This window comes from Streptomyces sp. NPDC021115 (assembly GCF_044333065.1).
Lineage (GTDB): Bacteria > Actinomycetota > Actinomycetes > Streptomycetales > Streptomycetaceae > Streptomyces.
Map to the genome: position 1 here is coordinate 1 of NZ_JBIRQF010000035.1, position 52,004 is coordinate 52,004.

Here is a 52,004-nt window from a genome sequence, read left to right on the forward strand (position 1 = left end):
GGTCCGGGAGTAACGGCTCGATCCGCGCCCACTGCGCATCAGTCAACGGCACACCCGAACCAACGACCTGCTGATCCAAACGAAACTGCCTAGGTCAGGTCCTCGGAACGCTTCTCGCGATTGAGGTAGTTGTAGACGGTGAAGCGGCTCACGCCGAGGGCGCTCGCGACCGTCTCCACGCCGTGGCGCACCGTGAACGCGCCGCGCTGTTCGAGGGCGCGGACGATGCCCTGCTTCGTCTTGCGGTCCAGGGCCGACAGCGGCATGCCGTGGCGGCGCTGGAGGTCGGCGAGGATGTGGTCGAGGGACGCCGCGAGGTGGGGCAGGCGTACGGCGACGACCGCGCGCCCCTCCCAGGACAGCACCACGTCGTCGTCCCGGGCCCGGTCCGGGGCGATCAGTTCGCCGCCCATCGCGTCGACCAGCGGCCGGACCGCCGAGACGAAGGGATCGTCCGCCGGGCCGGTCACGCGTCGGGCTCCGCGACGACGTTGACCTGGAGCGACACCCGGGTCGCGCCCGCCTCCAGGGACCTGCGCAGCAGATCGTCCACGGCGGCCAGCACGGCGTCCGCCCGGCCCTCCGCGGTGTTGCCGAACGGCCCGACGTCGACGGTGTCCAGCGGCGCGCCCTGAACCGCCTCCCGGGCGACCACGGCGTGCGGCGGCACCTCGTCGAGGTCGAACGGCTCGGTGGTGAACTCAACCCTCAATCTCACCGGGCCAACCTACTGCGCCCGGCCGCGCCTCCGTCAGCCCTTGAGCGTGTCCCCGCCCTCGCCCGGCGCGGGCTCCGGCCTCCCTCCGCCAAGCGTCCAGCCCGGCCTCACCCTCCCGTCCCACTGGAGGCGGGCAGAACGCCCAAGTCCCCCTCCTCACTCCCCCGCTTCGTAGAGCATGGCCGGGTTGCCGCAGACATCCGCTACGGAGCGTCAGATGACAGAGAGCGTGCCGGTGCGCTGCCCCGCGTGCCGCCGCGAGCAGTCGTTCACTCCGCCCACCTTCCCCTGCTCGTGCGGCGCGCCGCTCACCCTTCCGGTGCTGCGCGACGGCACGCCGGAGGAGATCGAGCACCGCACGTGGCAGGACATATGGGTGACGGTGGACTGCCCGTCCTGCGGGCGCGAGGGCCACTGGCCGCAGCCGGAGTTCGGCTGCGGCTGCGGTGCGGTCGTCCGGGTCCCGGTCGCGCCCGGGCCGGAGGTCGCGGGCGGCACTCACGAGGCCGAGCCCGAGGCGCGCCCGGCGTTCCGCCCGGTGACGATCCGTACCGCACGGGACGCGGTCACCGCCGCCGCCCAGTATCTGCGGTGGCTCGGCTTCGGCTGTCTGCGGCGGCCGGACGGCCCGGAGGCGTCCGGGGTGGACCTGTACGGGAAGGGCGTCGTCGCCCAGGTCGACCCCACCACCCGCCCCACCGGGCTGCGCGAGGTCGAGTGCCTGTGGCTGAACGGGCTCAACGAGTCCGCGATGAGCGTCTTCTTCTCGCTGGCGGGCTACGCGAGGGAGGCGCGGGCGCGCGCGGACGCGCTGCACATTCCGCTCTTCATCATGGACCTCACCGGCACCCCACAGCCCGTCAACGACCCCGCGGACAACCTGATCCGCCGTGGCCCGCCCCGCGCATGAGCCTCGTCCATTCTCCCTCCGCCGAGGGCCGTTCCGCCTCGTCCGGATCGCGGTGCACGCGCTCGACGCGTCGCACGCGATGCTGCTGGAGCGCCCGCGTGCGCTGGCCGGGTTGGTGCGCTCCTTCACCACCGGTCTGGGGTTGCGCTCATGACCAGGGGGCGCTTCGGTTGAGGCACCGCTCCCCACCTTTCACGACCGGCCGGAGGCCGCATCCGATGGCTGTTCCGTGGTGCCCGAGGATCGCGGCGCGCTCGCTCCTCACCGTCCTGACCGCACTGACCCTGCTGACGGTCTCCGGCTGCGGCGACAGCGGGCTGCCGCGGCCGTCGGAGACGAGCCGCCCCGCGAGCACGCCGAACACCCCGGTGGACGACAGCGTGGAGGGGGACATCGACGCGGCGGTGTCCGTCACCAACACCTACTGGTCCACCCACTGGAACGAGTTCTTCACCGGCACCTACCGCCCGCCCCGGGTGCTGGGCGCGTACGACGGCGCCACCGGCGGAGCGCCCACCTGCGGCGGCACCCCGCTCCCGAACAACAACGCCGTCTACTGCCCGGGCGGCGACTACGTGGCCTGGGACATGGACCTGATGCGGGCGGGCCACCAGCGGGGCGACGCCTGGGTCTACCTGGTCATCGCCCATGAGTGGGGGCACGCCGTACAGAACCGGCTGGACGCCGGGCTGGTCGACCTGGCCCGCGAACTCCAGGCCGACTGCCTGGCCGGTGCCGTCCTCTTCGGCGCGGCCCGCGACACCACGCTCACCTTCGAGGACGGCGATATCGACGAGCTGTCCGACGCGCTGTCCGCGCTCGCCGACGAGACGCCGTGGACGAACACCTCCGACCACGGCAACGCCTCGCAGCGGGTATCGGCGTTCAACCGGGGCGCCGAGTCCGGGGTGAAGGGCTGCCTCCCGAACGCGGTGCGGTAGACGCTCAGCGCGTGGGCTGGGGTGCCTCGGTGCGGTCCGGGTCGGTGCGGGACTCCGGGACCGCCCCCAGTGCGCGGGCGCCCGCCTCCCTCAGCTCGACCTTGCGGATCTTGCCGCTGACCGTCATCGGGAAGGCGTCCATGACGCGCAGATGGCGCGGCACCTTGAAGGCGGCCAGCCTGCCGCGGCAGAAGCGGGCCAGTTCGTCGCGGGTGAGCGTGCCCGCGCCCTCGCGCAGGATCACACAGGCCAGGATCTCCTCGCCGTACTTCTCGTCGGGGACGCCCACCACCTGCACATCGGCGATCTTGGGGTGGGTGTGCAGGAACTCCTCGATCTCCCGCGGATACACGTTCTCCCCGCCCCGGATGATCATGTCCTTGATGCGGCCGACGATCTGGACGTAGCCGTCGTCGTCCATCACCGCGAGGTCCCCGGTGTGCATCCAGCCCGCCCGGTCGATGGCCTCGGCCGTCAGCTCCGGTTCCTCCCAGTAGCCGAGCATCACCGAGTAGCCGCGGGTGCACAGTTCGCCCCGGGTGCCGCGGGGGACGGTCAGCCCGGTGGCCGGGTCCATGACCTTGACCTCGACGTACGGCAGCACGCGGCCGACCGTGCCGGTGCGGTGTTCGAGGTCGTCGTCGCGGCGGGTCTGGGTGGAGACCGGGGAGGTCTCGGTCATGCCGTAGCAGATGGACACCTCGGCCATGTGCATCTCGGCGACCACCCGCCGCATCACCTCCACCGGGCAGGGCGATCCGGCCATGATCCCGGTGCGCAGCGAGGAGAGGTCGTAGGAGGCGAAGTCGGGCAGGGCCAGTTCGGCGATGAACATGGTGGGGACGCCGTACAGCGAGGTGCAGCGCTCCTGTTCGACGGCGGACAGGGTGGCGGCCGGTTCGAAGGTGGGGGCGGGGAGGACGAGGCAGGCGCCGTGGGTGGTGGCGGCCAGCGCCCCCATGACCATGCCGAAGCAGTGGTACAGCGGGACCGGCAGACAGATCCGGTCGTGCTCGGTGTAGCCGACCGTCTCCCCCACGAAGTAGCCGTTGTTGAGGATGTTGTGGTGGGAGAGGGTGGCGCCCTTGGGGAAGCCCGTGGTGCCCGAGGTGTACTGGATGTTGACCGGGTCGTCGCAGGACAGTCGGGCCTCGCGCGCGGCTAGCTTCTCCTTCGGCACGCCTTCCCCGGCGCGCACCAGCCCGTCCCAGGTGCGGTCGCCGATGTAGACGACGTCGCGCAGGGCGGGGCATTCGGCGCGCACCTGTTCGACCATGCGGCGGTAGTCGCTGTCCTTGTGCTCGGTGGACGAGACCAGGACCGACACCCCGGCCTGCCGCAGCACATAGCGCAGCTCGTGGACGCGGTAGGCGGGGTTGACGTTCACCATGACGGCGCCGATGCGGGCCGTGGCGTACTGCACCAGCACCCATTCGGGGCAGTTGACGGCCCAGATGCCGACCCGGTCGCCCTTGCCGACCCCCTTGGCCATCAGCCCGAGCGCGACCGCCTCGACCGACAGGCCGAACTCGGCGTACGTCCAGCGTCGGCCGGAGGGGACGTCGACCAGCGCCTCGCGATCGCCGTGGCGCTGGACGGCGCGGGCGAGATGGGCGCCGATGGTGTCGCCGAGCAGCGGCAGGTCCCCGGTGCCGCTGGCGTAGGAGAGGGCGGCCGGTGCCGGGGGCGGGGCGTCGGAGATCGGGTCGGTCATGGTGTCTCCTTGCGGTCACATCACAGCGTGGTGCCGTTCATGAGGTTCCCTCATGAAACTCGACGCCGCCTCCAGCCGCCGTCCGTTCCCGTAGTTCGATCCGGCGAATCTTGCCCGACACCGTCTTGGGCAGCTCCGCGAACTCCAGCCGCCGCACCCGCTTGTACGGCGCCAGCACCGCCCTGGAGTGCGCGAACAGCACCTTGGCCGTCTCCGGCCCCGGCTCCCAGCCCTCGGCCAGCACGATGTACGCCTTCGGTACGGCCAGCCGCACCGGATCGGGCGCCGGGACGACGGCGGCCTCGGCGACCGCCTCGTGCTCCAGCAGGGCGCTCTCCAGCTCGAACGGCGAGATCTTGTAGTCGGACGCCTTGAACACGTCGTCGGCGCGCCCGATGTAGGTGATGTAGCCGTCCGCGTCGCGCGACCCGATGTCGCCGGTGCGGTAGTAGCCGCCCGCGGTGGCCTCGGCGGTGCGCTCCTCGTCGCCCTCGTACCCCGTCATCAGGCCGACGGGACGGCCGTGGCGCCCGGTCAGGTCGAGGCAGATCTCGCCCTCGTCGCCCGGTTCGCCGGTGACCGCGTCGAGGAGGACGACGCCGAAGCCGGGGGTCGGACGGCCCATCGAGCCGGTCTTGAGCGGCTGGCCCGGGGTGTTGGCGACCTGGACGGCGGTCTCGGTCTGGCCGAAACCGTCCCGGATCGTCACGCCCCACGCCCGCCGGACGTGCTCGATGACCTCCGGGTTCAGCGGCTCACCGGCGGCGACGGCCTCCCGGGGCGGCTGCCGCAGCTGGGTCAGGTCGGCCTGGATGAGCATGCGCCAGACGGTGGGCGGGGCGCAGAAGGTGGTGACGCCGCAGCGGTCCATCTCGGCCATGAGGCGGGCGGCGTCGAAGCGGGTGTAGTTGTGGATGAAGACGGTCGCCTCGGCGTTCCAGGGGGCGAAGAGGTTGGACCAGGCGTGCTTGGCCCAGCCCGGGGAGGAGATGTTGAGGTGGACGTCCCCGGGCCTGACCCCGATCCAGTACATCGTCGACAGATGGCCGATGGGGTACGAGGTGTGAGTGTGCTGCACGAGCTTGGGCTGTGCGGTGGTGCCGGAGGTGAAGTAGAGCATGAGGGGGTCGGTGGCGAGGGTCGGGCCGTCCGGTACGAAGGGCTCCGCCGCGGCCGTGGCCTCGTCCGGCGCCTCGTCCGGCACCTGGTCCGTCCCGGCGTCCTCGTACGCCAGCCAGCCGTCCCCGGCCCCGGCAGGTGTGCCGCCCACCGCGATGCGGGTGTAGTCGCCCGCCACCTCGGCGAACTTGCCGGTGTCCTCCGCCCGCACGATGACGTGCTTCGCCCGGCCGCGGCCGATGCGGTCCGCCAGGTCGAGCGGGCCGAGCAGCGGGGTCGCGGGGATGACGACGGCACGCAGCTTCATCGCCGCCAGCGCCGTCTCCCACAGCTCCCGCTGGTTGCCGAGCATGACCACGATGCGGTCCCCCGCCGCCACGCCCCGCGCGCGCAGCCAGGTGGCGGCGCGGTCGGAGCGGCGGCGCATCGCGTCGAAGCTCAGCCGGATCTCCCGGCCGTCCTCCTCCACGATGTGCAGCGCGGTGCGTGCGTTCCCCTCCGCGATCCGGTCGAACCAGTCCAGCGCCCAGTTGAATCGCTCCGGGCGGGGCCAGCTGAATCCTTCGTACGCCGCCGCGTAGTCCTCCCGGCGGTCGAGAAGGAAGTCCCGTGCCACGCGGAATTCGTGAGACGGACTCATTGCTGTCACTTCGTCCTCCTGATTGGACGTGCCGCTCGCTAGCATCGTGCGACGGGTGATCTGTGTCTCACCACCCCCGGACAGGGGTGGTGGCGTTTCGGGGAGGCGACCGTGGCGGAATCGGAGCGTGCCGTCGACGTACGGACGGCCCTGCTGCGGATGCGCCGACGCGGCGGGCTGCCCGTCGCCTTCGGCGGACTGTTCTCCGACGCGCAGCAGTTCCGCATCTCCGAACTCACCGGAACCACGACGGACGTCCTGCGCGGGCTCGCCATCACGGCGGGCAACGGGCTCGGCGGCAAGGTCCTGTCCGTCTCCCGGCCGATATCGGTGATCGACTATCCGGTCTCGCGCGCGATCAGCCATGAGTACGACGGCGTGGTCGGCGCCGAGGGGCTGCGCTCGATGATGGCCGTCCCGGTGATCGTCCGGGGCCGGATGCGCGGCGTGCTGTACGGCGCGCTGCGGCAGCCGCTGATCCTCGGCGACCGCGCCCTGAGCGCGGCAGTGGAGACCGCCCGCGAGCTGGAGCAGGCGCTCGCCGTGCAGGACGAGGCGCGGCGGCTGATGACGGTCGCGCGGCGGGAGGTGCCGGAGCCGGGACCGGGACCGGAGGCCGGGACCGACCCCGCGGTCTGGGAGGAGGTCCGCCAGGCCCATGTGGACCTGCGGACCCTGGCCCACCGGGTGGCCGACCCCGAGCTGCGGGAGGAGATCCTGACCGCCTGCGGCCGCCTGGCCCGCGCCCAGTCGGGCGGCGGCCGCGCCGCCGCGTCCCGCGGGCACGTGCGGCTGTCCCCGCGTGAGGTGGACGTCCTGGCCTGCGTGGCCGCGGGCGCGACGAACTCGGCGGCGGCCGACCGGCTGGGGCTGCGGCCGGAAACGGTGAAGAGTTATCTGCGGTCGTGCATGCGCAAGTTGGGGGCGCGCACCCGCCTCCACGCCGTGGTCGAGGCCCGCCGCGCGGGCCTGCTCCCGTAGCGCGCGTCCACGCCGCCCCTCCGGTGCCCCCTCCCGGCCACCGACGGCGGGCCCGGCATCGCGCGCAGGGGCGGCGGCGTGGGTGGGCGGCGGGGGGTTCATGGGCGGCGGCGTGTCGGGGGCGGCGGGGCTACGCCAGGGTCGCGGCCAGGGCCGGGGCGTACAGCTCTACTACCTCGTCCGGCGTCAGGGCGGTCACGCCCGGGGCGCGCAGCAGGTAGCGGGTGAGGGCCAGGCCGAGGAGCTGGGCGGAGACCAGGGCCGCGCGGCGCGGCTCGACGGCCTCGCCGAGGGCGGGCGCGACCTGCCGGGCGAAGATCTCGCGCAGCCGCTCGGCGGCCCGCTCGTGGGTGACGGCGGAGCGCAGCAGCAGGAGCAGGGCGTCGTCAGCGGGGTCGCCCTCCCAGCGGTCGAGGAAGTGGCGTACGAGGACGTGTGCGAGGTCGGCGCGGGCCACGGCGCCGAGGTCGGGCAGCCGCAGGTCGATGGTGAGGGCCGCGTCGAAGAGGTTCTCCTTGCTGCCGAAGTAGCGCATGACCATCGAGGCGTCGATGGCCGCGTCGGCGGCGACGCCGCGGATCGTGGTGCACTCGTAGCCGTGCCGGGCGAAGCGGGCGCGGGCGGCGCGGAGGATGGCGGCGCGGGCGCGGTCGGAGCTCCGGGCGCCCGAGAGGCGCCGCCCGGGTTCGTCCATGCCAACAATCGTAGGCAACCGGCGGTGGGCGCGCCAGGTGCGGGGACGGGCGCTCCTCCGCCGCCGCCCCCGGCCGCGGCCTGGGCATATCCGGGGATATCCTGCTCTGAGGCCAGTGGTCCGCGCTCAGGGGCCGCGACGAGGAGGTGAGGTGTACGCGATGACCAGCGAACCTCCCAGTCCCATGCCGCGAGCCGCCACCCTGCCCCGGCCCCGCTGAGCACAGCGCAGCGCGGCCCGGCGCCGGCCATCCGGCGCCTGCTACTCGTCAAAGGACCCCTCATGTCCGAGCGCCGTTCCCACACCCCGCGCCCGCTGAAGAAGTACCCCTGGCTGCGGCCCGCGGCGTCGCGCGCGGCGGGCCACGGCCCGCGTGCCGGAGCCGGGGCGGCGGGCCCGGCGTCCACCGGGCCCGCGCCCGGCGCGGTCGACGGCACGCCGGTCGCCGACGAGCAGAGCGTGGTGGACGCGGCCGTCTACCGCGACGGCCGCCGGGTCGGCACGCCCGACGGGCTGGCCGCCACCTACCGGCGGCTGCGCGAGGAGCCGGGCGCGATGGCGTGGATCGGTCTTTACCGGCCGACCGAGGCGGAGCTGCTGTCGCTCGCCGAGGAATTCGACCTGCACAAGCTGGCCATCGAGGACGCGATGGAGGCGCATCAGCGGCCCAAGCTGGAGCGCTACGGCGAGACGCTGTTCGTCGTGCTGCGCGCGGCCCGCTACCTCGACGCGGTCGAGGAGGTGGACTTCGGCGAGCTGCACGTCTTCGTCGGCGCCGACTTCGTCATCACCGTCCGGCACGGCGCCGCCCCGGACCTGTCCGCGGTGCGCGCCCGGATGGAGGCGGCCCCCGAGCTGCTGGCCCTCGGGCCCGAGGCCGTGCTGTACGCCATCCTGGACGCGGCCGTGGACGGCTACGCCCCGGTCGTGGCGGGCGTGCAGAACGACATCGACGAGATCGAGACCGAGGTGTTCCGCGGCGACCCCGCGGTGTCGCGCCGCATCTATGAACTCTCCCGCGAAATGGTCGAATTCCAGCGCGCGACCCGCCCGCTGGTGGGCATGCTGCGGGGGCTGATGGCCGGGTTCGACAAGTACGGCACCGACGAGGAGCTCCAGCGCTATCTGCGGGACGTCGCCGACCACGTCACCCACACCAGCGAGCGCGTGGACGGCTTCCGCTCGGCCCTCACCGACATCCTCGCGGTCAACGCCACCCTGGTCACCCAGCAGCAGAACGCCGAGATGAGGGCGCTGGCCGAGGCGGGCTTCGAGCAGAACGAGGAGGTCAAGAAGATCTCCGCGTGGGCGGCCATCCTCTTCGCCCCGACCCTGGTCGGCACCATCTACGGCATGAACTTCACCCACATGCCGGAGCTGCACTGGGTGCTGGGCTACCCGTTCGCGATGCTGCTGATGGCGGTGGTGTGCGTCAGCCTGTACGTCATCTTCAAGCGGCGCGACTGGCTCTGATTCCCACCGGACCCTTGTCACCCGCGCACGAACACCGGCCCCTCGGGACTCACCTCGGCCACACGCGACCGTGATGGACCCGGTCCGCCCCTCCGGCGCTGCCATATTCGAAGGCCCCTTCGGAGGTGGCAGTGACGCCAGAAGCGACGACATTCCGAACGTCCACGGCATCCGACCGCATCATCGGCCTGGAAGGCCGCAGGAAGCTGGCGACGGCGCCGGGCGGGCCGCGGCGACGCGGCGAGTACGGTGCCCGGGAGCGCATCGACCTGCTGCTCGACCCGGGGTCGTTCACCGAGACCGGCCTGTTCGTGCGGGCCCGGCCCACCGGGGACGGCGCCCCTCGCCCGTACGGGGACGGGGTGGTCACCGGGCACGGCACGATCGACGGCCGTCCGGTCTGTGTGTTCGCGCAGGACTCCACGGTCTTCGGCGGCAGCATGGGCGAGGCGTTCGGCGAGAAGACGATCGCGCTGATGGACCTCGCCCTGAAGACCGGCTGCCCGGTCATCGGGCTCAACGACGGCGGTGGCGCCCGCATCCAGGAGGGTGTCGCCTCGCTCGCGCTCTACGCCGAGCTGGTGCGCCGCAACGTACGGGCGTCCGGGGTGATCCCGCAGATCTCGGTCGTGCTGGGGCCGTGCGCGGGCGGCGCCGCGTACTCGCCCGCCATCACCGACTTCACCGTGATGGTGGACGGCGCCTCGCAGATGTTCGTCACCGGGCCCGATGTCATCGAGGCGGTCACCGGTGAGCGCACCACCGCCGAGGACCTGGGCGGCGCCCGCACCAGCAACACCGTCAACGGCAACGCCCACTTCCTCGCCGCCGACGAGGCGTCCGCCCTCGGCACGGTGCGCGATCTGCTGTCGTACCTGCCCGCCAACAACCTGGAGCGGCCCCCGCGGTACGCGCCCGTGGCCCCGGAAGACCCCGGGACCTGCCTCGACACGGTCGTACCGGACCGGCTGGGGCAGGCGTACGACATGCGCGACGTCCTGCGCGGGGTCGTGGACGACGGCGACCTGCTGGAGGTCCAGGAGCTGTTCGCGCCGAACATCATCTGCGCCCTGGCCCTGGTCGACGGATGTTCCGTCGGGGTCGTCGCCAATCAGCCGCTGCACTCCGCCGGGGTGCTGGACATCGACGCCTCCGAGAAGGCCGCGCGCTTCGTGCGGTTCTGCGACGCGTTCGGCATCCCGCTGCTGACCTTCGCCGATGTCCCCGGCTATCTCTCCGGCGTCCGGCAGGAGCAGGCCGGGATCATCAGGCGGGGCGCCAAGCTGCTGTACGCGTACGCCGAGGCGACCGTCCCCAAGGTCACGGTGGTGGTGCGCAAGGCGTACGGCGGCGGGTACGCGGTGATGGGCTCCAAGCACCTGGGCGCCGACATCAACCTCGCCTGGCCCACCGCGCGCATCGCGGTCATGGGCGCCGAGGGCGCGGTGGGCGTCCTCCACCGGCGCGAACTCGCCGCCGCCGACGACCCCGAGGCGCTGCGGGCCCGGCTCGTCGCCGCGTACGAGAGCACCCACGGGACCCCGTACCTGGCCGCCGAGCGCGGCTACGTCGACGCGGTCATCGCCCCGCGCGACACCCGCTCCCACGTCTGCCGCGCCCTGCGGGCGCTGCGCGGCAAGCGCGCCGCGCTGCCGGAGCGCAGGCACGGCAACATCCCGCTCTGAGCGCACCCCACGCATATCCCGTTCCGCGATGTGAGGAGCCTTGCCCATGGGTCTTCCGGAGAACATGAGTCTGCCGGAGTACGTACGGCACTGGGCCGGGACCGCCCCCGACCGCCGGGCGTTCACCTTCGTCGAGCATCCCGCGCCCGACTCGCGCGGCGTCCACCGCACGCTCACCTGGCGGCGCCTGGACCTGCGGGTCCGGGCGGTGGCCGCGCGGCTCGCCGCGGAGGCGGAGCCCGGGGCGCGGGTCGCGCTGCTGTGCCCGCAGGGGACGGAGTACGTGACCGCCTTCCTCGCGGCGCTCACCGCCGGGCTGGTCGCCGTACCGCTGTACCCGCCGGACCTGCCGGGGCACGGCGACCGGCTGTCGGCCGTGCTGGCGGACGCGTGCCCCGCGGTGGTGGTGACGACGGGCCGCGCCCTGGAGGAGGTACGGGAGTTCTGCGCGGGCCGGTCCGTTCCCGTCGTCGCCGCCGACCAGGTGCCCGACGACGCCGCGGACGGCTGGGTTCCGGGCACACCGGACGAGGCGGCCGTCGCCTACCTCCAGTACACCTCAGGATCGACCCGGCTCCCGGCGGGCGTGGAGATCACCCACGCCAATGTCGTCGCCAACGCCCACCAGGCGCTGACCGCCTACGGCGCCGACACCCACCCGGTGACCTGCGTGGGCTGGCTGCCGCTCTACCACGACATGGGGCTCGTCCTGAGCGTCGCCGCCCCGGTGGTGCGGGGGCTGCTGTCGGTGCTCATGGACCCGGTCGCGTTCCTGCACGAGCCCGTGCGCTGGCTGCGGCTCCTCGGCGCGCACCCGCGCGCGGTGAGCGCCGCGCCCAACTTCGCGTACGACTACTGCGCGTCGACCGTGACCGACGAGCAGAAGGCGGGGCTGCGGCTGGACGGGATCGCCGCGCTGATCAACGGCAGCGAGCCGGTACGCCCCGGCACCGCCGACCGCTTCCACGCCGCGTTCGCCGCGCAGGGCCTCGTACCGGACACCCACTGCCCGTCGTACGGGCTCGCCGAGGCGACCGTCTTCGTCAGCGCGGCCCGGCCCGGGAAGCCGCTGCACCGGTTCGCGCTCGACCGGGACGCGCTCGCCACCGGCAAGGCGCTGCCCGCGCGGCCCGACGATCCACGCGCCGTGCTGCTGGCGGGGTGCGGCACCCCCGCGGGCCAGCGGGTCCGCGTCGCCGATCCGGTGTCCCGCGCCGCGCTGGACGAGGGCGAGGTGGGCGAGATCTGGGTGCAGGGCCCCAACGTGGGGCGCGGCTACCGGAATCGGGACCGGCAGAGCGGAGAGGTCTTCGGCGCCACGTTCGCCGACGCCACGTCCGGTCCGGGCGCGTGGCTGCGCACCGGGGACCTGGGGACGGTCCTGGACGGGCAGCTGATCGTGACCGGGCGGCTGAAGGACCTCATCGTGGTGGACGGGCGCAACCACTATCCGCAGGACATCGAGGCCACGGCCCAGGACGCGCATCCGGCCGTACGGCGCGACCGGCTCGCCGCCTTCGGCGTACCGGACGCCACCGGTGAGCGGGTGATCGTCGTGGCGGAGCACGCGCGGAACACCTCGCTGGACGCCATCGACGTACCGGCCCTGGTGCGGGAGGTGCGCGCCGCCGTCTCGGCCCGGCACGGGCTGCGGCTCGCCGACGTCGCCCTCGTGCCGCCGGGCACGGTGCCGCGTACCTCCAGCGGCAAGGTGTCGCGGGCGCTGACCCGCGAGCGCTATCTGGCGGGTGCGTACGCGGTGGCGGAGGCCGCGGAGTGAGGGCCGACGAGGACGCGTTGCGCCGTCTGGTCGCCGAGCGGGTGGCCGCTTGGCGCGGCATGACGGCCGGGGACGTGCCGATGGACCGGCCGCTGGCGGACCTCGGCATGTCCTCCCGGGACGCGGTCGTGCTGGCCGGGGAGCTGGCCCGCGCCACGGGGCGCGAGCTGCCAGCGACCCTGCTGTGGGAGGCCCCGACCTGCGATGCGCTGGTGGCGCGGCTGTGCCGTACGGACGCCAGTCCTGTGGACGTCGAGGCACCCCCGCCTCCGGCCCCGGTCGCGCCCGGCGAACCCGTCGCGGTCATCGGGGTCGGCTGCCGACTGCCCGGCGGTGTGCACGGCCCGGACGACTACTGGCGGCTGCTGTGCGAGGGCGCCGACGCGATCCGGCGCGTCCCGGAGGACCGGTGGCGCGACTTCACCCCCTTCCCGCCCGCAGACGCGCCCCCGTACGGCGGCTATCTGGACGACATCGCCGGGTTCGACGCGGACTTCTTCCGCATCACCCCGCGCGAGGCCGCGGTGATGGACCCGCAGCAGCGCATCCTGCTGGAGGTCGTCCATGAGGCGCTCGACCACGCCGCCGTCCCTGCCGCGTCCCTCGCCGCCACCGCCACCGGCGTCTTCGTCGGGATCTCCGCGCCCGAGTACGGACAGCTCACCGGCGCCGATCCGGCGGCCGTCGATCCATGGGCTCCGGCCGGTGGCGCGCTGAGCGTGGCCGCGGGCCGACTGTCGTACGTGCTGGATGCGCGCGGGCCCAGCATGGCGGTCGACACGGCGTGCTCGTCGTCGCTGGTCGCCGTCCACCACGCCTGCGTCAGCCTGCGCACGGGCGAGAGCGACACGGCCATCGCCGCCGGGGTCAACCTGCTGCTCTCCCCGACCGTCACGGTGGCGTTCCGGCGGGCGGGGGCGCTCGCGCCGGACGGCCGGTGCAAGCCGTTCTCGGCGGCCGCCGACGGCATCGGGCGTGGCGAGGGGTGCGCGGCCGTGCTGCTGAAGCGGCTGTCCGACGCCGAGCGGGACGGGGACCGCGTGCTCGCCGTCATCCGCGCCACCGCCGTCAACTCCGACGGCCGTTCCAACGGCCTGCTGGCGCCCAACCCCGCCGCCCAGCGGGCCCTGCTGACCGCCGCGTACGCCCGCTCCGGGCTCACCCCCGCGCGCGTCGACCACATCGAGGCGCACGGCACCGGCACCCCGCTCGGCGACCCGATCGAGGCGGGCGCGCTCGGCGCCGTGCTCGGCCCGGACCGCGACCCCGACCAGCCGCTGCTGCTCGGTTCCGTCAAGGGCAACCTCGGCCACCTGGAGGCCGCCGCGGGCATCGCCGGGCTGGTGAAGACGGTGCTCGCGCTGCACCACGACGTCATCCCGCCGTCGCTGCACTGCGCCGGGGGCAGCGTGCTGGGCGATGGACGGCTGCGGGTCGTGACGGAGCCCGAGCCCTGGCCCCGGTACGGCGGTACGGCCACCGCCGGGGTGTCCGGGTTCGGCTTCGGCGGCACCAACGCCCATGCGGTACTGGAGGAGTGGCGGTGGCCGGGCCCGGCAACGCGGCGCGAAGGGGCACCCGTCCGGCTGCATCTCCTCTCCGACGTCGACACCGCACGCGTCCGGGACACCGCGGACCGGCTCGCCACCTGGCTCCGTACGCCCGAGGGCGGCGCCGCACACCCCGCCGACGTGGCGCGCACCCTCGCCGGGCGCACCGGGCGCGGGCCGGTGCGCACCGCGGTCGTCGCCCGCGACCGCGCCGAACTCACCGATGCACTGGGCGCGTTGGCGGCGGGACACCCCGACCCACGGGTGGTGTCCGACGACCGGGATCTCCTCGGGCGCGGTCCGGTGTGGGTGTTCTCGGGGTACGGCAGCCAGTGGCCCGGGATGGGGCGGCGGCTGCTGGCCGAGGAGCCCGCGTTCGCGGCGGCCGTGGAAAAGCTCGACGCGCAACTCGCCCCGGAGTGCGGTCTCTCCCTGTACGACCACCTGGCGTCCGGTGGCGCTCTCGACCGGCTGGAGGTGGCCCAGCCCGTGCTGTTCGGGCTCCAGGTGGCGCTCGCCGAGCTGTGGCGTGCGTACGGGGTCGAGCCCGCCGCCGTCGTGGGCCACTCGATGGGCGAGGTGGCCGCCGCGGTGTGCGCGGGCGCGCTGGAGGTGGCGGACGCGGCCCGGGTGATCGCCGTACGGGCCCGGCTGCTCAGCGGGCTGCACGGCGGCGCGATGGCGGTGGTCGACCTCGACGACGGCGAACTCGGCACGCTGGAGCGGGGCTTCCCCGGCATCCATGTCGCCGTGCACTCCTCCCCCGGCCAGAAGGTGGTCACCGGCGAGGAACCGGCGGTGGCCCGGCTGGTGCGCGAGCTGGAGCGGGAGGGGCGGGCCGCGCGCACCATGCGGGTGGTGGGCGCGGGCCACTCGCCCCAGGTCGATCCGCTGCTCGGGGAGTTGGCCGAGGCGTTGGCCGGTGTGCGGGGCGTGGCGCCGCGCGTTCCCGTCTATTCCACCGTGCTGGACGATCCGCGCGGCGCCGGGGTGTTCGACGCCGCCCACTGGGCCGCGAACCTGCGGCGGCCCGTGCGGCTGGACCGGGCGGTCGCGGCCGCGGCGGCCGACGGCCACCGCGCGTTCGTGGAGATCTCACCGCATCCGGTGCTCACGCGGGCGGTGACGGACACCGCGCCCGGCGCGCTGGCCCTCGGCACGCTGCACCGGGACGCCGACGGCTCCGCCGGGTTCCTCGCGCAGGTGGGCGCCCTGTACACCGTGGGACTGGCGCTGCCGCTGCCGCCCGGCCGCGTCATCGACCTGCCCGCGCCTCGCTGGCGGCATGTGCGGCACTGGTGGACGGACGGGCGCAACGACACCCCGGCGGCCCCGGTGGAGGATGTTCGCGTGGCGGAGGACACCTCGGTGTCCGCCCGGGTGTGCCACCACATCGCCGCCGTCACCGGGCATCCGCCCGCCCGCGTCACACCGGCCACCGCGCTCGCCCGGCTCGGGCTGGACTCGCTGATGGCGGTCCGCATCCGCACCGCGCTGGAGCGCGAGTTCGCGATCGAGCTGCCGCTGCGCGATCTGCTCGGCGCCGCCACCGTCGAGGAGGCCGCCGAGCGCATCGAACGGGCGCTGCCCGCGAAGGACACCCCGCTGCGGACCCTGCACGCCACCGGCCACCGGCCCCCGCTGTTCCTCATCCACGCCGCGGGCGGCACGACCGACGTGTACCGGGCGCTCGCCGACCGGCTCGGGGGCGAGCGACCGGTGTACGGGCTGGAGCGGATCGAGGAGGCCCGTACGGTGGCCGAGAAGGCGCGCCGTTACGCCGATGCCGTCGCCGCCGCCCACCCCGAGGGGCCCTGTCTGCTGGGTGGCTGGTCCTTCGGTGGCTTCGTCGCCCAGGAGACCGCGCGGCAGCTCACCGCCGCCGGGCGGGACGTGGCGCTGGTGGCGCTCATCGACTCCGTACGCCCCCTCCCCCAGCCCGGCCGCACACCGGCCGACCGCGTCCGCGCCCACTTCACGGGCTTCGCCCGCCATGTCGCCGACACCTACGACGTCCAACTGGACCTGGATTACGACGTGTTGGTCGCCATGGACGACGAGGGGAAACGCATCGACACCGTCCTGCGGGCCCTGCGCGAGGCCGCCGGCATCCCGGCCGCCGCGCTGGAACACCAGCGCTCCTCCTATCTGGACCTGCGGATCGGCGAGGCCCACCGGCCCGGCCGCCACGACGGGCCGGTGGTCCTCTACCGGGCCGCTGAACCCGCGCCGCACACCGTGCGCGACCCGGCGTACGAGCGGGACGACGATGCGCTGGGCTGGGACGAGGTGTGCCCCCGCCTGACGGTCGTGACGGTCTCGGGACACCACCTGTCGCTGCTCGACCCGCCGTACGTCGACGAGATCGCCGCCGATCTGCGGCGGCGGCTCGCCACGGAGACCCGCCGAACCTGACCGAGGAGCCGCCATGTCCCATCACCGCACCACCGGAGTGTCCCGGCGCGCCGTCGCCAGAGCCGCGGTGGCCGCCGGTCTGACCGTCGTGTCCGGCGCCACGGCCGCAACCGCCGCAACCCCGCAACCCGTGACGTGGCTCGGACCGCGCACCGTCGATCTGTCGGTGCCCTCCGCCGCGCTGGGCCGCAGTGCGCCCGTACGGCTGATCCTGCCGTCCGGCTTCGACTCCCGGCCCGACCGCACCTACCCCGTGCTGTACCTGCTGCACGGCGCCCACGACGACTACACCTCATGGACCCGGGAGACCGGCATCGAGGCGTTCACCGAGGGCCGGGACCTGATCGTGGCGATGCCGGACGCGGGCCCCACCGGCATCCCCACCGCGTGGCGCAGCGGCCCCGACTACGAGACGTTCCAGCTCACCGAGGTCCCCGCGCTGCTCGCGCGCGACTGGCGGGCCTCCGGTGTGCGCGCCGTCGCCGGGGTGTCCACCGGCGGCTACGGCGCCATGGCGCACGCGGCGCGCCACTCCGGGGCGTTCACCGCCGCGGCCTCCTACAGCGGCATCATCGACACCACGGCGCCCGGTGCGCCGCCCCTGATGGACGCCATCGTGGCCCGCGAGTTCCTGCCACCCCACTCCCTGTGGGGCAGCCCGGTCCTGAACCTGCTCACCTGGCGCGACTTCAATCCGCGGGCCCGCGCCGAGGGGCTGCGCGGCACCGCGCTGTACGTGTCCAGCGGCAGCGGAGTGGCCGGCGGCGTCGGCGACTGGCTCCCCGAGGCGCTGGAGAGCCTGCTGTGGCCCTCCGCCCACTCCTTCACCGACCGGCTCGCCCTCCTGCGCATCCCGGTCACGACCCACTACTACGCGGGAGGAGGACACAGCTGGGCCTACTGGAAGAAGGAATTCACCGCGTCGTGGCCGATGCTCGCCGGTGCGCTGGGGGTGCCGGAGTGAGGCCGCTGCCGTCGGGGCACGGAACGGAGCGCAGGGGACTGCCGTCCAACCCGGGACGAGTCCCGCGCCCCGCGGTCGACGGCCCGCGGGTGAGCCGCTTCCGGTTGAACGGAGGGTCCGCCGTGGCCGCCCCCACCCCGCCCATGACACCGGACGGACCCGAACCGCCGCCGGTCCCTCCCGAACTGGCCAAAGTGCTGCGCGACCAGCTGGAGGCCGTGGCCGACGAGGTCGAGGAGGAAGTGCGTCGGCAGGTCCCGGAGTACGCGCGACCGGCCGACGGGACGTACCGGGCGCACCTCCGCTCGGGGGTCGTCCAGGCGCTGACCCTGTTCGTCGACCACATCGCCGAACCGCGGGTCCAGGGTGCCTCGATCACCGCGACGTACTACGAACTCGGTCGCGGCGAGGCGCTGGAGGGCCGCAGCCTCGACGCGCTCCAGTCCGCGCTGCGGGTCGGGGGCCTGCACGCCTGGCGGCTGATGGGCCGTACGGCGGAGGAACTGGGCCTGGACTCCGCGGTCGTGGCCGCCCTGGGCGAGCTGGCGTTCCGTACCGTGCACGAGGTGGCGGAGGCGGCCGCGGCCGGTTACGCGGAGGCGCGGCTGCAGAGCACCGACGAGCTGGAGCGGCGCCGCCGCCGACTGCTCGAACTGCTGCTGGGCGAGGGGCCGGTGGCCCCGGAGGCGGTGCACGACCTGGCGCACTCCGCCCGGTGGCCGGTGCCGGGGCACGTCGCGGTCGTGGCGCTCGCTGCGACGCCGGACCAGCGGGAGGAGGAGTGGCCGCTGGTGGCGGCGGGGGCGCTGGTGGACATGGAGTCGAGGCCGCCGCGGATGCTGGTGCCCGTGGCCGAAGGCTCAGGGGGCGCAGCTGGTTCAGGGGGCTCCGGCGGCTCTTCCGGGGGCTTCGTGGGTTCCGGCCCGGGTTCCGGCCCCGGCTTCGGCGGCCGGGCGTTCAGCCTCGCGCTGCGCGGGCGGCCCGCCGCGATCGGCCCCACCGTCCCGCTGACCGAGGCCGCCCGGTCGCTGCACTGGGCCACCCGCGCGCTCGGGCTGATGGGCCGCGGCATCCTGCCCCGGCAGGGTGTGGTGCGCTGCGCCGACCATCTGTCGACGCTGCTGCTGCACAGCGACGAACCGATGCTGGCCCAGCTCCGGGCGCGGGCCCTCGCCCCGCTCGCCACGGTCTCCGAAGGCCAGCGCGGACGGCTCGCCGAGACGCTGCTCGCATGGCTGCTCAGCGGCAGCAACGTACCCGACGTCGCCGCCCGCCTCCACATCCACCCGCAGACGGTCCGCTATCGGCTGCGCCAGCTGGAGAAACTGTTCGGCGACGCACTGCACGACCCCGGCAGCCGGTTGGATCTCATCCTGGCGCTGCGCGCCGAGGCACTGCGCGACGCATTCTGCTCCCTCGGCCCCGGACTCACCTCCGCACAAAAAGGCGAGGAATATTTGAATTCCCGTCCATAACACTCGGCCAGATCACGCGAATACGTTCGGGACGTCCTTGTTCGCAGGCGCGCTCCACGCGCCCCACCCTCAAAGGATTCCCCATGCGCATTCGCTTGGGCCTCGCCGCGCTCTCCCTGCTCGGCGGGGCCGGTCTGGTCACCCTCACGGCGCCCACGGCAACGGCCGCCGCCTGCGCCGACATCGACGTCGTCGCGGCCCGTGGCACCTTCGAACCGGGCACGCTCGGCTTCATCGTCGGCGACCCGGTGTATTCCGCGCTCCAGAAGAAAATCACCGGCAAAACCCTCTCCAGCTACAAGGTGAACTACCCCGCCGACCTTTCCCTCACCTCGGCGGCAACCGGCAACGCGGACCTGGTGAACCACGTCAAGAGCCAGGCGGCCGCCTGTCCGAACCAGCGTTTCGTGCTGGTGGGGTATTCACAGGGCGCGAACGTCGTCGACAACTCGATGGGCATCAGCAGCGCGGGCGCCGTGGTCGGCAGCCCCATCGTGGCCACCATCCCCGCCGCGCTCGAACCGAAGGTGTCCGCCGTGCTGCTGTTCGGCAACCCGATCCGGGCCCTCGGCAAGAGCGTCACCGGCACGTACCAGAGCCGCACCATCGACTTCTGCGCCAAGGGCGACCCCATCTGCCAGAGCGGCGGCCTCGACGTGGGAGCGCACCTCGGCTACACCGCGAACGCGGACGAGGCGGCGACGTTCGCCGCGGGCAAGGTCTGATCCGGTACGCACACACGAGAGGGGCCCGGAAGACGATCCCGGGCCCCTTCTCCCCGCGTCTCCTCTACCGCGGCTCCCCGGCGAAGGTGGCGAGGCTCGTGGAGACCACCTCGGGGCGGCCGTTGTTCTGCGTGGGCGCCGCGGTCAGCACATCGAGGTGCTGATAGCCGTCGGCGACCACGGGATGGAGGTCGGCCGGGGTGCGGCCCGCCAGCAGTCCGTCGCCCGCGAGCACGGTGAGCGTCGGATTGGCGGTGAGCCCCTTCGGATGGACGACGAGCCGCTTCACCTGGGGCGAGGTGGCCAGCTCGAGGTCGGTGACCAGCTTCGTCGGGAAGTACTGCTCGGTGAAGTCCAGCGGCTGCCGGGCCAGGCTGCGGGCCAGCTCCTGGATGTCGGTGACCTCCTTGCCCGCGCCGGTGAACGGCTTCCCGTCGGCCGACCGGTACCCGGGATCGTCGGGGTCGCCGACGCGGTCGTAATTCCGCCATGTGTAGAGCGGCCCACCGGGCTGCTCCGGGATGGCCTTGTACTCGCCCCCGAACAGCCCCGGCCGCGCGGCACCGCCGTTCGCGACGGGGAAGTTCTTGTCGGTGACCGGCCCGCCGTCGAAGAAGCCCACACTGCTCTGCAGGAACGCCAGCGGTACGGAGTGGTCGTCCATCAGCGCGCCGAGCACCGCCTCGTTGGTGAGCCGGAAGTCCTTCACCGCGGGCTTGCCGGAGAGGAACGTGGCGGTGTCCTTGGAGAACAGGAAGCGGTTCGTGGCCTCGATGTTGACGTTCGCGGGCAGATAGCTCGGCAGGTCGGCCTCGCCGCCCGGATCCCGTACGGCGCCCACACCGGCGATGGCCAGCAGGGTCATGGTCTCGGGGTTGAGCAGCACCGGCGCGGACAGCGAACGCGGCAGCACCCCGGTGTCCAGCCCGGCCTGCACCACGCCGTAGCCGAGGCCGATGTCGGGCAGGTTGGTGTCGTCGGGGACGCTGCCGCTCAGATCGCCGAGCGAGGTGGAGACGGTGGTGTCGAGGGCGAAGTACCCGGCGCACTGGTTGAATCCGGCGTCGCCGGTGGTGGCGGGGTTGCCGTCGAAGTCGGCGGCCGCCAGATAGCCGGTGATCACGCCACCGAGCGAGTGGCCGCCGCACAGCACCTTCTGCTTGCGCACCTTCTGGTCCGGCAACTCGGCCGCCAGCAGGTCGTATTCGTCCCGTACGGTCTGCTCGATGCCCAGCTTCGCCATCCACCCCAGCTGGCCGTTGCCGACGTACCCGCCGAAGGTGCGGCCGTCGACCTGCTTGCCCCGGTAGTAGTAGTCGACGGCCGCGTGCTGATCGCCGGAGGCGACGCCGGTGCGGTCCTCCAGGCAGTTGGACCTCCGGTCCAGCGCCCAGAACTCGATGTGCTTCCCCTGCTCGGCGGCGCGCGCCACGGTGTTCCGGGCGACGCTGTCGAACGCCCCGGCCCCCTCCAGAATCCCCGGCTGGGCGACCAGGACCCGATCGGCGCCGGCCGATTCCTCCGGCCCGTCGGCGGACCGGTAGCGCAGATACGACAGCCAGTCACACGCCCCCGGCCGCGCCCCGAACGACGCGGGCAACGGCACCTTCACCCGCACCACGCTCTCGGCCACCCCACCGGCCTCCGCCCCCACGCGCGTCTCGCTCCGCCCGCTCTCACCCCACGCGTCGGGCACGCCGGTGGCCATTACCCCGACGGTCAGCAGCACCGCCGAGACGGCGCTGCGCAGGGCCTTCGAGGTTCTTCCTCTGCTGCGACTCGTGTCCATGAGGGGACCGTAGGACCGCACCGAGTGCACGCCATGCCCATGCTCACAAGAACTCAGCGACCGACGACACCTTTGTCACCACACCCCAACCCCCTATTCATCGGTTACGCCGTTCTCCCCGGCTCTCGTTTGTGCTTCGATGCCGTGCGCAACGGTACGAACGGGCGAGCGACGGGAGTATGCGCATGGATCGGCGAGGGTTTCTCAAGGGTGCGGCCGCGGTGTCCGCCGCCGGGGTGGTCAGTGCCTTAGGAGGGGTCGCGGCTGCCGCGCCGGTCCGGCCGCTGGCCGCAGCGGACTGGCTCTCCGGCATCGCCGACGCCACGCCAGTGCAGCGGCTGACGCTGCCCGGGACGCACGACTCCGGGGCCCGTTACGGCGGGCCGTGGACCGAGTGCCAGAACACCACCATCGCCGACCAGCTGAGCAGCGGCATCCGCTTCCTGGACATCCGCTGCCGCGCCTTCGAGAATGCCTTCCCCATCCACCACGGCGCCTACTACCAGCACCTCAACTTCGACGATGTGCTGGGCGCATGCCGCGCCTTCCTCTCCGCGCATCCTTCCGAGACCGTGCTGATGCGCGTCAAGCAGGAGTACTCGGAGGAGAGCGCCACCGAGTTCCGCCGGATCTTCGACACCTATCTCGACGGCAAGGGCTGGCGCTCCCTCTTCCGCCTCGATGCCACCCTCCCGACCCTGGGCCAGGCCCGCGGCCGGGTGGTGCTGCTCGCCGACTCGGACAACATGCCCGGTGTCCGGTACGCGGATCCGCAGCTGTTCGACATCCAGGACGACTACATGGCGGAGCCGTTCGGCAAGTACCCCAAGATCGAGGCGCAGTTCCGCAAGGCGGTGGCGCAGCCCGGCAAGCTGTACATGAACTACGTCAGCACCGCCGCGCTGCTCCCGCCCCGCTCCAACGCGGACCGGCTCAACCCGCAGGTCAAGAGCCTGCTGGAGGGCTCGGGCAACCAGGGCTGGACGGGGCTCGGCATCGTCCCGATGGACTTCCCGAACACCACCTCCGGTCTGGTCGACAGCCTGGTGAGGCACAACCCGGCGGGCTGACTCCATCCGTCGGCACCGGTGCCGGGACCGGTGCCGACGGGACGCTCAAAAGAGATCGGCTGGGGGCCAGTTGGGAATATGGCCGACGATTGTCCACATGAGATTGTCGAAGTCGGTACGCATCGTCTCGAGCTCAGCATCGTTGCGTGAGTTGACCAGTACGGCCCATCCCATTCCACCACTGGTGCGGACCATGACCGATGCGGTGCCCGGGACATCACCGAGGTGCCACCGGTTACCCACCGCGTTGGTGGCCCAGCCCTTGGCGTAGCCACCGGCGCCGACCGCGGTCGACGGTGTGCACATGGTCGCGATGGAACCCGACGACAACAGGTCCGGTTTGGTGGGGTAGCCGTCCACGCGTACCAGGAAGCGCATCAGTTCGGTGGGGGACGCGAGCCAGCCGCCATGAGAGTCCATGCGGGAGATGCGGATGCCGTACGGGCTGATCGCACCCTGCTGCACGTAAACGACCTCGTTGTCGCGCCGTTCGGCCAGCGAGTCGCCTGCCAGGTACATCTCGGTGACACCGCAGGGGGCAAGGACGTACCTGCGTACGGCGTCTTCGTAGGGGAGCCCGGTCACCGCTTCGATGATCCGACCCAGCAGGCAGTATCCGAAGTTGAGGTACTCGAACGTCGATCCTGAGGCATAGGTGAGGGGTTCGGCGTCCAGCGTACGATCGATCAGCTGCCGTTGGCTCAGCTCGAGGTGCGCGAACATCGGGTCCTGTGACTGGGCCCAGCCACTGGCGTGTTCCAGCAGGTGCTGCACGGTGATCTGGTCGACGCCTGGATGGTAGGGCTGTGTGCCGAACCTGGTGCCCAGGATTCCGGACGAACCGAAAACGAGGTCGCTGAGGCGTATTTGCCCCAGCTCGATCAAGCGGAAGACAGTGACGGCCGTAATGGGCTTGGAGACGCTGGCGATGCGGAAGAGATGGCCGGGGGTGACAGGGGTTTGCGTAGCCGGATCCGCCACCCCGAATCCCTTGACGTAGACCAGACGGCCCTGATCGGTGAGCGCCACAGAGGCACCCGGCACGCCGTGGCGGATCAGGAATGCCGTCACGACTCTGCTGATGAAGGTCTCGTCACTGTCGCTGAGACGGGGCGCGTCCGGAAGGCGGGCCCGATGCTGTCGCCGACGCGTGAAGGGTTTCAGCATCGGTACACGGCCCCCCGCACTTCATGGGTCACACCTTCACACACGTCGAACCAGGCAACGTTGTACCGGTCGCCGCCACCGTAGGTGTCGTGCCACCTGTTCCAGCCGCACTGAAGGAGGAAGTTTCTCAGGTCCATGACCCACACCACCCCGCCGACACTGTTCTTGAAGAACAGCTGGTTGGGCATGCCGTAGGGCTCCCCGGCATACCCACGTCCCGTACGCCACCCATGGGATGTCGCCAGAAAGTCGAGGACGACGCTGATCAAGGGCGCGCCGGTAGCCGGATCGTTCAGCTTCAGGGCCGTGATCGTCGCGTTGTAGAGCGTGGCCACCGGCTCCTGGTTGGCGGTGTACAGCTCTCCCTGGAACGACCACGTCTTCGCTGCCGTCCGCACGAGTTCCTGCGTTCGGCCGAGCCCGAAAACCCTGGCGACTGTGGGGTCCAGGTCGATCTCCCGGGTGAGGGGAGTCGGGCTCGCACCCTCGGTCAGAACGGTCTTGTAGTCACACAGGGCCAGCGACTCGTACTTCGCGTAGGTGGTCGCCGCTTCTTGTTGCTCCTGGAGAGTCATGGCCTTCCTCCTTGCCTCAAGATTTGGCGGTTGCGCCGTAGACCGGCGCCTTGAATGCGATCACATCCGCACACGCAAGGGCGTTACACCACCAGCCTGCGGCAATACCGGCTCCAGCGCATCCGCGAGCGCGGGGTGCGGCGGTTCGAGCAACCGCCGCACATTTCCGCACGTCAGGTGGGGTGGAGGAGAAGCTAGGGGGTGACCGAGGGGCGGGCGAAGCGGACGAGTTCGAGGGCCTGGCCGGGGAACCACTCGCCCGCCGCGGGGTTCACCGTGCCGCGGACCGGGTCCAAGGGGCCTGAGGTGCCGCGGAGGCAGCGGCCGTCGGACTGGCCGGGGGTCTTCACCCACAGGGCGGCGTCGTGCAGCGGGTTGCCGGTGGCGGTGGTGGGGCGGGCGCCGAGGCCGCGGCGGGGCGGGTTGCACCAGGACTGGGGGTCGGCGTGGCGGCTGTACCGCGGGGTCCAGGGGCCGCGGCCGTTGCGGCTGGTGTCGGTGACGAAGTGCTTCATCTCGGACGGGTCGTGCGGCTCATGGGCGCGCAGCCAGGCCCGGAGGTGACGGTGCGACCAGCTCCGTTCGGGGCAGGCGGCCGGGGCGCCGCCGTCCGCTACGTACGCCAGGCACGCGGAGACGAGCCGTCCGTACAGCTCGCTGTCCTGGTCCGTCTGGTAGTGCGAGACGTTGAGGGCGAAGCCGGTGGCCTCGTCGATACCTGCCTTGACGAGCCGCGGCACGATGCTGCTGACGGCGTGCCAGTCCGCGTGGCCCGCGTCGAGGTACACCTTGGCGTTGGTGAGGGCCATGAGGGTGTCGACCGCGTACTTGATCTCGGTGAAGCGGGCGTCGGTCAGCGCGTCCTCGGTGTTCTCCGGCTTCACCTCGGGCTCGGGCCGGGACTGGATGACCGGCCGCTCACCGGCCTCCGGCTTGTCCAGGTCCGCCGGGTCCTCCGGGAGGAACGGCGTCGGGCTCGGGGACGGGGTCGGGGCGGCCGGTTCGAGGGCCGTGGTCGCGGCGAGGGTCGGCGCGGTGGTGGGCGCGGTGAGGGTGGGGGTTGGTGTGGGCGTGGGCCGGGTGAGTGCAGGGGTCGTGGGCGTGGGCCGGGTGAGGGCGGGGGGCGTGGGCGTGGTCGGGTCCATGGCCGTCGACGGATCGGCGGGGGCCGACGGGGCCACCTCCGGGGTGCCGGGCTCGGCCGGGGATTCCTGGCCCACCTGGGCTTCGCAGTCGGAGGGCAACATCGCCAGCGAGTCCGGTTCGAGGACGATCATCACCTCGCGGTCGCCGATGCCCTGCGCCACGGCGTCGATCCACGCCTTGTACTCGTCGGTGGTCCGCGCTCCCCCGGCGGAGTAGCTGCCGCAGTCGCGGCCGGGGACGTTGTAGAGGGCGAGCACCGGCAGCCGGTGGCGCCTCGCGGCGTCGCTCGTGGTCATCCGGACCAGGCGCGCGACCTGGGCCGGGGACTCGTCCCCGTACCAGACCGCCTGCGGGGTGCGCACCATGGTGAGGAGCCCGGCGGCCGAGCGGTAGTCGCCCCGCCAGGCGAGCTGGGTCACCTGACGGTAGGACGCGCGGTCGGCCGGGGGGACGTACAGGGGCAGGCCGCGCGAGGGGGCGTCGGCGCGCGTCTGTACGGCGGCCTGAACGGCCGAACCACTCAGTAAGGGCAGGGCAGTTGCGGCCAGAACGGCCATCGACACGGCGAGGGATTTCCGTCTCGTTCGCACGGGCGCACTCCAGGGGGCGGGTCGCATGGGTCGGTTTCTGAGGCTCACTCAGAAACCGGGACCCGGCAACGCGAGCGTCCGCCGAGTGGCGCAACGCGATTCCCGCCCAGGGGTGGCACTTCGTCAGACTCGTCAGATGACCGTCACGTGCCCGTCAGGTGTTCGGGGCGCACCGGCACCCGCCCCAGCCGGAGGCCCGTCGCGGCGCGGATGGCCGCGACGACCGCCGGGGTGGAGGAGAGGGTCGGGGCCTCGCCGACGCCCCGCAGGCCGTAGGGGGCGTGATGGTCCGCCAGCTCCAGGATGTCGACCGGCATGGTCGGGGTGTCGAGGATGGTGGGGATCAGGTAGTCGGTGAAGGACGGGTTGCGCACGCGGGCGCCGTCCGAGACCAGGATCTCCTCCATCACGGCGAGGCCGAGTCCCTGTGTGGAGCCGCCCTGGATCTGGCCGACGACGGAGAGCGGGTTGAGCGCCTTGCCGACGTCCTGGGCGGCCGCCAGTTCGATGACCTTGACCAGCCCGAGTTCGGTGTCGACCTCGACGACGGCGCGATGGGCGCAGAAGGAGTACTGGACGTGGCCGAAGCCCTGACCGGTCGTGAGGTCGAAGGGCTCGGTGGGCCGGTGCCGGAACTCCTGCTCGATGTCGATCGCGTCGTCGCCGAGCAGGTCCGCCAGATCGGCGACGACCTCACCCCCGACGGTGACCACCTTGCCGTCCCGCAGGCGCAGCTCCGCGTCACCGCCCGGAGCTCCGCAGCGGCGGAAGACCTCCTGCCGTACGGCCTCGCAGGTGTGTTTGATGGCGCCGCCGGTCATGTACGTCTGGCGGGAGGCGGAGGTGGACCCGGCGGAGCCGACGCGGGTGTCGGCGGGCTGGATGGTGACCCGGCTGACGCCGAGTTCGGTACGGGCGATCTGGGCGTGGACGGTGACACCGCCCTGGCCGACCTCCGCCATCGCGGTGTGGACCAGGGCGACGGGCTCGCCGCCGATGACCTCAAGGCGCACCCGGGCGGTGGAGTAGTCGTCGAAGCCTTCGGAGAAGCCGACGTTCTTGATGCCGACCGCGTAGCCGACGCCCCGCACCACGCTCTCGCCGTGGGTGGTGTTGGACAGGCCGCCGGGCAGGGCGCGGACGTCGACCTCGCCGTCCGCCGTCTCCCAGGCGCGCTCCGGCGGGAGCGGCAGCTCCCTGACCCGGCGCAGGATCTCGGCGACGGGGGCCGGGGAGTCCACGATCTGGCCGGTGGGCATGGTGGCGCCCTGCGTCATGGCGTTGCGCTGCCGGAACTCGACGGGGTGCAGTCCGAGTTCCCTGGCCACGGCGTCCATCTGGGCCTCGTACGCGAAGCACGCCTGCACCGCGCCGAAGCCGCGCATGGCGCCGCAGGGCGGGTTGTTGGAGTAGAGGGCGAGCGCTTCGACGTCCACATGGTCGACGACGTAGGGGCCGATCGCCAGGGAGGCGGCGTTGCCGACGACCGCCGGGGAGGAGGAGGCGTACGCTCCGCCGTCCAGCACGATACGGGCCTGGACGTAGAGGAGCCGACCGTCCCGGGTGGCGCCGTGCTCGTAGGTGAGCTTGGCGGGGTGCCGGTGGACATGGCCGAAAAACGACTCGTACCGGTTGTAGACGATCTTCACTGGCTTACCGGTACGGAGCGCCAGCAGACTGGCGTGCGCCTGCATGGACAGGTCCTCGCGCGCCCCGAACGCCCCGCCCACCCCCGAGAGCGTCAGCCGCACCTTCTCCGGCGGCAGGCCCAGCACCGGGGCGAGCTGGTCCCGGTCCACGTGCAGCCACTGGGTGGCGATGTAGAGGTCGATGCCGCCGTCCTCGGCGGGCACCGCGAGCCCGGATTCCGGGCCCAGGAACGCCTGGTCCTGCATGCCGACCTCGTAGTCCCGGCGTACGACGACATCGGCGCGGGCCCTGGCGGCCGCGACGTCGCCGCGTCGCACGGGCTGGCGGTGGACGACGTTGGGGTGCGGGGCGTGGGCGGCGTGGTGGTCGGCGCGGCCGGGGTGGAGCAGCGGCGCGCCGGGCCCGGTGGCGGTGGCCTCGTCCACCACGAGCGGCAGCTCGGCGTACTCGACCTTGATCCGGGCGGCGGCGCGGCGCGCGGTCTCGGGGTGGTCGGCGGCGACGATCGCGACGGCCTCGCCGTGGTAGCGGACCCGGTCCTTGGCGAGCACGGGCTGGTCGTGGATCTCCAGCCCGTAGTGGGTGGCGGCCGGGAGGTCGTCGTGCGTCATGACGGCGTGCACGCCGGGCAGGGTCAGCGCCCCGCTGGTGTCGATGGACCGGATCTCGGCGTGGGCGTGGGGGCTGCGCAGGGTGAAGCCCCACAGCATGTCCTCGTGCCACAGGTCGGAGGAGTACGCGAACTCGCCGGTCACCTTGAGCGTGCCGTCGGGGCGGAGGGTGGATTCGCCGATGTGGCCCTTGCCCCGGCCCTCGGTCAGATGGGCCTGGGTGATCCGGGTGGGGGCGCGGTCGGGTCCCATGGTCAGCTCGCCTCCCCTTCGGCCGCGGCGGCGGTGCGGGCGGCGGCGAGGCGCACCGCGTCGAGGATCTTCTCGTAGCCGGTGCAGCGGCACAGGTTGCCGGACAGCGCCTCGCGGATGTCGGCGTCGGACGGGTCGGGGTGCCGTTCCAGCAGCTCGTCGGCGGCGACCAGCAGGCCCGGGGTGCAGAAGCCGCACTGCACGGCGCCCGCGTCGATGAACGCCTGCTGGACGGGGGCCAGCGCGCTTCCCCCGGCGCCCGCCTCGCCCCCCGTACGGCCTCCGGCACCTGCCTCGTCCCTCGTACGGCCCTCCGCGTACCGCGGAAGCCCCTCGACGGTCACCACCTCGCGGCCCTCGGCCTGCCCGGCGGCCACCAGGCACGCGCACACCGGCACGCCGTCGAGCCGGACCGTGCACGATCCGCATTCGCCCTGCTCACAGGCGTTCTTCGAGCCCGGAAGGCCGAGCCGCTCACGCAGTACGTACAGCAGCGACTCGCCCTCCCAGACGTCGTCGGCCTGCTGCGGCCGTCCGTTGACGGTCATGTTCACGCGCATGCCGCGGCCCTCCCTTCACCTTCGCGGTACGCCTGCCAGGTCCAGCCGAGGGTGCGGCGCGCCATGACGGTCACCGCGTGGCGGCGGTAGGCGGCGCTGCCGCGTACGTCGTCGATGGGGTCGCACGCGCCCGCGCACAGCTGGGCGAACTCCCGGGCGACCGCGGGCGGAATCGTTTCGCCGCTGTCCCAGAAGGCGCCCTCGGCGAGCGCCGCGGTCAGGAAGTCCTCCGCCGCCCGGGCCCGCACCGGCGTGGGCGCGGCGGAGCCGACGCCGGTCCGTACGGTGCGGGTGCGCGGATGCAGCGCGACGGCGAACGCGCACACCGCGATGACCATGGCGTTGCGGGTGCCGACCTTGGAGAACTGCTGCGGCCCGTCGGCCCGCTCGATGTGGACGGCCCTGATCAGCTCGTCCGGCGCCAGCGCGTTGCGCTTCACCCCGGTGTAGAACTCCTCGACCGGGATCATCCGGGTGCCGCGCAGCGAGGCCACCTCCACCTCGGCCCCGGCCGCCAGCAGCGCCGGATGCGCGTCCCCGGCGGGCGAGGCCGCGCCGAGGTTGCCGCCAACGGTGCCGCGGTTGCGGATCTGCGGCGAGCCGACGGTGCGCGAGGCGAGCGCGAGGGCGGGCAGCTCGGTGCCCAGCCGGTCGATGATCGAGGTGTACGGAACCCCGGCGCCCAGCCGCACCGTCCTCCCGCCGGTCTCCCATTCACCCAGTTCGCCGATGCGGGTCAGATCCAGCAGCCGTTCGGGCCGCCGGTGATCGAAGTTGATCTCGACCATCACATCGGTGCCGCCCGCGATGGGTACGGCGTCGGGGTGCTCGGCCTTCGCGGCGAGCGCCTCCGGCCAGTCGGCGGGGCGCAGGAAGTCCATGGGCCTCTCTTCTCACCAGTCCTCAGGAACTCGTGCACGCGGCTCCCAGTCCAGTAGAACCCCGTCGCCGCCCCCGGTGCAGTCACCGAAGGCATGAAGCAATTGGCTGGCCAGCGCGCCGGTCTTGTAGATTCGAACGAACGACGGGGAGCGGAAACCTCGCGGTATTCGACCGGTGACAAAGACGAGATCGGCTGGCACCCCCATGCGGCTGCGCGCACTGCTGGAAACCGATGCCCTGGGCCTGCGTCTGCTCGGCGGCGAGGACGAGCTGGACCGCACCGTACGCGGCGTGATGACCACCGATCTGCGCGATCCGAGCCGCTATCTGTCGGGCGGCGAACTGGTGCTGACGGGGCTGGCCTGGCGGCGGGAGCCGGACGACTCCGAGCGCTTCGTCCGCATCCTGGCGGCCGCCGGTGTGGCCGGGCTCGCGGCGGGCGAGGCGGAGCTGGGCCCCGTACCTGAGGATCTGGTGCTGGCGTGCGCGCGGCACCGGCTGCCGCTGTTCTCCGTGGTCGAGGACGTGGCGTTCGCGTCGATCACCGAGCATGTCGTACGCCAGGTCTCCGGCGAACGGGCCGGTGACCTGGCCGCCGTGGTGGACCGGCACCGGCGGCTGATGGCCCCGGGGGCCGCGGGCGGCGGCCCCGAGGTGGTGCTCGACCTGCTCGGCTCGGACCTCGACCTGGCCGCCTGGGTACTCTCCCCCACCGGCCGCCCGATCGCGGGCCCGACCGGCGCGGGGGCCGCGGAGCTGCCGCGGCCGGTGCGCACCCAGCTGGCCGGTGAGCAGCTGGCCGCCCGGCGCGCCGGGCGGCGCGGCCCGCACCGGCTGACCGCCGCGGACGGCGTGACGTACTCCCTCTTCCCCATCCGCGGCGGTACGGGCGGCGGCCTCGGGGAGACCGGCGGCGCTCCCGCGACCCCGCTCGCCGACTGGCTGCTGGCCGTCGCCGCGGACGCCGGGGACTGGCCGGACGAGCGGCTGGACCTGCTGTACGGGGTCACCCAGCTGATCGCCGTCGAGCGCGACCGGCGGGACGAGGCCGGTGCGGTGCGGCGGCAGCTCGCCCAGGAGGTGCTGGAGCTGGTCCAGGCGGGCGCGCCGTCAGCCGAGGTCGCGGCCCGGCTGCGGGTGGCGGCCCCGGTGCTGCTGCCGGGGCTCGGCAGCGGCGCGGCGCCGCACTGGCAGGTGGTGGTGGCCCGGCTGGAGGGGACACCCGGCGACGGGGACGGAGCGGGGGACGGCCCGGCCGCCCAGGCGCTGCTGGAAGAGATCCTGTTCGACCCGCGCTCGGCCGGGGCAGGGCCCTCGGACCGGATCGCCGTGGCCCACACCGGGGACGAGGCGGTGGCGCTCCTCCCGCTGCCCGCGCCCGCCGACGACGGCTCCGCCGAGGCGGCGGGCCACGGGACGGGACTGCACGCGGACGCCCTGCTCACGGCCGTCCGCGAACCGCTCGCCCGCGGGCTGGGCGACGACGCCCGGCTGACCCTGGGCGTCAGCGCCCCCGTGGCGTCCGCGGAATCGCTGCGCGGCGCGCTGGAGGAGGCCCGGCACGCCCGCCGGGTGGCCGCCGCCCGGCCGGGCGGGGTCAGCGCGGCCGGGCACCAGGAGCTGGCCTCGCACGTACTGCTGCTCCCCTTCGTCCCGGACGACGTACGCCGCGCCTTCACCGCCCGGCTGCTGGACCCGCTGCGCGCGTACGACCGCCGCCACCGGGCCGAGCTGATCCCGACCCTGGAGGCGTTCCTGGAGTGCGACGGCTCCTGGACGCGGTGCGCGGCGCGGCTGCATCTGCACGTCAACACGCTGCGCTACCGGGTCGGCCGGATCGAGCAGCTGACCGGGCGCGATCTGGCCCGGCTGGAGGACAAGCTCGACTTCTTCCTCGCCCTGCGCATGAGCTGAGCCCGAGCCGAAATCACCACTCTCGCCGGTGGTTTGTGAATTCATTCACACCAACCTCTTGGCCGGGCGCGCGCTTCCATGTTGAGATTCGGCAACGGCTTCCGGCTCGATGGCGCGCTTGGGGAGGGCAATGTGGCGGACACCGCCATGTCACCACCTGGATCATCGAACTTCGATCCCGACCCAGGGACCGGACGGGCGGGCGACCCGCTCGACCCGCTCGACACGGCGGTGTGGCGGCTGCGCTCCCGCGCGTGCTGGAAGGACGCCGCCGAGCTGCTCGCCCCGCACGCCGCGGACGACCCGGCCGCGGCCCTCAAGCGCAGCGCCATCCTGATCGAGCGGTGCATGTACACCTCCCGGGGCTGGGACGCGGCGGACGACGCGCTGCGCGCGGCGGAGGCCCTGGCGCTCACCGACGACGAGCGGGGCGCCACCGCGTGCGAGCGCGGCTATCTCGCGTACGCCTCCACCCTGCTCGGGAACCGCGACCGCGCCGACGAGGCGCGCACCGCGCTCGGCCGGGCCGCCGCGCTGCTCGGGCCCGGCTCGGCCGCGCGCCCGCTGCTGGACTTCCGCCGCGGGCTGATCTCCCAGCACCTCGCCCACAACCCCACCGGCGCCCAGGCCGCGTACCAGCGCGCCCACGCGGGCGCCGCCGCGCACGGTGACACGCTGCTGCGCTCGTTCACGTGGCGCCACTTGGCCGGGATGGCCGAGGAGGAGGGCAATCTCGCCGAGGCCCGCCGCGGGTTCGCCGAATCCCTGCGGATCCGGGAGGAGCTGGGCTACCTGGTCGGTATCGCCCCGGCGCTGGCCTCTCTGGCGGACGTCGAGGAGGAGGCGGAGGCGCGGCGGCTGCGGACGGAGGCGGGGCGCTTGGTGCGGCTGCTGGGCGGTGTCCCGGTCTGGCTGGCCGAGCAATTAGCCCACCACCCGTACGCCGACGACTCGCCCTGACGGCACGCGTCGCGGTCAGGGGCGGTGCCCCCTGGGGTTTCGCGATCGGGTGCGGCCCGGTGGCCGGGTTGTGCCCACCCGTCCCTCCCCCAGCTACCGCTGGGAGGTGCCCCCTCGCGGGACGATTGCCCACAACCTGGGGCACATCCAGTCCCTCCGGGCAGCACCACCCACCCCCTCCGGGCGTACCACCCAGCCCCTCCGGCGATTGAGGAGCGGGGGCCGGGGCTGGCCCCGGGTTCGAGGAGGGGCGGGGTGGGGGAAAGCCCACCGGCCCGCACCGGGCAGCGAAACCCCGGGGGGCACCCCCCTGACGGCCGGGCTCAGGCGCCTGACGTGAAGTGTTCGCGGACCAGGGACTCCACCACGTCCAGATCCCGCGCGGCAAGCGCGTCCAGCAGCGCCATGTGCTCGGCCGCATCGGCGACCAGATCCGCCGTGCGCACGGCCCGCCCGCAGGCCAGCGGCCACTGCGCACGCCGGTGCAGCTCATCCGCGACCACGACCAGCTGCCGGTTCCCGGCCAGGCTCAGCACCGACTGGTGGAACGTACGGTCCGACTCCAGGTACGCCGCGCGGTCACCCTTCGCCGCGGCCGCCGCCGTCGCCTCAGCGAAGGGCCGCAGCCGCGCCCAGCGCTCGGGCGGGACCGCCCGGGCCAGGCTGAGCATCACCGGGACCTCCAGCAGCGCGCGGACCTCGGCCAGCTCGGCCAGCTCGCGCGCGCTGCGCCGGGCCACCCGGAAGCCGCGGTTCGGCACGACCTCGACGGCGCCCTCGCCCGCGAGCTGCTGCATGGCCTCGCGTACGGGCGTGGGCGAGACGCCGAAACGGTCGGCGAGGGCCGGGGCGGAGTACACCTCGCCCGGGGTCAGCTCACCCCCGACCAGCGCGTCCCGCAGGGCGTCCAGGATCTGCCCGCGCACCGAGTGGCGGCGCGGTGACCTGCGCGCTCCGGGCACGCCTGAGGCGTCCCGCGGCTCCGTCGCCGCCTCGGCTCTGGCCTGCTCCACTCGGGTCCTCCTGACATCCCATCGAACGATATGCGGATGCCGCCCGAGGACAAAGCCCACGGACACCGGTCTTCCCGGGCGGACGGGGCGGACCTCGTACGAACCCCCGGAACCGCAACGTCTTCGCAACGTCCCGGCATGACCCTGACCACACTCCCGCCACTCCCGCCCCGAGGGAGCGATGCCTTTCGGCCACGGCTGCGGGGCTCGCGAAGCGCCCATGAGCGGACAGGGGCGGGAAAAGATCACCCACAGGTTCGGACGGCCGACGGCAAGCCGACGGATCGGATTTACCCGCGCTCGGGTTCCGTGAATAGAATCAAGCCGCTTGCAACGAGCGAGCGTTCGAACCGTATCGCACCTATCCGCGTGTCCCCCCGCCCACTTGGCGGTCTCTTGTCCGGAAACCGCTTGGGGCCCGGCAGATTTCCGCCAGGATGTCGCGCGAGTAGGGCCGTACTGCGGCCAGAACTTCACGGAAGCGAGGCAAGGGGCACCGGATGAGACTGACCGACATATCGCTGGGCTGGGCCCTGCCAGTCGTCATAGCGCTCGTCGGAGTCGTGGCGGCGGGAGTTGTCCTCGCGCGCGGCCGTAACGGGAAGAAGGACGAGAACGGGATCACCGACTCCTGGGAGCGCAGCGAGGAGCGCCGGCGGCGCAAGGAGGCCGTCTACGGGATGGCCTCGTACGTCCTGCTGTTCTGCTGCGCCGCGGTCGCGGCCGCGCTCTCCTTCCACGGCTTGGTGGGCTTCGGCCAGCAGAACCTGAACCTCTCGGGCGGCTGGGAGTACCTGGTGCCGTTCGGGCTGGACGGCGCCGCGATGTTCTGCTCGGTGCTCGCGGTGCGCGAGGCCAGCCACGGTGACGCGGCGCTCGGCTCGCGGCTGCTGGTGTGGCTGTTCGCGGGCGCGGCCGCCTGGTTCAACTGGGTGCACGCGCCGCGCGGCATGGGCCACGACGGCGCCCCGCAGTTCTTCGCGGGCATGTCGCTGTCGGCCGCCGTCCTCTTCGACCGGGCCCTCAAGCAGACCCGCCGGGCGGCGCTGCGCGAGCAGGGCCTGGTGCCCCGCCCGCTGCCGCAGATCCGTATCGTCCGCTGGCTGCGGGCGCCCCGCGAGACGTTCGGCGCCTGGTCGCTGATGCTGCTGGAGAACGTGCGGACGCTGGACGAGGCGGTCGAGGAGGTCCGCGAGGACCGGCGCGAGAAGGAGCAGAACCGCACCCGCCGCCGCGACCAGGAGAAGCTGGACAAGGCCAGGATCCGGGCGCTCAACCGGCAGCACCGGGCGTGGGGCCGGGGCGGCGGCCGCCAGGTCGACATCACCCCCGCCGCACAGCCGCCGCAACTCGGCGCGGACCCCGCGATGGAGGAGAACGCGCTGGGAAAAGCCGAGGCGGCCGAGCTGTCAGCGCCCTCAGCTCGGCCCGCCTTGCAGTCCGCGGACGCGGCTGAGGCCGACCGCCGCGACGAATACGCCCGCCAGCGGGAGCGGGAGTGGCGTCGTGACCTGGATTTCAGCTTCGGCTTCGGTGACTCCGACGCCGCCGAAGCCGACCGGGACAAGGCCAAGGACCAGTACGCCAAGGACAGCAAGGACGACAGGGACAGCAAGGACTCCAGCGACGCGAAGGACGCGGACAAGGCCAGGACCGTCGACCTCACCGCCGAGGACGACACCCTGACCATTCCGCGGCTGGACTCCCTGGAGGAGAAGCTCGCGGAGATCGAGCGGCAGTTCGGCTGAGCGACGTGGCCGGTGGCGTCAGCCGCCGTCCGCCTCCAGCTCGAACCAGACCGCCTTGCCCACGCCGTGGGCTCGTACGCCCCACGCGTCCGCGAGCGTGTGCACCAGCAGCAGGCCCCTCCCGGAGGTGCTGTCCTCCGGGAGGCGGCCGCGCAGCGTCGGGTGCCGGGACGCGAAGTCCCGCACCTCGACCCGTAATCGGCCCGCCACCGGCCCGAAGGCCCCGCCGCTCAAGGTGGCCGTGAACCGCGCGCCCTGCCCGGTGTGCACCAGCGCGTTCGTCACCAGCTCGCTCGTCAGCAGCTCGGCGAGGTCGGCCCGCCCCGGCCCGCCCCAGTGCCGCAGCATCTCGCGCAGTGCGGCGCGGACGTCCGCCACCGCCGCGTAGTCGTCATGCCTCAGTCGCTTGGTGAGGACCCGGCCCCGCTCCCCGTCGATGGCCACCGCCCCAGAGTCCGGCCGGTTGGTCGCCCGGCCCCGCCGTACAGGCTGACGCTTCATCCTCCCCCGCCCCGGCCGCTCCCGGCGCGGCCGCGTCGAATGTGGTCGAACATGCTCACGGAATGCATTCCCGTCTGTTGCCGTGCCACACACCGGGGGAAAGCATCTGAATGATCCGCTGAGCGCCGAGCCCGAGGAGCCGTGAGATGCACGACGACCGACTGTTGGTGGAGGGGCGCCTGGAGCGGGCGCTGCACCAGTTCATCCGGCCCGCCCAGTACCCGGCGCGCGTTCCCCTCTCCCTCTACGCCTGGCGCGCCCCCGGCGAGCCGGTCCCGGTCGCCGACGCGCTCGCCGGGACGTACGAGCCGTTCACGACCGGTACGGAGTGGGGCGAGCCGTGGTCGACCTGGTGGTTCCGGCTGGAGGGCGCGGTGCCCGCGGAGTGGGCGGGGCGCCGGGTGGAGGTGGTCATCGACCCCGGATTCACCGACGACGGTCCGGGCTTCCAGGCCGAGGGGCTGGTGTACGACGCCCACGGCATGCCGATCAAGGGCATCCACCCCCGTAACCGCCACATCCCCGTCGCGGCCCCGGCCGCCGGGGGCGAGCCCGTACGGCTGCTGCTGGAGGCGGCCGCCAATCCGTCCGTGCTGCGCGACGGGTTCGCCCCGACCCCGCTCGGCGACGTCCTCACCGCCGGGGACCGGCCGCTGTACCGGTTCGCCTCCGCCGATGTGGCCGTGCTCGACGAGGACGTGTGGCATCTGGTGCTGGACATCGAGGTGTTGTCCGAGCTGATGCGCGAGCTGCCCGCTGACCGGCCGCGCCGCCACGAGATCCTGCGCGCCCTGGAGAACGCGCTCGACGCGCTCGACCTGCACGACGTGCCCGCCACCGCGGCCGCCGCCCGCGCCGAGCTGACCGAGGTGCTGAGCCGTCCCGCGCACGCCAGCGCGCACCGCGTCTCGGCGGCCGGGCACGCCCACATCGACTCGGCGTGGCTGTGGCCGCTGCGCGAGACCGTGCGCAAGGCGTCCCGTACGTTCGCCAACGTCACCGCGCTCGCGGAGGAGTACCCGGAGCTGGTGTTCGCGTGCTCGCAGGCGCAGCAGTACGCGTGGGTCAAGGAGAACCAGCCGCACATCTGGGAGCGCATCAAGAAGGCGGTCGCGGACGGCACCTGGGCGCCGGTCGGCTCGATGTGGGTCGAGTCGGACGCCAACATGCCCGGCGGCGAGGCGCTGGCCCGGCAGATCGTGCACGGCAAGCGGTTCTTCCTGGAGGAGCTGGGGGTGGACACCGAGGAGATCTGGCTGCCGGACTCCTTCGGCTACACCGCGGCCTTCCCGCAACTGGCCAAGCTGGCGGGGGTGAGGTGGTTCCTCACCCAGAAGCTGTCGTGGAACCAGTCCAACAAGATGCCGCACCACACCTTCTGGTGGGAGGGCATCGACGGCACCCGCGTCTTCACCCACTTCCCGCCGGTGGACACCTACAACGCCCAGTTCAGCGCGGCGGAACTCGCCCACGCCGAGAAGAACTTCGCCGACAAGGGCCTCGCCACCCGCTCCCTGGTCCCCTTCGGCTTCGGCGACGGCGGGGGCGGCCCGACCCGGGAGATGCTGGAGAAGGCGCGCCGGCTGGGCTCCCTGGAGGGCTCGCCGCGCGTCGAGATCCACAAGCCGTCGGTGTTCTTCGCGGGGGCCGAGCGGGAGTACGGGGCCAAGGCGCCGGTGTGGTCGGGCGAGCTGTATCTGGAGCTGCACCGGGCCACGTACACCACCCAGGCCGCCACCAAACAGGGCAACCGGCGCAGCGAACACCTGCTGCGGGAGGCCGAGTTGTGGGCCACCGCCGCCGCGATCCACGCGCCCGGGTACGCCTATCCGTACGACGACCTGGACCGGATCTGGAAGACGGTGCTGCTGCACCAGTTCCACGACATCCTGCCGGGCTCCTCGATCGCCTGGGTGCACCGCGAGGCGCGCGAGACGTACGCGCGGGTGCGCGCCGAGCTGGAGGGCATCGTCGCGGACGCGGTGGCGGCGCTGGGCGACAGCGGCCCGGGCGGCCCCGGCGGCCCGGCGGTGCTCAACGCCGCGCCGTACGAGCGCGAGGAGGTCGCCGTGCTCGACGCCGACACGGCGGCGGCCCTGCCCACCGACGCCCCGGTGCAGCCGCTGGGCGACGGGCGCGCGGCCGCCGGGGTCCGGGTGAGCGCGCTGGGCACGGCGGCCGTCGCCGGTACGACGTGGAGCGCGCCGCCGGTGACCTCGCTGAGCGACGGCCACGCCATCGTCCTCGACAACGATCGCCTGCGGGTCACCATCGACGGCGACGGGCTGCTCACCTCCGTCCTCGACCTGACGGCGGGCCGCGAGGCGCTGGCCCCGGGCGCGCGCGGCAACCTCCTCCAGCTCCACCCCGACCACCCCAACCACTGGGACGCCTGGGACATCGACCGCCACTACCGCCGCACCCACACCGACCTCACCGCCGCCGAGTCCGTCGAGCTGACCGAGTCCGGTCCGCTGCGCGCGACCGTCCGCGTCGTGCGGGCCTTCGGCGCCTCGCGCCTCGTACAGGAGCTGACCCTGGCCGCGGGCAGCGGACGCCTCGACGTCGCGACCGAGGTGGACTGGCAGGAGTCGGAGAAGGTCCTCAAGGCGGCGTTCCCGCTGGACGTCCACGCCCGGGAGTCCACGGCGGAGATCCAGTTCGGGCACGTGGACCGCCCCACGCACACCAACACCAGCTGGGACGCGGCCCGGTTCGAGATCTGCGCCCACCGCTGGCTGCGGGTCGCCGAACCGGGCTACGGGGCCGCGCTGCTCAACGACTCGACGTACGGCCACGATGTGACCCGTACGGCGCACGAGGGGACCGACGGCGAGGTGCTGGGCACCACCGTGCGGCTGACGCTGCTGCGCGCCCCGCACAGCCCCGACCCCGAGACGGACCTCGGCACCCACCGATTCCGCTACGCGCTGCTGCCAGGCGCGAGCGTCGGCGACGCGGTCGAGGGCGGCCTCGCCCTGAACCTGCCGCTGCGCACCCTCCCCACGGGCCCGACCGGACCCGCGCCGCTGCTCTCGGTGGACAACCCGGCCATCACGGTGGAGTCCGTCAAGCTCGCCGAGGACCGCAGCGGCGATGTGGTGGTGCGGCTGTACGAGTCGCACGGCGGCCGCGCGGCGGGCACGCTCGTCGCCGGTTTCCCGGTCCTCTCGGCGGACGTCACCGATCTGCTGGAGCGGCCGCTGCACCCGGCCGCCACCGGCCCGGCCGGGCTGAGCCTGGCGCTGCGGCCGCACCAGATCCTCACCCTGCGGCTGCGGCCGGTGCCCGCCTGAAGCCGTGCGGGGCGCCCGGCGGTCCCCCGTACCGCCGGGCGCCCCGCTTTCAGGCGGCGCTCACCGTGTGGCGTACGCGCCCAAGGGCTCGCCGAGCACGCCCTGATACGCGTCCAGCAGCCCGACCACGGCCGCGGCGATCGCCTCCGGCCGCTCCCCCGCCTCGGTGCGCCTGCCGATCTCGGCGAAGACCAGCGAGTGGAACGCCCCGAGCTGGGTGGCCACGACGCGCGGCAGCGGGTCGTCCGGCCCGGCGCCGGTCTCCTCGGCCAGCACGGCGGCCAGCGCGTCGGTCATCTCCCGGCCGAGGTCCTCCAGCCGGGCGGTGAGCGTGGGCGCGGCGCGCATCATCGCGAAGACCCGGCCGAAGCCCTCGGTCAGCCCGAGCGAGCGGTCCCGCCGCTCCACCTCCTCCCGCAGCCGCGCCAGCACCGCACCGGCCGCCGATACGCCGGGTCCGCGGTCCCGCACGATGTCGGCGAGCCGCTGAGCTGACGCCTCGTCCGGCGGCAGGACCAGGTCCTCCTTCGCCTCGAAGTAGTTGTAGAGGGTGTTGACCGCCACCTCCGCCGCGGCCGCGACCTCGGCGATCGTGACGTGGTCGAAGCCCCGCTCCACGAACAGATCGATCGCGACCCGGCTGATGCGCTGCCGTGTCTCCCGCTTCTTGCGCTCCCGTAGCCCTTCTGCCATGCCCTGAAGTCTAACGCCACTGCAAATTTATAGCGCATTGCAGTTTTGCAATCCACTGTGCTTTTATCGGCCCATGCCCACACCAGTCATCCAGACCCAGGGCCTCGCCCGGACGTTCCGGCTCCCGGCGGGCCCGGTGCACGCCGTCCGCGGCATCGACCTGACCGTCGACCGCGGCGAGATCCTCGGCTTCCTCGGCCCCAACGGAGCGGGCAAGACCACGACCCTGCGCATGCTCACCACCCTCCTGCCGCCCAGCGGGGGCGAGGCCACGGTCGCCGGGCACGATCTGCGGGGCGACGCCGCGGGCGTGCGCCGCAGGATCGGCTACGTGGCCCAGTCCGGCGGCCTGGACGCCGCCTGCGCCGTACGCGAGGAACTGGTCACCCAGGGCCGGCTGCACCGGCTGTCCAAGAGCGAGGCCCGCGAGCGCGCCGACGAACTCGCGCGGGACCTCGGCCTCACGGCCCTGCTGGACCGCCCCACCGGCGCGCTCTCCGGCGGCCAGCGCCGCCGGGTGGAGATCGCGCTCGGCCTGATCAACCGGCCCGAGGTGGTCTTCCTCGACGAGCCGACCACCGGCCTCGACCCCGGCAGCCGCGCCGAACTGTGGGACCTGGTCCGGCGCATCCGCGCCGAGCACGGCACGACCGTCTTCCTGACCACCCACTACCTCGACGAGGCCGACGCGCTCGCCGACCGGATCGTGGTCGTGGACTCCGGCGCGATCGTCGCCGAGGGCACCCCGGCCGACCTCAAGGCCCGCCACGCGGGCGATCCCGCCGCCAGCCTCCAGGACGCCTTCCTCGCCATCACCGGCCGCTCCGCGACGCCCGACGAACCCGTAGCCGTCTGACACCACGTAAGGCAATCCGATGACCCTGCTCGCCGACACCGGCGTCGTCTTCACCCGCTACCTGCGGGCCACCCTCCGCTCCAAGACCAACCTCTTCTTCGGCATGCTCCAACCGCTGCTGTTCCTGGCCCTCTTCGGACCGCTACTGACCGAACTCAGCCTGGGGACGAGCGGTTCGTCCTGGCAGACCCTGGTCCCCGGCGTCCTCGTCCAACTCGCCCTGCTAGGCGGCTCGTACGTAGGACTTGGCCTCCTCATGGACCGCAACCTCGGCGTGATCGACCGGATGCGGGTCACCCCGGTGAGCCCGCTGGCCCTCCTCCTCGGCCGGGTCCTGCGCGACGTCGTCCAACTGGTCGCCCAGTCGGTGCTGCTCGTCCTCCTCGGCCTGGCCTTCGGGCTGCGCGCGCCGCTCGCCGGAATCCTGCTCGGCCTGCTGTTCGTGGCCGTGCTCTCGGCCGCCCTGTCCGCCCTCTCCTACGGGCTGGCGATGAACGTCAGGACCGCACCCGAGTTCGCCGCCATCGCCAACACGGCGGGCATGCCGCTGATGCTGCTGTCCGGCCTCCTCCTGCCGATGTCCCTCGCCCCGGCCTGGCTCGACGGCGCCTCGCGCGCCGTGCCGTTCCGCTACACGGTCGACGCCGTACGCCAGGTCTACCTGGGCCACTACACGACCGGCCCCGTCGCCCTCGGCGCCACCGTCACCCTGGCCCTGGCCGCCCTGTGCCTCTTCACCGGCGCCCGCCTGTTCCCCCGCCCGGGCTCCCAGCTTTGATCTTCGACATGTGCATGCCGTGGAGGTGCGACGATGGTGCCCTGACCGGATGCGCGGATGAGCACGACGCCTTCGGCCATGACGGTCACGGTGCCGGGCGTGGCGCGCCGTCCGGATGGTGATCCGGACGGCGGCCACGGGGTTCGGTTTCGCGCCTGACCGTCACGCCATGTCCGTCAGGTGGTCAGACCGGCGCTGGTCAGCCAGATGTGTTCGCAGGTCGCGGATGCCCCTTGCAGCGTCTCGCGGGACTCTTGTGAGGCGTGGTAGAAGGTCCGCTCGATCATCCAGCACAGGGCGCGTGCCATCGCTGAGGCTTGTTCTGGTTCGGTGCCGGCCTGGATGCCGGCCCGTTCCAGGACGGCGGTGATGGCCGTGATGAACAAGTCCGCTGTATGGCTCCACAGCTCGCCGATCTCCGGCACGGTCAACGACAGGTCGATCGCCGTGCGCATGACCAGGCCGTGCTCGTTCCACAGCTCTACCGTGCGCTGCATGGCTTCTGCGATGGCCTGGCGGGGCTCGTCGGTCTGCGCGGTGGTCCGGGACCGCTCCCACAGATGCTCGACGGTACGCGCCACGAGTGCCACAACTACTTCTTGCTTGGAGCCGAAGTAGAAGTACAGGGCACCGCGTGTGATGCCGGCGCCCTGGGCGATGTCGCCGACGGTCATGGCGTTGTAGCCCTTGTGCGCGAGCAGGGCTTCGCAGGTGTCCAGGATGGCCCGTTCCCGCAGATCGCCCTTGCGTTCGGTGCTGCGTCGGCTCCGCGCGGGGTGGTGGCTGGGCATCAGAGCTGAGCGCCCTCGTCGAAGTCGGTCGTGCGGGAGAGCGTCTCCCATGCGCGGATGTCCTCGTCCACGGCAGTGCGCGCAGTGGTGACCAGCCGCAGCGCGTCCGAGCCCAGGACGAGGTGGGCCGGCGGCTGGTCGACCGAGGCGATGTGCACGACGGCTTCTCCGGCCTTGGCCGGGTTGCCGAGCTGGTTCCCGCTTGCCTTCTGCCGCGCTTCACGGATGGGATCGAACAGCTCGTCGTAGTCGTCGATGGTCCGCGCGGCGCGCGTCATGGACCGTCCGGCCCAGTCGGTGCGGAAGGAGCCGGGCTCGATCGCCGTCACGTGGATCCCGAACTGCGCGACCTCCTTGCCCAGCGCCTCGAGGATGCCTTCCAGGGCGAACTTGCTGCCGCAGTAGGCGGACATGCCGGGCACGGCCATGAGCCCGCCCATGGAGGTGACGGCCATCAGGTGTCCGCGGCGGCGTCGGCGCATGTGGGGCAGTGCTGCCTGCAGGGTGGCCACTGCCCCGAATACGTTGATCTCGAATTGCCGCCGCACCTCGGCCAGCGAGGTCTCCTCGAAGGTGCCCTCCAGGCCGTAGCCGGCGTTGGCGATGACGACATCCAAGGGACCGACGCCTCGCTCCACCTCCGTGATCACATCCGGGACGGCGTGGTCGTCCGTCACGTCCAGGATGCGGCCGTGAGCGTAACCGGGCTTAAGCCCCTCGAAGGCCCGCAGGTCCTCCTCGGAGCGGACCGTGCCGACAACGGTGTGACCGCCAGCCAGGGCGGCCTGGGCGAAGGCGCGTCCCAGGCCCGTGCTGACGCCGGTGATGAGCCAGTTCTGCCTCTGCATTGCTCCTCCAGGAAGGTCTCGCGGGGAGCAGGACTGCTCCCCGCCCAGAAAGTCTACACAGTGCATATTTTTATCTTCGCCACGTTGATTCTGGGTTGCTCAACGGCATCACGCCTGGCCGGGGGAGATCCGGCCGCACCGAGACCGGGGCCCGCCGGCGCAGGCCGCTGTGCGCACTGGCTGGTGAGCTGCGGTGCCGTCCCGCGAAGTCACTCCGGCCATCACCATCACCGTCCACATCCGGCAGGTCGTGGCCTGGCATGGTCTGGCGTCGCGGATCATCACCAGGATGCCGAGTTGCGGTGGCTGATGGACGCATCGGTGGGTCCTGCCAGCGGAGACGGGCGGGGTGTCGAAGTCGGCCGCTGGCCGCATCATCGACCACCTCGGGCCATTACTCGCTCTCCAGGCCCGTAAGCGGTTCCGCGACGGCACCGTGTTGATCGCGGACGGCACCTTGGACCCCACCCGCGATCACACCGTCGCCGAGCAGTCGAAAAACGACCGCTACTCGACCAACCACCAGGTGGCCTGTCCGGCGGACCTTGCCGGACAGGCCCCGGTCCTGGGGAGGGCTCAGCGCTTGAGCGTGAAGGTGAAGTCGTCGGAGAGCTTGCCGCTCAGCCGGACTGCCGAAACGAGTTTGCCCTCCGTGATCAGTCTCTCGACCTCGGCCCGCGAAAGAGCGCACCCTTCAGCGATCAGTCGCACCGGCCGGACAGGGATACGCGCCACGAAGCGGACCGAAACGTCGATCACCTCCTGGTACAGGTGATCCGATCCGCCGGTGTCGAGGCGCCAGGCGTTGTCCCAGTCGAGGGCGATGCGATTGCGCCGCCGCACGGCCGGATCCTGGAGCAGCTGAGCTGCCAGGCCAGGGTCGTTGTCATGCAGCCGGTCCAGCAGTTCAGGTCGTACGGAGCGCACGTTCATCCGCTCCAGGACCGTGAGCTTCACGGTATCCCCGCACGCGGTACAGAGCGCGAGGAGCCAGGCGTCGATGAGCTTGTGGTTCGCGTTGACGCGGAATTTACCGCTTGCCCGGAGGCGTTCGGACGCGCACGCGTGGCAGCGGCGGAGGACGAGCGGCAGGCAGGTGGGCACGACCGCCCAGGTGTTGAGCAGCACAGAAGTACACCGGTTTCAGTGAGAAGTCCGCAGCAAAAAGCAGCGCGGCGCGCATGCGCGACGCGCAACCGATCAGCGCTCGGGAGGTCTCACAGGGTGTACAACGGCACGTCCTTGGCCAGACGACTTGGTTCGGCAGCACGGTAATGGCGCCCAGCGGCGCCGCTCCACTGGTTTTCGCACGCCTCCCCTGCGTGAGGAGTCTTTTCGCACGGGACGGGTAAGGAGGCGTTCGTCCCACCGCATACGGCCAGGAGAGATACGTGCCCAGACCGCTTGTCACCGGTATCGTCGCCACCGCCACCGCGACCCTCCTGCTCACCGGCTCCGGGGCCGTGAGTGGCAGCGCCGTCGCCACGTCGCCGCGAGAGCCCCGCGCCACCGATGTTCACCGGGTGCGCATTCAGGACGAGTTCGACTCGCTCGGGCCCGAGGTGCGGGCGATGAAGCTGGATTCGGGGCGCACCGCGCACTACATCGACGAGGGTCCCCGGGACGGGAAGCCGGTGCTGTACATCGGGGGCACGGGGACCAGCGCGCGGGCGGCTCACATGACGGACTTTCTGCGCAGCACGCGGCAGTCCCTGGGGCTGCGGCTGATATCGGTCGAGCGCAATGGCTTCGGGGACACGGAGTTCGACAAGGGCCTGGGGAAGGCCGACTTCGTGAAGGACGCGCTTCAGGCGCTGGACCGCGTCGGGGTGCGCAAGGTCAGCGTAATCGCCATTTCGGGTGGCGGGCCCTACGCCGCCGAGCTGGCTTCCCGGGCGCCGGACCGTGTGCAGTCGCTGCATCTGGCCGCAGCGTTGCCACCGTACGGGGCCAAGCCGTCGTACTGCTCGATGTCCGACGAGGAGCTGGGCGAGTCGCTGGAGAAGCAGATCGCGGATCCGCGCATCTGGTGGGCGCTTCCGGAGGACAGCCCGACCAAGCGGGTGCCCGGGTTCGCCGACACCGCGTACGAGGACGGCGCCCGCACCTACAACCAGCGCGGGCAGAAGGCCGACCCCGGGCCGCAGGTGCACGAGCAGAAGCTGTACTGCGAGCGGCCCGGGCCGGATCTGTCGAAGCTGACGGCGCCCGTCATCGTCTACAGCGGGAAGAAGGACACGACCGTGCCGCCGAGCGCGGTCGGGACCTGGAAGGACCATCTGCCCGGCGATCCGGTCGTGCGCGGCTATGCCGACTCGGGGCATGACGTGCAGTACCGGCACTGGGACCAGATCCTCGTCGACCTGGCCGGGTATCAGGACCGCACCGTCGTCTGCTACCGGGGCCACAGCGCGATGCCACCCGCCGAGGTCGCCGATCCGCTGGTGGAGAAGGGGCGGGCCACGCTCGGCAGCTGTGCCTGGCAGACCCGCTGATCAGATGTAAGGGTCAGGGACGGGGCACGTTGCGCAGGTTGGAGCGGGCCATCTGGACCATCCTGCCGACGCCGCCGTCCAGCACCATCTTGCTGGCCGACAGGGCGAACCCGGTCACCATCTCGGCCCTGATCTTCGGCGGGATGGACAGCGCGTTGGGGTCGGTGACGATGTCGACCAGTGCCGGGCCCTTGTGGTGCAGGGCGGTGCGCAGCGCGGCACGGAGGTGCTTGGGCTTCTCGACGCGCTCGGCGTAGGCCCCGGCGGCGCGGGCGAGTTGGGCGAAGTTGGGGTTGCGGTTGCCGGTGCCGTACGCGGGCAGGCCCGAGACCAGCATCTCCAGTTCGACCATGCCGAGGGAGGAGTTGTTGAAGAGGATGACCTTCACCGGCAGGTCGTACTGGACGAGGGTGAGGAAGTCGCCCATCAGCATGGTGAATCCGCCGTCGCCGGACATCGAGATGACCTGGCGGCGGCGGTCGAGGAACTGGGCGCCGATCGCCTGCGGCAGCGCGTTGGCCATCGAGCCGTGGGTGAACGAACCGATCACCCGGCGACGGCCGTTGGGGGTGAGGTAGCGGGCCGCCCATACGTTGCACATCCCGGTATCAACGGTGAAGACCGCGTCGGCGGCGGCCTCCTCGTCCAGGACCGAGGCCACGTACTCCGGGTGGATCGGGATGTGCCTGTCCACCTTGCGGGTGTACGCCTTGACCACGCCCTCCAGCGCCTCCGCGTGCTTCTTCAGCATCCGGTCCAGGAACCGGCGGTCGGTCTTGGGGCGCACCTTCGGGGTCAGACAGCGCAACGTCTCGCGGACATCGCCCCAGACGGCCAGGTCGAGCTTGGAGCGGCGGCCCAGGTGCTCGGGGCGGACGTCGACCTGGACGGTGGGGACGTCGTCGGGGAGGAAGGCGTTGTAGGGGAAGTCGGTGCCCAGGAGGATCAGCAGGTCGCATTCGTTGGTGGCCTCGTAGGCCGCGCCGTAGCCGAGCAGTCCGCTCATGCCGACGTCGTACGGGTTGTCGTACTGGATGTGCTCCTTGCCGCGCAACGCGTGCCCCACCGGCGCCTTCACCCGCTCGGCGAAGGCCATCACCTCCTCGTGCGCTCCGGCGGTGCCGCTGCCGCAGAAGAGCGTCACCCGGTCAGCCGCGTCGACCATGCGGGCGAGTGCGTCGATCTCCTCGTCCCCGGGGCGCACGGTGGGGCGTGAGGTCACCAGCGCGTGCTCCTCGGCGCGCTCGGGCGCCGGGCGGGCCGCGATGTCGCCGGGGAGCGCGACGACGCTGACGCCGCGGCGGCCGACGGCGTGCTGGATCGCGGTCTGGAGCACCCGCGGCATCTGCTGGGGGCTGGAGATCAGCTCGCTGTAGTGGCTGCACTCGCGGAACAGCCGGTCGGGGTGGGTCTCCTGGAAGTAGCCGGTGCCGATCTCGCTGCTGGGGATGTGCGAGGCGAGGGCGAGGACCGGGGCCATGGAGCGGTGGGCGTCGTACAGCCCGTTGATCAGGTGCAGATTGCCGGGGCCGCAGGAGCCGGCGCAGGCGGCGAGCGTGCCCGTGAGCTGGGCCTCGGCGCCCGCGGCGAACGCGGCGGTCTCCTCGTGCCGCACCTGGATCCAGTCGATGGCGGAGTTGCGGCGGATCGCGTCCACGACGGGGTTGAGGCTGTCGCCGACCACCCCGTACAGCCGCCGCACCCCGGCGCGGGCCAGGATGTCCACGAATTGCTCGGCCACGGTCTGCTTGCCCATCGCGGCGCCTTTCGTCCCTGCGGTCGCTGTCGCCCCGGGTTCCATCAACCCATGGACGGGGCGCTCACGCCTCCCAGGGATCTCACGCCTCCCAGACGGCCGCCGCCGTACGGTCGTCGGCGTACCCCTTCACCCCCACCTGGGCGTCGGCGAGGAACCCGGCGAGCCCCGGCGGTTCGGTCGCCGCCCAGCGTTCCGCCAAGTGGGCGGCGAGCGCGCGCTCGGCGCGCAGCGGCTCGGCGAGGCCCGTGCCGCACAGCAGCAGGGTGTCACCCGGACGGGCGACGGAGGCGCGGAAGCGGAACGGGCCGACGGCGGGTGGGGTGTCGTCGCGCGGGGCGGCTTCCCAGTCGGCGGGCAGCGCGGGAGAGGTCGGCTCCGGGGCTGGTGGTTCGGGGGCGGCCGCTTCGGGGATGGACGGGCGCCCGGCGCCGAAGCCGAGCACGGGCCCGCCGACGGTGTCGTTATCCCCGGCGCCCGGTTCCAGGTCCTGCCAGGCGCCGTCGCGCAGCCGGAACAGCCCGCCGTCGCCCGCCCCGAAGAACACCCGCACCCGGCACTCCGGGTGGGCGGGCAGCAGCAGACAGCGCACCGGGGCGGTGTACGCGGCCGGTTCGACGCCGAGTTCGGCGGCGCGGGTGCGCAACCGCCCGTAGCCGCGGTCGGTGAGCCGGTGCAGCCCGGACTTGAGCGCGCCGCGCCGGGCGGCCCGGATGTCCTCCGCGAGCCGTGCGTGGCTGCGGCCGACGGCCGTACCGATCCAGTCGCACAGCTCCCGCGCCGCGTCCGCCGACGCCACGGCCGCGCCGCCCGCCACGGCCACCAGGACCAGGGCGCCGTCCCCGGTCCCGAACCGGGCCGTGAGCAGCGCGTCCCGCCGCGGCTCGCCACGCGACCGCGCCGCGTCGCCGCGCAGCGATACGGCCCGCAGCGTGAACGTCCCGTAGCGCGCCCCGTCCAGCACGGTGTCCGGCACCGTGTCGCCGAGCTCTTCGGGGTCGGCGACGGGCAGGGTGGTCGGCTCGGCCTCGTAGACGGGCGGCTCACTCCCGACGAACCGCGCCGCGACGGCCCGCCAGGGCCGGGACGGGCTCGTGGTTTCGGGGGCTGAGGGTGGCACTGCTGGGCCGGAGGCGCCCATGGAAGGCGATGCCGCGCCGGGACCGCCTTCAGGACGCGACGCGGAGCCGGGGCCGTCGCCGCCCTCGGAAGGCCGCCGCCCCTGCGGGCCGCCTCCCGCGCCGCCGTCCGGCCCCGGCGCGGCACCGCCCGGCTCACTCTCCGGCGCGCCCCAGGGCGCCCCCGCGGCGGGCCTCTGGTCCCCACCCGCCGGCCGTCTGCTGCCGAGCGTGCGGGACGCGGAGTCGAAGCGCTCGTCCACCGAGTCGGCAGCGGCGGCGGGCCCCGCGTCGGCCCGCGCGGGGTCGTACAACTCGCCCCACCAGTCGTTTTCGTGACGGCGTCGGTCGTCCCCCTGCTGGCTCATCCCCATATTGTCCACAGGGGAGCTTCACGGGAACACCACGCGACGGCCTCCCCCGCTCCCGGACCCGCCCGGCCCCCTACCCCCGGTACGTCTCCAGCAACCGCCGTTAGGTACAGACCTAGACGCCCGCACGATCAACCTCAACGAGCAGCCTGGAGATGAGTGCAGGTCTGCGGTCTGCCGGCCAGCTCCTTTGTCCAGCCCGCTCACCTACCCGTCAGCACCTCCCCGGTCAATGCGTCGCAACGACCTGAATCCGACCACGGGCGCGGGATCGACACCGTCTGAGCTGGGGTGTCATCGCGGGTCGCACCAAACACACCGGTTAAGCTGCAACCTGTCGCTGGGGCGATCATCTAAGGGCATCCCTCATGGGTCCCTACGACTCTAGCTTCCGGGATGTAACTCGCCGAGAAGGTCGGTCGTCGGCAAGAAGACGGTGGGACGGCCGCCGGCCACCCGGATATAGGGGCGGCCGGACTGTCACCCGCCGTCACAGGCTCAGCATCACACACTGGTGCAGAAGCGGTTCGAGACACAATTGAGCGCTGTCACGGGCCGCCGTGGACAGCCGTCTGCGGCGGTCGTCGATGCCCACGACATCGACCCAGCTCTTCACCACGCTCGGGTTGTCGGCGGCCACCTTGTCCAGCAGCGCGATCCCGACGGTGTTGTCGTGCATGCTCGCGGCGATCACGATCACGGCGATGAGCAGACCGAGAACATCGGTGGCGCTGCCGCGCTTGCGACCCCGGCTCTTCGTGCCCGGATCCAGGCCGGTCGTCTCCTTGGGCGTGAGCGAGGCGTGCACGGTCTGGGAGTCCATCACGACCGCGGACGGGTCCTCGCGTCGGCCCTTCGACTCGCGGACCTGCCAGCGCAGCAGATCGTGGATGGTCTGGTCGGTGCCGTCGTCGCGCCCAGAGCCCGAAGTAGTAGTACACCGCGGTGTACGGCGAGAAGTCGTGCGGCAAATAGCGCCACTGACAGCCCACCCGGGCCTGGTACAGGACCGCGTTGACGATTTCCCGCATCCCGGACCGGCCCTCATGGCCGCTGACCGAGCGGTGCTGCCCCTTCCAGGCCGTGATGACCGGCCGGATCAACTCCCACGCCTCGTCCGACAGATCACTCGGGTACGGCTGCCGCCCAGCCACGCCTCCAGCACACCTCAGAAGCCGTCCGCACCCCCCCCCAAACCGGACAACTGGCCACGACGACTCGCAGAACACCCACTCAGCGCTCCAACCATCGGATCGCCGCGTCCCAGGCCGCACTCAGCGCCTCCGGCTGGGCCAGCTCGTGGTGCTGGCACGGCAGGGTGGCCTGTACCACCTCCCCGGTGAGGTACGGCTCCCACCTGGCCCCGAGCGGCGCCCCCTCCGGCTTGTCCAGCAGCGCCGCCACGTGGATCAAGTCGCCCTGGAACGTACCGGGAACGTGCGTGGTCGCGATGGCGACGTTGTTGGATCGCACGCCCTGGGCCACTGCGAGCTCCTTGTCTGAGAGGTCGATCCCAAAGCGCTCGGCGACCCGCAGGACAGCGTCCGTCCAGTCAACATCATCGGGCTGCTCGGGCTGATCAACACCCTGCTCCAGCCTGACCGACGGATAGGCGTCGAGCACGACCAGCGCGGCGACCTCCTCACCAGCCTCCTGCAGTTGCACCGCCATCTCGTGCGCGACGACACCTCCCAGGGACCAGCCCAGCAAGTGGTACGGACCCGACTCCTGCACCCTGCGGATCTGCGCCACGTAGTCTGCGGCCATCTCCTTGACGGAGTCGGGCAGCGCACCCTCCTCGCTCAGACCGCGTGCCTGAAGGCCGTACAGCGGCCATTCCTCGGGCATGATCCCGGTCAGTGGCGCATAGCACCAGCTGAGGCCACCGGCAGGGTGCATCGCGAAGAATGGTGCCCGGGCGCCATTCGCTCGAAGCGGAAGCAGCACCTTGAGCCCGTCGACGCCCGACGGCCGGCTCAGGCCGCGAACGAGGGACTCGGCCGTTGGGGTCTCGAAGAGGTTCCGGATCTCCAGAGCGATTCCGAGCGTCGTGCGCAGGCGCTCGACGAGTGTCACCGCCAGGAGTGAGTGTCCGCCGAGGTTGAAGAAGTTGTCGTCGATGCCGACCCGTTCCAGGCCGAGGACCTCGGCGAAGACCTCACACACCAGCCGCTCGTCCGCCGTCCGCGGCGCCCGATAGGACACCTCCACGGCAGCGGTGTGGTCCGGAGCCGGCAGCACCCGCCGGTCCAGCTTGCCGTTCACCGTCAACGGCAACGCATCCAGCACAACGATCGCGGACGGCACCATGTACTCCGGCAACACCGCCCCCAGACCGGCCCTGACCTCCGACGTGTCGACGCCGGTGCCATCCGTGCCGTCGGTGCCGGCACTCGGCACGACGTAGCCGACGATCCGCTTGTCCCCGGGAACGTCCTCACGGACCATCACGGCGGCCTGAGCGATACCCGGCTGGTCGAGCAGCGCGGCCTCGATCTCCCCCAGCTCTATCCGGTAACCGCGGACCTTCACCTGATCGTCGGTGCGGCCCAGATACTCCAGCGTCCCGTCCCTACGCCACAGCGCCAGGTCACCGGTACGGTACATCCGCTCACCCGGGCCCCCGAACGGACACGCCACAAACCGCTCCGCCGTCAACCCCGGACGGTTCAAATACCCCCGCGCCAACTGCACACCCGCGACGTACATCTCCCCGGGCACACCCACCGGAACCGGCCGCAGGTGTGCGTCGAGGACATACACCCGCAGCCCGGGGATACCCTCACCGAT

The 52,004-nt window shown here is 72.4% G+C and carries 41 protein-coding genes and 2 pseudogenes; 20 read left to right on the forward strand and 23 right to left on the reverse strand.

The features are described 5' to 3' along the window. Nucleotides 1-89: 89 nt before the first annotated feature. Nucleotides 90-470, reverse strand: a complete 381-nt coding sequence (locus ACH4TL_RS44835) for a helix-turn-helix domain-containing protein (RefSeq protein ID WP_398331390.1) — start codon at nucleotides 468-470, stop codon at nucleotides 90-92. Then, on the reverse strand, nucleotides 467-718 hold the full coding sequence (locus ACH4TL_RS44840; protein WP_398331393.1) for a hypothetical protein: 252 nt from the start codon (nucleotides 716-718) through the stop codon (nucleotides 467-469). Before ACH4TL_RS44840 ends, ACH4TL_RS44835 begins: the two co-directional genes overlap by 4 nt. A gap of 217 nt (nucleotides 719-935) precedes the next feature. Between ACH4TL_RS44840 and ACH4TL_RS44845 the strand changes: the two genes are divergently transcribed. The 3 genes from ACH4TL_RS44845 (at nucleotide 936) to ACH4TL_RS44855 (ending at nucleotide 2,569) form a co-directional block, all read left to right on the forward strand. Then, nucleotides 936-1,628, forward strand: coding sequence for a hypothetical protein (locus ACH4TL_RS44845; protein ID WP_398331396.1), 693 nt, complete (start codon nucleotides 936-938; stop codon nucleotides 1,626-1,628). Then, nucleotides 1,609-1,782, forward strand: coding sequence for a hypothetical protein (locus ACH4TL_RS44850; protein WP_398331399.1), 174 nt, complete (start codon nucleotides 1,609-1,611; stop codon nucleotides 1,780-1,782). The genes ACH4TL_RS44845 and ACH4TL_RS44850 overlap by 20 nt, the downstream gene beginning before the upstream one ends. A gap of 64 nt (nucleotides 1,783-1,846) precedes the next feature. Beyond that, a complete protein-coding gene (locus ACH4TL_RS44855; protein ID WP_398331402.1) occupies nucleotides 1,847-2,569 on the forward strand; it encodes a neutral zinc metallopeptidase in 723 nt (240 codons plus the stop codon). A gap of 4 nt (nucleotides 2,570-2,573) precedes the next feature. Here the strand turns inward: ACH4TL_RS44855 and ACH4TL_RS44860 are convergent, their stop codons facing one another. Together ACH4TL_RS44860 and ACH4TL_RS44865 are read right to left on the reverse strand one after the other, a co-directional pair. Continuing rightward, nucleotides 2,574-4,283 carry an AMP-binding protein gene (locus ACH4TL_RS44860; RefSeq protein WP_398331405.1) on the reverse strand — a complete coding sequence of 570 codons (1,710 nt, stop codon included), beginning with the start codon at nucleotides 4,281-4,283 and terminating at the stop codon, nucleotides 2,574-2,576. A 37-nt stretch (nucleotides 4,284-4,320) separates the two neighbouring features. Further along, the gene (locus tag ACH4TL_RS44865; RefSeq protein WP_398331408.1) at nucleotides 4,321-6,042 is read right to left on the reverse strand and encodes an AMP-binding protein; all 1,722 of its coding nucleotides are present in this window, start codon (nucleotides 6,040-6,042) and stop codon (nucleotides 4,321-4,323) included. A gap of 111 nt (nucleotides 6,043-6,153) precedes the next feature. On the opposite strand from ACH4TL_RS44865, the gene ACH4TL_RS44870 reads away from it, so the two are divergent. Further along, on the forward strand, nucleotides 6,154-7,023 hold the full coding sequence (locus ACH4TL_RS44870; RefSeq protein WP_398331411.1) for a LuxR C-terminal-related transcriptional regulator: 870 nt from the start codon (nucleotides 6,154-6,156) through the stop codon (nucleotides 7,021-7,023). A gap of 130 nt (nucleotides 7,024-7,153) precedes the next feature. Here ACH4TL_RS44870 and ACH4TL_RS44875 read toward each other — a convergent pair whose 3' ends face one another. Continuing rightward, complete coding sequence (locus tag ACH4TL_RS44875; RefSeq protein WP_398331414.1) at nucleotides 7,154-7,717, reverse strand: TetR family transcriptional regulator; 564 nt, start codon at nucleotides 7,715-7,717, stop codon at nucleotides 7,154-7,156. A gap of 282 nt (nucleotides 7,718-7,999) precedes the next feature. Here ACH4TL_RS44875 and ACH4TL_RS44880 point away from each other — a divergent pair, with 282 nt between their 5' ends. From ACH4TL_RS44880 to ACH4TL_RS44910, 7 genes are all read left to right on the forward strand, one after another. Continuing rightward, nucleotides 8,000-9,190 (forward strand): magnesium and cobalt transport protein CorA, encoded by a 1,191-nt coding sequence (locus tag ACH4TL_RS44880; RefSeq protein WP_398331417.1) that lies wholly within the window; start codon nucleotides 8,000-8,002, stop codon nucleotides 9,188-9,190. A gap of 131 nt (nucleotides 9,191-9,321) precedes the next feature. Beyond that, on the forward strand, nucleotides 9,322-10,875 hold the full coding sequence (locus tag ACH4TL_RS44885; RefSeq protein ID WP_398331419.1) for an acyl-CoA carboxylase subunit beta: 1,554 nt from the start codon (nucleotides 9,322-9,324) through the stop codon (nucleotides 10,873-10,875). Between the two features lie 46 nt (nucleotides 10,876-10,921). Next, nucleotides 10,922-12,655, forward strand: a complete 1,734-nt coding sequence (locus tag ACH4TL_RS44890; RefSeq protein WP_398331421.1) for a fatty acyl-AMP ligase — start codon at nucleotides 10,922-10,924, stop codon at nucleotides 12,653-12,655. Further along, the gene (locus ACH4TL_RS44895) at nucleotides 12,652-16,620 is read left to right on the forward strand and encodes a beta-ketoacyl synthase N-terminal-like domain-containing protein (protein ID WP_398331423.1); all 3,969 of its coding nucleotides are present in this window, start codon (nucleotides 12,652-12,654) and stop codon (nucleotides 16,618-16,620) included. Before ACH4TL_RS44890 ends, ACH4TL_RS44895 begins: the two co-directional genes overlap by 4 nt. A 13-nt stretch (nucleotides 16,621-16,633) precedes the next feature. Next, complete coding sequence (locus ACH4TL_RS44900) at nucleotides 16,634-17,584, forward strand: alpha/beta hydrolase (protein ID WP_398331426.1); 951 nt, start codon at nucleotides 16,634-16,636, stop codon at nucleotides 17,582-17,584. Between the two features lie 122 nt (nucleotides 17,585-17,706). Continuing rightward, on the forward strand, nucleotides 17,707-19,059 hold the full coding sequence (locus ACH4TL_RS44905; protein WP_398331429.1) for a PucR family transcriptional regulator: 1,353 nt from the start codon (nucleotides 17,707-17,709) through the stop codon (nucleotides 19,057-19,059). Nucleotides 19,060-19,142: 83 nt separating this feature from the next. Next, nucleotides 19,143-19,784 carry a cutinase family protein gene (locus tag ACH4TL_RS44910; RefSeq protein WP_398331432.1) on the forward strand — a complete coding sequence of 214 codons (642 nt, stop codon included), beginning with the start codon at nucleotides 19,143-19,145 and terminating at the stop codon, nucleotides 19,782-19,784. 64 nt (nucleotides 19,785-19,848) lie between these two features. Here ACH4TL_RS44910 and ACH4TL_RS44915 read toward each other — a convergent pair whose 3' ends face one another. Continuing rightward, nucleotides 19,849-21,573 (reverse strand): hypothetical protein, encoded by a 1,725-nt coding sequence (locus tag ACH4TL_RS44915; protein ID WP_398331435.1) that lies wholly within the window; start codon nucleotides 21,571-21,573, stop codon nucleotides 19,849-19,851. A gap of 185 nt (nucleotides 21,574-21,758) precedes the next feature. Here ACH4TL_RS44915 and ACH4TL_RS44920 point away from each other — a divergent pair, with 185 nt between their 5' ends. Continuing rightward, the gene (locus ACH4TL_RS44920; protein ID WP_398331438.1) at nucleotides 21,759-22,643 is read left to right on the forward strand and encodes a phosphatidylinositol-specific phospholipase C; all 885 of its coding nucleotides are present in this window, start codon (nucleotides 21,759-21,761) and stop codon (nucleotides 22,641-22,643) included. A 45-nt stretch (nucleotides 22,644-22,688) separates the two neighbouring features. Here ACH4TL_RS44920 and ACH4TL_RS44925 read toward each other — a convergent pair whose 3' ends face one another. The 6 genes from ACH4TL_RS44925 to ACH4TL_RS44950 all read right to left on the reverse strand — a co-directional run bounded on the left by ACH4TL_RS44925 (nucleotide 22,689) and on the right by ACH4TL_RS44950 (nucleotide 30,075). After that, complete coding sequence (locus tag ACH4TL_RS44925) at nucleotides 22,689-23,810, reverse strand: serine hydrolase domain-containing protein (RefSeq protein WP_398425504.1); 1,122 nt, start codon at nucleotides 23,808-23,810, stop codon at nucleotides 22,689-22,691. After that, the gene (locus ACH4TL_RS44930) at nucleotides 23,804-24,385 is read right to left on the reverse strand and encodes a hypothetical protein (protein WP_398331444.1); all 582 of its coding nucleotides are present in this window, start codon (nucleotides 24,383-24,385) and stop codon (nucleotides 23,804-23,806) included. Before ACH4TL_RS44930 ends, ACH4TL_RS44925 begins: the two co-directional genes overlap by 7 nt. Nucleotides 24,386-24,579: 194 nt before the next feature. Beyond that, nucleotides 24,580-26,121 carry a glycoside hydrolase family 6 protein gene (locus ACH4TL_RS44935; protein WP_398331447.1) on the reverse strand — a complete coding sequence of 514 codons (1,542 nt, stop codon included), beginning with the start codon at nucleotides 26,119-26,121 and terminating at the stop codon, nucleotides 24,580-24,582. Between the two features lie 143 nt (nucleotides 26,122-26,264). Next, entirely contained in the window at nucleotides 26,265-28,634 is a 2,370-nt protein-coding gene (pucD, locus tag ACH4TL_RS44940) for a xanthine dehydrogenase subunit D (RefSeq protein ID WP_398331450.1), read from the reverse strand. Nucleotides 28,635-28,636: 2 nt separating this feature from the next. Next, nucleotides 28,637-29,194, reverse strand: coding sequence for a (2Fe-2S)-binding protein (locus tag ACH4TL_RS44945; RefSeq protein ID WP_398331452.1), 558 nt, complete (start codon nucleotides 29,192-29,194; stop codon nucleotides 28,637-28,639). Further along, complete coding sequence (locus ACH4TL_RS44950; RefSeq protein WP_398331455.1) at nucleotides 29,185-30,075, reverse strand: FAD binding domain-containing protein; 891 nt, start codon at nucleotides 30,073-30,075, stop codon at nucleotides 29,185-29,187. Before ACH4TL_RS44950 ends, ACH4TL_RS44945 begins: the two co-directional genes overlap by 10 nt. A gap of 205 nt (nucleotides 30,076-30,280) precedes the next feature. On the opposite strand from ACH4TL_RS44950, the gene ACH4TL_RS44955 reads away from it, so the two are divergent. Both ACH4TL_RS44955 and ACH4TL_RS44960 read left to right on the forward strand, forming a co-directional pair. Continuing rightward, on the forward strand, nucleotides 30,281-31,990 hold the full coding sequence (locus ACH4TL_RS44955) for a PucR family transcriptional regulator (protein WP_398331494.1): 1,710 nt from the start codon (nucleotides 30,281-30,283) through the stop codon (nucleotides 31,988-31,990). A gap of 78 nt (nucleotides 31,991-32,068) precedes the next feature. Then, nucleotides 32,069-32,950 (forward strand): hypothetical protein, encoded by an 882-nt coding sequence (locus ACH4TL_RS44960; protein ID WP_398331458.1) that lies wholly within the window; start codon nucleotides 32,069-32,071, stop codon nucleotides 32,948-32,950. Nucleotides 32,951-33,273: 323 nt separating this feature from the next. Here the strand turns inward: ACH4TL_RS44960 and ACH4TL_RS44965 are convergent, their stop codons facing one another. Then, nucleotides 33,274-33,993: a GntR family transcriptional regulator gene (locus tag ACH4TL_RS44965; RefSeq protein ID WP_398331497.1), complete on the reverse strand. Its 720-nt coding sequence runs from the start codon at nucleotides 33,991-33,993 to the stop codon at nucleotides 33,274-33,276. Between the two features lie 470 nt (nucleotides 33,994-34,463). Here ACH4TL_RS44965 and ACH4TL_RS44970 point away from each other — a divergent pair, with 470 nt between their 5' ends. Further along, complete coding sequence (locus ACH4TL_RS44970; RefSeq protein ID WP_398331461.1) at nucleotides 34,464-35,711, forward strand: DUF2637 domain-containing protein; 1,248 nt, start codon at nucleotides 34,464-34,466, stop codon at nucleotides 35,709-35,711. A gap of 18 nt (nucleotides 35,712-35,729) precedes the next feature. On the opposite strand, the gene ACH4TL_RS44975 is transcribed toward ACH4TL_RS44970, so the two are convergent. Continuing rightward, nucleotides 35,730-36,155: an ATP-binding protein gene (locus ACH4TL_RS44975; RefSeq protein WP_398331464.1), complete on the reverse strand. Its 426-nt coding sequence runs from the start codon at nucleotides 36,153-36,155 to the stop codon at nucleotides 35,730-35,732. Between the two features lie 203 nt (nucleotides 36,156-36,358). Here ACH4TL_RS44975 and ACH4TL_RS44980 point away from each other — a divergent pair, with 203 nt between their 5' ends. Further along, nucleotides 36,359-39,508 (forward strand): alpha-mannosidase, encoded by a 3,150-nt coding sequence (locus ACH4TL_RS44980; protein WP_398331467.1) that lies wholly within the window; start codon nucleotides 36,359-36,361, stop codon nucleotides 39,506-39,508. 60 nt (nucleotides 39,509-39,568) lie between these two features. On the opposite strand, the gene ACH4TL_RS44985 is transcribed toward ACH4TL_RS44980, so the two are convergent. Then, entirely contained in the window at nucleotides 39,569-40,201 is a 633-nt protein-coding gene (locus tag ACH4TL_RS44985; protein ID WP_398331470.1) for a TetR/AcrR family transcriptional regulator, read from the reverse strand. A gap of 73 nt (nucleotides 40,202-40,274) precedes the next feature. Here ACH4TL_RS44985 and ACH4TL_RS44990 point away from each other — a divergent pair, with 73 nt between their 5' ends. Then, on the forward strand, nucleotides 40,275-41,057 hold the full coding sequence (locus ACH4TL_RS44990; RefSeq protein ID WP_398331473.1) for an ABC transporter ATP-binding protein: 783 nt from the start codon (nucleotides 40,275-40,277) through the stop codon (nucleotides 41,055-41,057). A gap of 19 nt (nucleotides 41,058-41,076) precedes the next feature. Then, on the forward strand, nucleotides 41,077-41,835 hold the full coding sequence (locus ACH4TL_RS44995) for an ABC transporter permease (RefSeq protein WP_398331476.1): 759 nt from the start codon (nucleotides 41,077-41,079) through the stop codon (nucleotides 41,833-41,835). A gap of 176 nt (nucleotides 41,836-42,011) precedes the next feature. Here ACH4TL_RS44995 and ACH4TL_RS45000 read toward each other — a convergent pair whose 3' ends face one another. Both ACH4TL_RS45000 and ACH4TL_RS45005 read right to left on the reverse strand, forming a co-directional pair. After that, nucleotides 42,012-42,626 (reverse strand): TetR/AcrR family transcriptional regulator, encoded by a 615-nt coding sequence (locus ACH4TL_RS45000; RefSeq protein WP_018093608.1) that lies wholly within the window; start codon nucleotides 42,624-42,626, stop codon nucleotides 42,012-42,014. Then, a complete protein-coding gene (locus ACH4TL_RS45005; RefSeq protein WP_398331479.1) occupies nucleotides 42,626-43,474 on the reverse strand; it encodes an oxidoreductase in 849 nt (282 codons plus the stop codon). Before ACH4TL_RS45005 ends, ACH4TL_RS45000 begins: the two co-directional genes overlap by 1 nt. 346 nt (nucleotides 43,475-43,820) lie before the next feature. On the opposite strand from ACH4TL_RS45005, the pseudogene ACH4TL_RS45010 reads away from it, so the two are divergent. Beyond that, nucleotides 43,821-44,018, forward strand: a pseudogene (locus ACH4TL_RS45010) (IS5/IS1182 family transposase); the annotation flags it as partial. A gap of 32 nt (nucleotides 44,019-44,050) precedes the next feature. On the opposite strand, the gene ACH4TL_RS45015 reads toward ACH4TL_RS45010, so the two are convergent. Further along, entirely contained in the window at nucleotides 44,051-44,599 is a 549-nt protein-coding gene (locus tag ACH4TL_RS45015) for a DUF1062 domain-containing protein (RefSeq protein ID WP_398331500.1), read from the reverse strand. Between the two features lie 266 nt (nucleotides 44,600-44,865). Here ACH4TL_RS45015 and ACH4TL_RS45020 point away from each other — a divergent pair, with 266 nt between their 5' ends. Next, nucleotides 44,866-45,969 carry an alpha/beta fold hydrolase gene (locus ACH4TL_RS45020; RefSeq protein WP_398331482.1) on the forward strand — a complete coding sequence of 368 codons (1,104 nt, stop codon included), beginning with the start codon at nucleotides 44,866-44,868 and terminating at the stop codon, nucleotides 45,967-45,969. Between the two features lie 13 nt (nucleotides 45,970-45,982). Here ACH4TL_RS45020 and ACH4TL_RS45025 read toward each other — a convergent pair whose 3' ends face one another. The 5 genes and pseudogenes from ACH4TL_RS45025 to ACH4TL_RS45045 form a co-directional block, all read right to left on the reverse strand. Further along, nucleotides 45,983-47,725 (reverse strand): pyruvate dehydrogenase, encoded by a 1,743-nt coding sequence (locus ACH4TL_RS45025; RefSeq protein ID WP_398331485.1) that lies wholly within the window; start codon nucleotides 47,723-47,725, stop codon nucleotides 45,983-45,985. 82 nt (nucleotides 47,726-47,807) lie between these two features. Beyond that, nucleotides 47,808-49,211, reverse strand: a complete 1,404-nt coding sequence (locus ACH4TL_RS45030; protein WP_398331488.1) for a protein phosphatase 2C domain-containing protein — start codon at nucleotides 49,209-49,211, stop codon at nucleotides 47,808-47,810. Between the two features lie 493 nt (nucleotides 49,212-49,704). Next, nucleotides 49,705-50,037 (reverse strand): transposase, encoded by a 333-nt coding sequence (locus ACH4TL_RS45035; protein WP_398331503.1) that lies wholly within the window; start codon nucleotides 50,035-50,037, stop codon nucleotides 49,705-49,707. Nucleotides 50,038-50,182: 145 nt separating this feature from the next. After that, nucleotides 50,183-50,488 (reverse strand): annotated as a pseudogene (locus tag ACH4TL_RS45040) (transposase); the annotation flags it as partial. Then, a partial coding sequence (locus ACH4TL_RS45045; protein ID WP_398331491.1) for a thioesterase domain-containing protein occupies nucleotides 50,448-52,004 on the reverse strand: 1,557 nt, incomplete at its 5' end. The gene ACH4TL_RS45045 and the pseudogene ACH4TL_RS45040, both read right to left, overlap by 41 nt.

Coding starts and splice junctions, on each gene's coding strand:
- ACH4TL_RS44845 (WP_398331396.1), top strand. CDS start 936: ATGACAGAGAGCGTGCCGGTGCGCTGCCCCGCGTGCCGCCGCGAGCAG.
- ACH4TL_RS44855 (WP_398331402.1), top strand. CDS start 1,847: ATGGCTGTTCCGTGGTGCCCGAGGATCGCGGCGCGCTCGCTCCTCACC.
- ACH4TL_RS44860 (WP_398331405.1), bottom strand. CDS start 4,283: ATGACCGACCCGATCTCCGACGCCCCGCCCCCGGCACCGGCCGCCCTC.
- ACH4TL_RS44865 (WP_398331408.1), bottom strand. CDS start 6,042: ATGAGTCCGTCTCACGAATTCCGCGTGGCACGGGACTTCCTTCTCGAC.
- ACH4TL_RS44875 (WP_398331414.1), bottom strand. CDS start 7,717: ATGGACGAACCCGGGCGGCGCCTCTCGGGCGCCCGGAGCTCCGACCGC.
- ACH4TL_RS44880 (WP_398331417.1), top strand. CDS start 8,000: ATGTCCGAGCGCCGTTCCCACACCCCGCGCCCGCTGAAGAAGTACCCC.
- ACH4TL_RS44890 (WP_398331421.1), top strand. CDS start 10,922: ATGGGTCTTCCGGAGAACATGAGTCTGCCGGAGTACGTACGGCACTGG.
- ACH4TL_RS44900 (WP_398331426.1), top strand. CDS start 16,634: ATGTCCCATCACCGCACCACCGGAGTGTCCCGGCGCGCCGTCGCCAGA.
- ACH4TL_RS44910 (WP_398331432.1), top strand. CDS start 19,143: ATGCGCATTCGCTTGGGCCTCGCCGCGCTCTCCCTGCTCGGCGGGGCC.
- ACH4TL_RS44915 (WP_398331435.1), bottom strand. CDS start 21,573: ATGGACACGAGTCGCAGCAGAGGAAGAACCTCGAAGGCCCTGCGCAGC.
- ACH4TL_RS44920 (WP_398331438.1), top strand. CDS start 21,759: ATGGATCGGCGAGGGTTTCTCAAGGGTGCGGCCGCGGTGTCCGCCGCC.
- ACH4TL_RS44925 (WP_398425504.1), bottom strand. CDS start 23,810: ATGCTGAAACCCTTCACGCGTCGGCGACAGCATCGGGCCCGCCTTCCG.
- ACH4TL_RS44930 (WP_398331444.1), bottom strand. CDS start 24,385: ATGACTCTCCAGGAGCAACAAGAAGCGGCGACCACCTACGCGAAGTAC.
- pucD (WP_398331450.1), bottom strand. CDS start 28,634: ATGGGACCCGACCGCGCCCCCACCCGGATCACCCAGGCCCATCTGACC.
- ACH4TL_RS44945 (WP_398331452.1), bottom strand. CDS start 29,194: ATGCGCGTGAACATGACCGTCAACGGACGGCCGCAGCAGGCCGACGAC.
- ACH4TL_RS44950 (WP_398331455.1), bottom strand. CDS start 30,075: ATGGACTTCCTGCGCCCCGCCGACTGGCCGGAGGCGCTCGCCGCGAAG.
- ACH4TL_RS44955 (WP_398331494.1), top strand. CDS start 30,281: ATGCGGCTGCGCGCACTGCTGGAAACCGATGCCCTGGGCCTGCGTCTG.
- ACH4TL_RS44960 (WP_398331458.1), top strand. CDS start 32,069: ATGTTGAGATTCGGCAACGGCTTCCGGCTCGATGGCGCGCTTGGGGAG.
- ACH4TL_RS44970 (WP_398331461.1), top strand. CDS start 34,464: ATGAGACTGACCGACATATCGCTGGGCTGGGCCCTGCCAGTCGTCATA.
- ACH4TL_RS44980 (WP_398331467.1), top strand. CDS start 36,359: ATGCACGACGACCGACTGTTGGTGGAGGGGCGCCTGGAGCGGGCGCTG.
- ACH4TL_RS44985 (WP_398331470.1), bottom strand. CDS start 40,201: ATGGCAGAAGGGCTACGGGAGCGCAAGAAGCGGGAGACACGGCAGCGC.
- ACH4TL_RS44990 (WP_398331473.1), top strand. CDS start 40,275: ATGCCCACACCAGTCATCCAGACCCAGGGCCTCGCCCGGACGTTCCGG.
- ACH4TL_RS44995 (WP_398331476.1), top strand. CDS start 41,077: ATGACCCTGCTCGCCGACACCGGCGTCGTCTTCACCCGCTACCTGCGG.
- ACH4TL_RS45000 (WP_018093608.1), bottom strand. CDS start 42,626: ATGCCCAGCCACCACCCCGCGCGGAGCCGACGCAGCACCGAACGCAAG.
- ACH4TL_RS45005 (WP_398331479.1), bottom strand. CDS start 43,474: ATGCAGAGGCAGAACTGGCTCATCACCGGCGTCAGCACGGGCCTGGGA.
- ACH4TL_RS45025 (WP_398331485.1), bottom strand. CDS start 47,725: ATGGGCAAGCAGACCGTGGCCGAGCAATTCGTGGACATCCTGGCCCGC.
- ACH4TL_RS45030 (WP_398331488.1), bottom strand. CDS start 49,211: ATGAGCCAGCAGGGGGACGACCGACGCCGTCACGAAAACGACTGGTGG.
- ACH4TL_RS45035 (WP_398331503.1), bottom strand. CDS start 50,037: ATGGACTCCCAGACCGTGCACGCCTCGCTCACGCCCAAGGAGACGACC.